This is a genomic window from Streptomyces sp. NPDC046900 (assembly GCF_040644975.1).
Classification (GTDB): Bacteria; Actinomycetota; Actinomycetes; order Streptomycetales; family Streptomycetaceae; genus Streptomyces.
The window spans coordinates 1-57671 of the sequence record NZ_JBEYXD010000023.1 but is presented as its reverse complement, the minus strand read 5'-3'; the positions used below and the strand labels follow the sequence as shown (position 1 = coordinate 57671).

The window sequence follows — 57671 nt, the reverse complement described above, 5'->3', positions numbered from 1 at the left end:
TGGCGGCCGGCGGACGCCGACGGTGAGGAGCTCGCGCCCCAGGACCCCGCCCGGCTCGCCTACGTCGCCTTCACCTCCGGTTCCACCGGCGAGCCCAAGGGCGTCGCCGTGCCGCACCGCGCCGTGATCCGTCTTGTGCACGAGGCGGGGTTCGTGCGCCTGGGGCCGGGCGAGCGGATGCTGCGCCTGTCCCCCCTGGCGTTCGACGCCTCGACCCTCGAAGTGTGGGGCGCCCTGCTCACCGGGACGACCCTGGAGGTGCATCCGGCGGGGCTCGCCTCGCCCACCGAACTGGGCGCCTTCCTGCGCGAGCGCGAGATCACCGTGGCCTGGCTCACCGCGGGCCTGTTCCGGCTCGTGGAGGAGTTCGCGCCCGACTCCCTCGCCGGCCTGAGGCAGTTGCTGACCGGCGGCGACGTGGTGCCGCACGAACACACCGCCCGGGTGCTGGCCCGCCACCCCGGCATCGTCGTCACCAACGGCTACGGCCCCACCGAGAACACCACCTTCACCACCACACACTCGGTCTCCTCGCCCGACGAGGTCGACGGCCCGCTGCCCATCGGCCGGCCCGTGCCCGGCACCCGGGTCTACGTCCTGGACGGGCGACGCAGGCTGCTGCCGCCCGGCGCGATCGGCGAGCTGTACGCGGCGGGAGCGGGCCTCGCCGACGGATACCTCGGGGACGCGGACGAGACGGCGCGCTCCTTCGGGGAGTTCTCGCCGGACGTGCCCGAGCGGCTCTACCGCACCGGCGACATCGTGCGCATCGACTCCCGCGGCAGGCTCCGCTTCCTCGGGCGCGCCGACGACCAGGTCAAACTGCGCGGCTACCGGGTCGAACTCAGCGCCATCAGTGATGTGCTGACCGAGCACCCCGCCGTCCAGGACGCCGTCGTACAGGTCACCGACGGGGACAGCGCCGACAAACGGCTGGTCGCCGCGGTGGTTCCGGCCGCGGGCGCCGCCCTCGCCGCCACGGACCTGCGTGCCCTGCTCCAGCAGAGGCTGCCCGCCTACATGGTCCCCACCCTGTGGACGATCGTGGACCGCATCCCGGTCACTGCCAACGGCAAGGTCGACCGGCGTGCCCTCACCGCCCGCGCCGTACCCGCGGGGCAGGCGACCCGGGCCGCGGAGGCCGAGGGCGCGGCCACGACCGCCCGCATCATCGAGCTGTTCGCCGAGCTCACCGAGGAAGCCGAGCCGGGGGCCGTGATCGACGCCGACACCGATTTCTTCATGGTGGGCGGCAACTCCCTCGGTGCGGTGCGCCTCATGCGCAAGGTGAAGGAGCGCCTCGGTGTGAGCGTGCGGCTGCGCGACTTCCTGCTCTCCCCGACCCCGGCCGGCCTGCGGGCGCTCGTCGAGAAGGAGGCCGGCGGCGCGTGAACGGTACGCCCCCGCTCGCGTGGGACGAGGGCCTCGAATGCTGGGTCGTCGCGGATCCGCGGCTCGCCCGGCAGGTCCTCAACCACCCCGGCTTCACATCCGGGACCTTCGAGCGCTCCTTCCAGCTGTACATGACCGGCGCCGCGCGCGAGGAGTACCGCGAGCTCACCGAGTTCCTGCGGTTGTGGTTCGTGCAGGCCGACGCCCCCGAGCACACGGCGCTGCGCCGCCCGGTGCAGCGGGTGATGTCGGCCTCGTACGTACGCTCTCTCGCGCCCCGCGTCGAGGAGTTCACCGACGAGTGCCTCGACGCGCTGGCCGGGGCCGTGCCGCACGACGTCGTGCCGGCCGTCGCCGACGGGCTCTCCGGCAAGGTGATGGCGCACGTCGTCGGAGTCGCCGAGCCGCCCGAGGTGCTGCACCGCTGGGCGCGCACCCTCTCGCTGTTCATCGGTGCGATGTACCGCCGGGACTACGCCGCGGCGGCCCACCGCACGATGGTGGAGATGACCGAGGCCCTGTCCCGGGCCACCGCTCCGAAGGCCTTCCCGCAGGAGACCCGGGAGGACCGGGCGCGCACGACGGCGACCTGGGCGATGAACCTCTTCGGGGGCCTGGAGACCACGTCGTCGCTGCTCGCGTCGACGGTCCTGGACGTCCTGGGCGAGCCGCGGGTATGGGACGCCGTGCGCGAGCAGCGGCCCGGCGCCGCAGAGGCGTTCGTGGAGCGGGTGCTGCAACGCCGCCCGCCGCTGCGGCACTTGGGCCGCGTCGTCGCCCACGACCAGGAGCTCGCCGGAGAGCACATGAAGGAGGGGGACCTCGTCCTCGTCAGCCTCACCGGTGAGGGCCTGCTCGCCGACGGCGGCGCACCGGCCGCGGCGTGCCCGGTCACCGGCGAAGCGGCCGGCACCGCCGAGGGTGGCTCGTCCGAGCAGCATCTGGTCTTCGGGTTCGGGCCGCACTACTGCGTCGGCGCACCGCTCGCCCGGCTGGAGGCGGCCGTGCTGCTGCGCCGCTTCGCCGCGCGCTTCCCGGCCGCCCGGCTCGCACCCGAGGCCGCGGTGTGGGGCCCCAACCTCTCGTACGTGGGCCTCGACCATCTCTACGTCGACCTGGGGGTGTGACCGTGCCGAGCGCAGGGATGCACGGGGACGGCGCCGTGGCGGTCGTGGGCATGGCCTGCCGGCTGCCCGGGGCCGACGACGTGGACGAGTACTGGGCGGCCTTGACGGCCGGCGCGGACGGCATCACCCGCTTCGACCCCGAACGGCTGATCGCCCGGGGCGCCGACCCCTCCTACGTCCGCCGGGACAACTTCGTCCCCGCCATGGGTGTCATCGCAGGCTCCCGCCGGTTCGACCGGGCGTACTTCTCCTACAGCCGGGCCGAGGCGGCGGCGACGGACCCGCAGCAGCGCGTGTTCCTGGAGTGCGCGGTCACCGCCTTCGACGACGCGGGCCTCGACCCGACACGCTTCAAAGGCCGGATCGGGGTGTACGCGGGTGCCGACCGGGTGGGCGAGCACACCGACCCCGACCTGGGTGAACTCGCCCGCTACATCGGGCGGGAGAAGGACTTCCTCGCCACCCGCGCAGCCTACAAGCTCGGGCTGCGCGGCCCCGCGCTCACCGTCCAGACGGCCTGCTCCACCTCGCTGACCGCCACCCATCTCGCCGTACGCGCCCTCGTCGGCGGCGAGTGCGACGCGGCCCTGGCCGGAGGCGTCACCGTCATGCCCGACGGGGAGTGGGGCTATCTGTACGAGCCGGGCGGCATCCTCTCGCCCGACGGCCGCTGCCGGCCCTTCGACGAGGAGGCGGCGGGCACGGTGCCCAGCGAGGGTGTCGCCGTGGTGGTGCTGAAGCGGCTCGCGGACGCGGTGCGCGACGGCGACCGGATCGCCGCGGTGATCACGGGTACCGCCGTCAACAACGACGGCTCCGACAAAATGGCGTACACCGCGCCGTCCCTGACCGGGCAGAGCGAGGTGATCCGCGCCGCGCAGCGCATCGCGGGAGTGGACCCGGCGGACATCGACTACGTCGAGGCGCACGGCACCGCGACCCGGCTCGGCGACCCGGTCGAGGTGCAGGCCCTCGCCGATGTCTTCGGGGGTGCGGCGGCGGGCCGCGAGCGGTGCGCGCTCGGCGCCGTGAAGGGGAACATCGGTCACACCGGTGTGGCCTCCGGAGTCGCCGGGCTGATCAAGACCGCGCTGATGCTGGAGCACGGCCGGCTCGTGCCCACCGCGCACTTCACCAGCCCCAACCCGCTGCTGGAGCTGGACAGTTCGCCGTTCCGGATCGTCGAGCGGTGCGAGCCGTGGACGCCCCGCCGGGACGACGGGGCCCGGGTCGCCGCCGTCAGCTCCTTCGGCGTGGGCGGCACCAACGCCCATGTGGTCCTTCGGTCCGCGCCCCGCCGCGCCCCGCTCCCGGACCGGGGCGGGCCACGGCCGCTGCTGGTGTCCGCGGCCGCGTCCCACGCCCTCGGCCGGATGGCCGGGGCGCTCGCCGACCGGCTCGAGCCGGATCCGGCCGCGCCGTCCGTCGCCGAGGTCTCCCGCACCCTCGCCGGGCGGCGCGCGCACCGGCACCGGGCAGCCGTCGCGGCGCGCGACACCCGGCAGGCGGCCCGGCTGCTGCGCGGGGTCGCCGAGCGGGAGTGCGCCCGGGACGCCGCCGCCAAGCCGCGCAGGATCGGCAAGGTCGCGTTCGTCCTCCCGGGCCAGGGCACCCTGCGGCACGCGGCGGGCGCGGCGGCCCATCGCCTGCTCCCCGGCTTCCGGACGGCGTTCGACGCGATACGCAAGACCGTGCTCGACGCTCACGGCATCGACCTGACGCCCGTCGTCGCGGAGGGGGACGGCACGTCGCAGGAGTGGTTCGCCGACACCGTGCACCAGCAACTCGCCCTGTTCGCCCTCGGATACGCCTTCGGCAGCCAGCTCCAGCAGTGGGGGGTACGGCCCGCCGCCCTGCTCGGCAACAGCGTCGGCGAATACACGGCCGCCGCCCTCGCCGGGGTCTGGTCGCCGCAGGACGCGGCCGGCCTGGTGTGCCGCCGGGCCCGCGCCATGTGGGACACCGAACCCGGCCGCATGGTGAGCGTCACCGCCGACGCCGGCGAGATCGCCGCCAGGCTCCCCGTGGACGGCGAGGTCACCGTCGCGGTCGAGGGCACGGGCTCCGTCGTCCTGTCCGGGCCCGAGGCCGCCGTCGCCGACCTGCTCGCGGCCGATACGCTCGCGGGCCTGCCCGTCACGCCGGTGCACACCCGGCGAGCCTTCCACTCGAAGGCCATGCAACCGGCAGCCGAGGCGGTGCGTGCGTCCCTGTCGTCGGTGCCCGCCCGCCCGCCCCGGCTGCCACTCGTCTCCAACGCCACCGGCGACTGGGCCGATCCGGCGCAGGTGGTCCGCCCCGACTACTGGGCCACCCAGTTGCGCAGCCCCGTGCTGCTGGCCCGGGCCATGGAGACGCTGCTCGCCTCGGGCTGCACGACGTACGTCGAACTCGGCCCGGGCAGTTCGATGCTCGGCGGACTGCGCCGCAGCCCCGGCTGGGACACCGCGTTCACCGCCGTGCGGCTGACCGGGCGCCCCGGGGAACCCGCCGACGACGCCCTGCTGTCGGCGCTCTGCACCCTGTGGGAGCTGGGCGCCGACCGCGCGATCGACGACGTACTGGAGCCCGCCGGACCCGGGGCGGTGCGCGTCTCGCTGCCCGGCTACCGGTTCCTGGGCGATGACCCGCGCGGCGAACGGGAGCCGCGGCCGCCCGCACCGGCGCCGGCCGCGCCCCGGTCCGTCCCCGGGCCGGACGGCGTCCGGGCCGTGCTCGAGAAGCTGTGGTGCCGCACCCTCGGGGTGAGCGCCGCGCGCGACGACGACGACTTCTTCGCCCTGGGCGGCGAGTCCCTCATGGCCGTCACCCTCATGTCCGCGGTCAGGGAGCACACCGGGTGCGCGCTGTCCGTCACCGACTTCTCACGGCACCCCGCCTTCGGCGACCTGGTGGCGGCCGTCACGAGCCGGCTGCCGGCATCCGGCGGGGGGCCGACGATCGCGTCCGGCGGTGGCGCGGCCCTGGTCCCCGGTGTGGCCGTCCTCGCCGAGGGACGACCGGGGCAGCGGCCGCTGTTCCTCGTCAGCGACGCCGTCGGCAACGCGCTGCCCTACCGGGAACTCGCCGACGAGCTGGCGGCCGCCGGCGGCAGACCGGTGTTCGGGCTGGAGGACACCGACGACCCGAGGGGCACACCGCGCACGGTCGGTGCCGTCGCCGCGGCACACCTCGCGGCCCTGCTGCGGGCGCAGCCCGAAGGCCCGTACACGATCGGGGGCTGGTCCTACGGTGCCGTCGTCGCCCATGAGCTGGCCCGGCTGCTGATCCGGCGCGGCGAGCACGTCGACCTGCTCGTGTGCCTGGACGGGTTCGTGCCCGACACCGGCGGCCTGCCCGTGGGCTTCGCCCCGGAGTTCCTCCGCGCGGGCCTGCGCGCCCAGGCCGAGGCGGCCTTCGGCGTCGGCCCGCTCGCCCGGCGGCTGCGCCGGGACCCGGCCCAGCGACGGCGGTTCGCGGCCCGCCAGGCAGGGCTGTTGCGCTACCGGCCGCGGCCGCTGCCCTGCCGTGCGGTGCTGTTCAAGGCCTCCGGTGAACCGGCGCGGGCCGGCGGGCCGGACGGCACGGACCGGCTGCGCGATCGCCTGGCCGGCCTGTACTGGGGCGGGCTGCGCATCGAGCCGGTGCCCGGCGACCACTGGTCGATGCTCGCCCCGCCGCACGCGGGCCCGCTGGCGCTCAGGCTCCTCGCCGTGCTGGACGCGGGGGAGCGCCGCACCCCAGGGACGACGTCAGCGAAGCCCGGCAAGGAATGGAGTGACCATGGCTGACAGACCGGCCGACATCGACCTGGAGAAGGGACCGGGTGCGGCTCCGGCGGACGACGCGATCACCGACAGCGTTCCCGCGACGGCGCTCCCGGCGCAGGCCCAGGAGCAGCCGCGGGAGCCCAAACCCCTGCTGCGCAACGCCGACTTCCAGGCACTGTGGACCAGTGAGGCGTTCGCCGCGCTGGCCAAGGAGACCGCAGAGGTCGCGTACCCGCTGCTGATCCTCGCCACGAACGGCTCCGCGCTCTACGCGGGCGCCGTCGGGTCCGCGCAGCTGGTCACCGCCAGTCTGATGTCGATCCCGGGCGGCACCCTCGCCGACCGGCTCGACCGGCGGCTGCTGCTCATCGCCTGCAACATGGTGCGCGTCGTCCTCCTCGGCCTGCTGGCGCTGCTCGTCTCCACCGGGCACGCCCACCCCGCCGTCATCTTCGGCGTCGCCATCGGCTCGGCGGCCTGCCTCGGCATCTCCAACCCGACCGGCCTCGCCGTCATCAAGCAGTTGGTGCCGCCCTCGCAGCTGACGCAGGCCACCGCGCAGAACCAGGTCCGCTACTTCGCGGCCACCATGGGCGGACCTCCCGCGGGCGGTTCGCTGTTCGCCGTCGCGCGTGCCTTCCCGTTCCTGACCGCGGCCGTCTCGTTCCTTGTCTCGTCCGTGCTGTTGCTGTTCATCCGCAAGCCGCTGAAGGTGGAGAACGCGGCGCCCGGGGAGAAGCGCAACGCCGCCGAGGGTTTCCGCTTCCTGGCCCGGCAGCCCGTACTGCGGCTGCTGATCATCTGGATCATGGGCTCGAACATGGCGTTCACCCACACCGGTGTCTTCCTGGCGCTGATCGCCACCGCCGAGAGCCGGGGCGCCTCGGCCACCTTCACCGGCCTGCTCCTGTCGATCGCCGGCATCGGCGGCGTGGTCGGTTCGCTCTTCGCGAGCCCGATCATCAAGCGTGTGCCGCCGCCGGTGGTGTTCCTGTGCGCCGCCTGGATCGGGCCGGTCGCCGCCGTGCTGCTCGCCACCGTCTCCGGCCTCGTCCCGCTCGGCATCATCGTCGCCTGCGTCTTCCTGCGCGGGCCGATCACCAGCGCCCTGTTCCTCGCCTATCTGGCGGCCATGGCACCGGACAAGACGCAGGGCCGGGTGCTCGGGGCCGTGATGTTCATGTCGATGGTCGCCGCCCCGCTCGGTGTGTTCGGCGTCGGCACCATCTTCGATCTGGCCGGACCCACCTGGGTGTTCACGGCCATGGGCATCGTCTCGGGCTTCGCCGCCCTGCCCACGCTCAGCCCTCGCATCCGCAAGCTCGCCCCGCCGGAGGCGTACGCCGTCACCACGGCGGACCCGTCCGGGGACCCGACCTCCAAGGAGACGTGATGCCCGCCGACACCTCACGGCCCACCTCCGCCCCCACGACTGCCCGGGCCGCCGTCCCGGCGCAGCCCGACGGCCGGGGTGCCCCGGCACACGACGGCGACCCCGCCGTCACGGCCCTGGCCGCCGCGACGGGCGGCGGCGACCGGTTGCCGCCGGAGTTCTTCACCGACCCCGACCCGGCGCCCGGCGCCACCCACGCCGCCAACGCCGGGCTGCGGGCGACCGGCTGCCCCGTGCACCCCATCAACTACCCCCCGGGCGGGGACGCCTACGTGGTCGCCGACTACGAGACCGCGCTCAAGGGGTTCTCCGACCCCCGACTGTCCAAGTCCGTCGACAACGCGCCCGCCTGGTTCCGCGACCTCCTCAAGGACAGCAGCCCGGTCCTGATCCGCAACATGATCACCGCGGACGCGCCCGAGCACACCCGGCTGCGGCGCCTGGTCAGCCGTGCCTTCGTACCGCGTCGGATGGCCCTGCTGCGTCCCCGCATCCAGGAGATCACCGACGAACTCATCGACGCGCTGCCCGAGTCGGGCGAGGTCGACCTGATGGAGTTCGCCTTCACCCTGCCGATGCGGGTCATCTGCGAGTTCCTCGGCGTCCCCATCGAGGACCGCCCGGACCTGCACGCCTGGGGCTACTGGCTGAGCGGTGCGCCCTTCGCGGACGAGGAGTCGAACCGCAAGCTGAAGGTGGCCAGCGACAGCATCGAGCAGTACCTCATCGGGCTGCTCGACCGGCGCCGGGCCGAAGGACTCGGCGACGACCTGGTCTCCATCCTGCTGCGGGCCGCCGACGAGGAGGACGTCTTCACCAACGACGAACTCGTCTCGACCCTCGTCCTGCTGATCATCGCCGGCCACAAGACCACCGCGAACCTCATCGGCAACGGCATGCAGGCCCTGTTCCGCTTCCCGGACCAGCTGGAACTCCTGCGGTCCGAGCCGGAGCTGGCGGAGTCGGCGGTCGAGGAGTTCCTGCGCTTCGAGCCGCCCGTCTACCGCGGCACCCTGCGCGTGGCCACCGAGGACATGGAACTGGGCGGCTGCCCCATACCCCGCGAGGGCTTCGTCCACATCCTCATGGACTCGGCCAACCGCGACCCGCAGGCCTTCGAGGATCCCGACCGCCTCGACATCACCCGCACCGCCAACCGCCACTTCGCCTTCGGCCATGGCGCGCACTTCTGCGTCGGCGCCCCCCTCTCCCGCGTCGAGGGCTCGGTCGCCTTCCCGACACTGCTGCGCCGGCTGTCCGGGCTCGAACTCACCGTCCCCCAGGACCGGTTGGAGTGGGTCTTCGACAACTCCACCAGCCGGGGCCTGAAGAGGCTGCCGGTGCGGTACACGGCCCGGCTCGCCGCCGACGCGGAACAGGCGCACTGAGATGACGAGAACCGACGGCACGGGAGAGGCGCACTGAGATGACGACGAGCACCACCGCCACGACCCTGGTCTGCCTGCCCTTCGCGGGCGCGGGCGCCTCCTTCTTCCGCCCGTGGCAGCGCGTCGCGGGCGAGCGTCTGGCGATCCTGCCGCTCCAGCTTCCCGGTCGCGAGCGCCGTATCGACGAGGAGCCGTACACCGACGCCCGCACGGCGACCGAGGGCCTGCTCGGCGACCTGCGCGCCGCGCTCGCCGCCGACCCCGGACTGCCGCGCAGAATCGCCCTGTTCGGCCACAGCCTGGGGGCCGTCCTCGCCTACGAGCTCGCCCACCGTCTGGCCGCCGAGCCGGGCGGCACCGAACTCGGCCGCCTCTTCGTCAGCGGCTCCCCGCACCCGGCCGAACAGCGGACCCGGCGCGCCACGGGCCTGCCCGACGACGCGTTCCTCGCCCGCGTCCACGAGTTCGCCGGCTACACGCACGAGGCGCTCGACGACCCGGAGATGCGTGAGCTGATCCTGCCGACGCTGCGCGCCGACGTGGAGATGCACGAGAACTACACGCCCGCTGCCGACCTGCCGCTGCCCGCACCGCTCACCGTGCTGCGCGGCAGCCACGACGAACTCGTCAGCCGCGAGGAGGCGGCGGCCTGGGCGAAGGTCGCGGGCGCCGGCTTCCGGTCCGTCGAACTGCCCGGCGGCCATATGTACCTGACCGAGTCCGCGGGGGACCTGCTCGACGTCGTCTCCGCCGACCTCGACGCCAGGTGAACCGGACACCGAGCCGCGGGGGGAGCGAGCCATGCGCTTGAGGGGGAAGACCGTCGTCGTCACCGGTGCGTCCCGCGGCCTGGGCCGTGCCACGGCGGTGGCGTGCGCGGCCGAGGGCGCCGACGTCGCGCTGCTCGACCTCTGCGACGACCTGCCGGGGGTTCCGTATCCGCTGGGCACCGCCGGTCAGTTGGAGCACACCGCGGCGCTGTGCCGCAAGGCCGGTGTCGGGGTGCTCACGGCCCGCTGCGACGTGCGCGACCTGGCGTCCGTCGAGGAGGCGGTCGCGCTTGCCGAGGACCGGTTCGGCCCGCTCGACGGTGTGGTCAACAACGCGGGGATCGCGGCGCCCTCGGGCCGGCCCGCGCACGAGATCGGCGAGGACGAGTGGGCGCTGATGATCGACGTCGACCTCTCCGGGGCGTGGCGGATGATCCGTACGGTCGGCAAGGCGATGAGCGCCCGCCGGGCCGGCAGCATCGTCAACATCGCCTCCACGGCGGGCCTGGTGGGATACCGGCACTTCGCCGGATACGTCGCCGCCAAGCACGGCCTGATCGGGCTCACCAAGGCGGCGGCGCTCGACTACGCGCCCAGGAAGGTGCGGGTCAACGCCGTCTGCCCCGGCTCGGTCCGCGACGACCCGACCGCCGAGGGCCGGATGCTCGCCGAGATCGCGCGGGCCCTCGAGGTGCCGGTGAGCGAGCACGAGGAGACGTTCGTCGCGGCGCAGCCGATGAACGCGCTGATCGAGCCGGAGGACGTGGCGGCGGCCGTGGTCTACCTGCTGTCGGACGACGCCCGGCAGGTGACGGGGACGACCCTGACGGTGGACGGCGGGTTCACGGCCCGCTGAGCGGTGCGGCGGCACACGGAAGCCGGAAGTCGGACAGGCAAGGAACACGACAGGGAGGACACACCGTGCCAGGTGCACAGTGCCATGCGGTCCGCGTCTCGGTGACCGGGATCGGCGTACAGCGGCTGGAGGAGCGGCTGGCCGTCGCGGGCCCTTGGCGGCTGTGGGCGGACGACGTGCCGGCCGCACCGGCCCAGCCGCTCGCCGTACGCCGCCGCGACGCCGAACTGCACCGCCCGGTGACCCGGGGCGTGCGGTGCGTCCTGCTGCGCTATGCCGACGGCACGGCGGATCTGGTCGTCGTGGCACACCGGGACCGACTGGACGGGGCCGGTCTGCGCCACCTGGCGGAGGTGCTGACGGGGGAGCGCCCGCCGTCGCCCTGCCCGCGACCGGCCGGATCCCGCGCCGAGCCGCCGCCCATGGCCGACGCCCCGGACTGGGGTGGGGGCGATCCGTCCGCCACGGCCCACGGCACGCACCACCTCGACCTGCCGGTCCCGTACGCCACCACACCGGTGTCCCTCCGCCTGCCCGCACTGGCCCTGACCCTCGCCCGCTACGACGGCCACTGCTCGACGGGCTCGGCCACGGTCGCGATCTCCGGGGTGGCGAGAGCGCTGGAGTACGCGGTGCCCCCGTCGACCACGCTGCGGGAGCTGGGCACCGCGGAACCGGCGCGGGTGACCCGGGCCGTCCTCGCGGGCGTCCTCGAGGAGGCCGAGCCCGGCCCGGCCCCGCCGCTCGAAGCCGGGGCGCCCACGGCACAGGCCCGGGGTGCGGTGCCGGACCCGGACGGCCGGGTCCACGGCGTTCCGTCCGGTGGTGGCCCCGTGCCGGGCGTCAGCGGCGCCGGGCTGCGGGAACGGCTGCCCTGCCTCGCCCCGCCCTTCCCCCTCACGTTCGCCTTCTCGGCCCTTCCCGACGGCGGCACCCGGCTGTCCTGCTTCTTCTGGCACAGCCATGTCTCGCCGGCGGTCGCCGAGGGCTTCACCCGGCACTTCGGCGAGGTGTACCGGCAGTCGGCGCTCGCACCGGGGACGGCGGTCGCGGACGTGGATCCGCTCGACGCCGACGAGCGGGACCGCGTGGCCCGGCTCGGGCGGCCCGCGACCGCCCTCGTGCCCGAACCGGACACCCTGGCCGGGGCATTCGCGAGGGTGGCGGCCGCCACGCCTGATGCCGTGGCCGTCTGCGACGGCGAAGTGGAGTTCACCTACCGGGAGTTGGACGAACGCTCCGCCCGTATGGCCGCCGGGCTGCGGGCCCGCGGAGTGCGCCGCGGCGACCGCGTGGGCGTCTGCCTGGAGCGGACCGCGGAACTCGTCGTCACCCTGCTCGCCGTCGTCAGGGCGGGGGCCGCCTATGTGCCGACCGACCCGGCCTACCCCACCGAGCGTCTGGCCCACACCGTCTCGGACGCCGGGCCGCGCGTCGTGGTGACCCGCCTCGGCGGGTTCCCGTGCGACGGCGGGGTCGTGCTGCTGACCCCCGACGAACTGGCCGACGTCGCCCCCGCCGAGGGAGGGGAGCTTCCCGGCGCGGTTCCCGACGACCCGGCGTACGTCATCTACACCTCCGGTTCCACGGGCCGCCCCAAGGGCGTGATCGTGCCGCACCGCAACGTCGTCTCCCTGATCGACGCCACCCGGGACGAGTACCGGCTCGGCGCCGACGACACCTGGACGCTGTTCCACTCGGCCGCCTTCGACTTCTCGGTGTGGGAGATCTGGGGCTGCCTGCTGACCGGCGGACGGCTCGTCGTCGTCCCGTACTTCGTCACCCGCGACCCGGACGACTTCCGCGACCTGCTCCTCGCCCGGCGCGTCACCGTGCTCAGCCAGACCCCGTCCGCGTTCTCCCAGCTCCTCCAGGTCGACCACACCCGGTTGCCGGTCCGGCTCGTGGTGTTCGGCGGCGAGCCGCTGGACAGCCGCATGCTGCTCCCCTGGTTCGACCGGCATCCCGAGAACACCTGCCGCATGGTCAACATGTTCGGCATCACCGAGACGACCGTGCACGTCACCGCCCAGACCGTGACCCGCGAACTCGCCCTCGCCGGCTCCCGCTCCGTGGGCCCCGCCCTGCCGGGCTGGCATCTGTACGTCACCGACGAGCGGGGCCGCCTCGTGCCCCCGGGCGTCACCGGCGAGATCCGCGTGGGCGGCGCGGGCGTCGCCGCCGGATACCTCGGCCGGCCCGATCTGACCGCGGAACGCTTCCTGCCCGACCCGTACGCCCCCGGTCCCTCGGCCCGCGTGTACCGCAGCGGAGACCTGGGCCGGCTGCGCCCCGACGGACGGCTGGAGCACCTCGGCCGGATCGACAGCCAGGTCAAGATCCGCGGCTTCCGCATCGAACTCGACGAGATCCGCGCGGTCCTCCTGGAGGACCCGGACGTCGCCGCCGCGGCCGTCGTGGTGCGCCGCGACGACCCCGCCGACCCGGCCACGGCCCGACTCGACGCCTATGTCGTACCGGCCGACGGCGCGCCGGCCGCCGACCCGCAGGGCATCCGCAAGCGCGCCGCCCGCATCCTGCCCGAGCACATGGTCCCGGCCACGGTCACGGCCCTCGAACTCCTCCCGATGACGATCAACGGCAAGCTGGACCCGGCCCGGCTGCCCGCCCCGGTCCGCTCGACGGCGTCCGTGCGGCCCGGACCCGGACCTTCCGGCGACAGACCCGATGCCGGGCGTGACACCGGTCTCGCCGAGTCCCTCCGGGAGATCTGGGAGGCGGTCCTCGGCACGCCCGTGGGTCTCGACGACGACTTCTTCGAGCTCGGCGGCAACTCCCTGTTCGCCGTGCGTGTCAGCGCCGCCCTGCGCGCCCGCGGACTGCCGTCACTGCCGCTGCGCGACCTCTACCGGACCCCGACGATCCGGGCCCTCACCACCGCACGCTGAACGGCGATCCGGCCCTCCCCAAACCGCCCCGAACCCCAATCGCGTTAACATGACGAGAAATCGTCCGGTACCCAGCGCGGACTGGAACGGGAAGGCCACCGTCGAGTGAGTACATTCCAGCAGCCAGACCCCAAGGACCGCCCCGCGCGGCTCACCGTGGGCGTGGTCGGAGCGGGCCGGGTGGGGCCCGCGCTCGCCGCGTCGCTGCAGCTGGCCGGGCACCGGCCGGTCGCCGTCTCCGGGGTCTCCGACACCTCCAGACGACGGGCGGCGCTGATGCTCCCGGACGTGCCGGTCGTCCCGCCCGCCGAAGTCCTGGACCGTGCCGACCTGGTCCTGCTGACCGTCCCCGACGACGTCCTGCCGGGCCTGGTGGAGGGCCTGGCCGAGACCGGGGCCGTACGCCCGGGGCAGCTGCTGGTGCACACCTCGGGGCGGTACGGGGCCAAGGTGCTCGACCCTGCCCTGCGCGCCGGGGCGCTGCCGCTCGCGCTGCACCCCGCGATGACCTTCACCGGCACCCCGGTCGACGTCCAGCGCCTGGCCGGGTGCTCCTTCGGCGTCACCGCGCCCGAGGAGCTGCGGCTGGCCGCCGAGGCGCTCGTGATCGAGATGGGCGGCGAGCCCGAGTGGATCGCCGAGGAGCGGCGCCCGCTGTACCACGCGGCCCTCGCGCTCGGCGCGAACCACCTCGTCACCCTGGTCGCCGAGTCCATGGAGCTGCTGCGCGCGGCGGGCGTCGAGGCCCCCGACCGGATGCTCGGCCCGCTGCTCGGCGCCGCCCTGGACAACGCCCTGCGCTCCGGCGACGCGGCCCTGACCGGCCCCGTCGCGCGCGGCGACGCGGGCACGGTCGCCGCGCACATCACCGAGCTGCGCGAGCACGCCCCCCAGGCCGTGGCCGGCTACTTGGCGATGGCCCGCGCGACCGCCGACCGGGCCCTTGCCCATGGACTGCTCAAGCCCGAGCTCGCGGAGGACCTCCTCGGGGTACTCGCCAACGGCACCCACCTGCCCGGGAGCCCGGAGGAGTCCGGGACGCCGGAGAACCCCGAGGACCCCGAGAACCCTGCGAACGGGGAAGACCGATGAGCCGACGTCCCTTCGAACTCGTCCCCACGGTGGACGACCTGCGGTACGTCCAGGACCACTACGCGGCGCCGGGGCGCACCGCCGTCGTGATGACCATGGGCGCCCTGCACGAGGGCCACGCCAGCCTGATCCGGGCGGCCCGGAGGCACGTCGGCGGCAAGGGCTTCGTGATCGTCACCGTCTTCGTCAATCCGCTGCAGTTCGGCAAGGGTGAGGACCTCGAGCGCTATCCGCGCACCCTGGACGCCGACCTCAAGGTCGCGGAACAGGCCGGGGCGGACGCCGTGTTCGCCCCCTCCGTCGACGAGGTCTACCCCGGTGGCGAGCCCCAGGTCCGGATGTCTGCGGGAGCCATGGGCGAGCGCCTCGAAGGGGCCTCCCGCCCCGGCCACTTCGACGGCATGCTCACCGTCGTCGCCAAGCTGCTGCACCTCACCCGCCCCGACGTGGCCCTGTTCGGGCAGAAGGACGCCCAGCAGCTCGCTCTCATCCGCCGGATGGTGCGCGACCTGAACTTCGGTGTGGACATCGTCGGCGTGCCCACCGTGCGCGAGCCCGACGGCCTGGCCCTCTCCAGCCGCAACCGCTACCTCTCGCCCGCCGAGCGATACACCGCGCTCGCCCTGTCCCGCGCCCTGTTCGCGGGCCGCGACCGGCACGCCGCCCAGGAGGCCCTGCGCGCGCGTGCCCGTGAGGTGCCCGCCACGCGCGCGCGTGCCGAGGCCCTCAGCGCGATAGGCGAGTCGCGCGCCGCAGCCGACGCGCACGCCGTCGCCAAGGCCGCACCCGGCGGTCCGGCCGCCGTCCGCGCGGCCGCGCGTCTCGTCCTCGACGAGGCGGCGCAGCTGGACCCGCCGCTGGTCCTGGACTACCTGGCCCTGGTCGATCCGTCCGACTTCACCGAGATCCCCGACGACTTCGCCGGTGACGCGGTCCTCGCCGTGGCCGCCCGGGTCGGGACGACCCGGCTGATCGACAACATCCCCCTCTCCTTCGGAGCCCCCGAGCCCGTCGACCCTCACGGAGCCGCCTTGTGACCAGCACAGGCATACGACTGCACGCGCCCGCACCGGGCTGGTCCATCTCCGCGGACGTGGTGGTCGTCGGTTCCGGCGTCGCCGGCCTCACCGCGGCCCTGCGCTGCGAGGCGGCGGGCCTGAGGACGGTCGTCGTCACCAAGGCACGTCTCGACGACGGTTCCACCCGCTGGGCACAGGGCGGTATCGCGGCGGCGCTGGGCGAGGGCGACACCCCCGAGCAGCACCTGGACGACACGCTGGTCGCGGGTGCGGGGCTGTGCGACGAGGAGGCGGTGCGCATCCTGGTCACCGAGGGCCCCGACGCCGTACGCCGGCTCATGTCCACCGGCGCCCACTTCGACACGGACGACGAGGGCGGCATCCAGCTCACCCGCGAGGGCGGCCACCACCGCCGCCGTATCGCGCACGCAGGCGGTGACGCGACCGGCGCCGAGATCTCCCGGGCGCTCGTCGAGGCGGTGCGCGCGCGTGGGCTGCGCACGATCGAGAACGCGCTGGTCCTGGACCTGCTGACGGACGCCGAGGGGCGTACCGCGGGCGTGAGCCTGCACGTCATGGGCGAGGGCCAGCACGACGGCGTGGGCGCCGTGCACGCGCCCGCCGTGGTCCTCGCCACGGGAGGCATGGGCCAGGTCTTCTCCGCGACCACCAACCCGTCGGTGTCCACGGGCGACGGAGTGGCGCTCGCCCTGCGCGCCGGCGCCGAGGTCAGCGATCTGGAGTTCGTGCAGTTCCACCCGACCGTGCTCTTCCTCGGCCCGGACGCGGAGGGCCAGCAGCCGCTGGTCTCCGAGGCGGTCCGCGGGGAGGGCGCCCACCTCGTCGACGCGGACGGCGTGCGCTTCATGGTCGGACAGCACGAGCTGGCCGAACTGGCGCCCCGGGACATCGTCGCCAAGGGCATCATGCGCCGCATGCAGGAGCAGGGCGCCGAGCACATGTTCCTCGACGCCCGCCACTTCGGCGCCGAGATGTGGGAGCACCGCTTCCCGACGATCCTCGCCGCCTGCCGCGCCCACGGCATCGACCCGGTCACCGAGCCCATCCCGGTCGCCCCGGCGGCCCACTACGCCTCCGGCGGGGTGCGCACCGACGCCCGGGGCAGGACGACCGTGCCGGGCCTGTACGCCTGCGGCGAGGTCGCCTGCACGGGCGTCCACGGCGCGAACCGGCTCGCCTCCAACTCCCTCCTGGAGGGCCTCGTCTACGCCGAGCGCATCGCGGCCGACATCGCGCGAGAACGGGCCGAGGAGGGCCTGCACGCGCGCGTGCCCGAGCCCGTGCCGTATCCCGACCGGCCGGCGCACCCGCTGCTGGCCCCGGAGGACCGCTTCGCGATCCAGCGGATCATGACGGACGGCGCAGGGGTGCTGAGGTCCGAGCAGTCGCTCCGGACGGCCGCCGACCGCCTCCAGCGGCTGCACTCCGAGGCCCGGGACGCTCTGGACGAGAACGGCAAGACCTCGGAGCCCGGCGTCGACACCTGGGAGGCCACCAACCTCCTGTGCGTGGCCCGGGTACTGGTCGCGGCCGCCCTCCTGCGCGCGGAGACCCGCGGCTGCCACTGGCGCGAGGACCACGCGGACCGCGACGACACCGCCTGGCGCCGCCATATCGTCGTACGGCTCAATCCGGACCGGACGCTGGCCGTCCGCACCACCGACACCGCAGACTTCCCCCCTACCCGGCAGCACCGTCCCCAGGAGCAGTGACAGAAGTGAGCACCCCCGACCTTCCCCTCGTCCCGAGCGGCGGCTGCGGCGACGGCTGCGGCTGCGGAGCGGACACCGACGAGGAATACCTGGAGTGCGGGCTCGACCCCGCGCTCGCCCAGCTCCTGACCGACGCCGGACTCGACCCGGTGGAGGTCGAGGACATCGCCAACGTCGCCATCCAGGAGGACCTGGCCCACGGCGTGGACGTCACGACGGTCGCGACGATCCCCGAGGACGCCGTCGCGACGGGCGACTTCACCGCGCGCCAGGCCGGTGTGGCGGCCGGCCTCAGGGTCGCCGAGGCGGTCATCTCGGTGGTCTGCTCGGACGAGTTCGAGGTCGAGCGGCACGTGGAGGACGGGGACCGGGTGGAGGCCGGTCAGACGCTCCTGACCGTCACCACCCGCACCCGTGACCTGCTGACCGCCGAGCGCAGCGCGCTGAACGTGCTGTGCCGTCTGTCGGGCATCGCGACCGCCACGCGCGCGTGGGCGGACGCCCTGGAAGGCACCGGGACGCGGGTGCGGGACACCCGCAAGACGACACCGGGCCTGCGGTCCCTGGAGAAGTTCGCCGTCCGCTGCGGCGGCGGCGTCAACCACCGGATGTCCCTGTCGGACGCGGCGCTGGTCAAGGACAACCACGTGGTGGCCGCGGGCGGTGTCTCGCAGGCCTTCAAGGCGGTCCGCGAGATGTTCCCCGACGTGGCGATCGAGGTCGAGGTCGACACCCTGCACCAACTGCGCGAGGTCGTGGACGCGGGTGCCGACCTGATCCTCCTGGACAACTTCACGCCGGGCGAGTGCGAGGAGGCGGTGGCCATCGTCGCCGGCCGCGCGCTGCTGGAGGCGTCGGGCCGCCTGACCCTCGAGAACGCGAGGGCCTACGCGGACACGGGCGTCGACTTCCTGGCGGTGGGGGCGCTGACGCACTCCTCCCCGATCCTGGACATCGGCCTGGACCTGCGAGCGGCGGAGTAGGTAGGGCCATGCTGCTGACCATCGACGTAGGCAACACGCACACGGTCCTGGGCCTGTTCGACGGCGAGGACATCGTCGAGCACTGGCGCATCTCCACGGACGCGCGCCGCACGGCGGACGAACTGGCGGTGCTCCTCCAGGGCCTGATGGGCATGCACCCGCTGCTCGGCGAGGAGCTGGGCGACGGCATCGACGGCATCGCCATCTGCTCGACCGTCCCCTCCGTGCTGCACGAACTGCGCGAGGTCACCCGCCGCTACTACGGCGACGTCCCCGCGGTCCTGGTGGAACCCGGCATCAAGACGGGCGTCCCGATCCTGATGGACAACCCGAAGGAGGTCGGCGCCGACCGCATCATCAACGCGGCGGCGGCGGTCGAGCTCTACGGCGGTCCGGCGATCGTCGTGGACTTCGGTACGGCGACCACGTTCGACGCGGTCTCGGCGCGCGGCGAGTACACGGGGGGCGTCATCGCCCCCGGTATCGAGATCTCCGTCGAGGCCCTCGGCGTCCGCGGCGCCCAGCTCCGCAAGATCGAACTGGCCCGGCCGCGCGCGGTGATCGGCAAGAACACGGTCGAGGCGATGCAGGCGGGCATCGTCTACGGGTTCGCCGGACAGGTGGACGGCGTGGTGAACCGGATGGCCCGTGAGCTGGCGGAGGACCCGGACGACGTCACGGTCATCGCGACCGGCGGCCTGGCCCCGATGGTCCTGGGTGAGGCCTCGGTGATCGACGAACACGAGCCGTGGCTGACCCTGATCGGTCTGCGGTTGGTGTACGAACGGAACGTCTCCCGTATGTGAGCGCCCCGCGCCCGGCAGGGGCGCGGGGCCGTGGCATCGCACGGCTCCGCCGCCGGCCGCACACGACGCGCAGTCGCGTGCGGCCGGCACCGCCGACGGCGAACGGACGCGCCTCGCCCCCACCTGAGGGAAACCGGAAGCGACACGACAGCCTGGTAGGTCGGCTTTGTCCGATTAGCGGTAGCGTCCCCGCATGCCCACGCCATACGGATCCCGCGGCGGCCTGGCGTTCGGCACGGAGGAGCTGTACGTGCTCCGCCGTGCCCTCGCCCTCGCCCTCCAACCTCGCACCGCTTCCGCAGAGGACGTCCAGGACTGCCTCCGCCTCGCCGCGTCCGTCGACGAGGCGGTGCGGGAGGGTGCCCGCCTGAGGACCTTCCTGGTGGCGGACCTCGCGCGCTACCGTGCCGCCCTCCCCGGTGCCGCCGTCGGCTACCTCACCCTCCTGGACGACGCCCTCTGCGCCGGCCACCGCCCGGCCCCCGACGACCTCGCCGCCTTGCGCGCCCTGCGCGGCACACCGGCCGCCGCCGCCCTCCTGGAGCGCTGCCGAGCCGTGGCCGAACTCGACGCACGCGCCCAGCCGACGCCCCGCAGGGCGGTCATCCCCGCCTCCCGTGCCCGGCTCACGGCCCTTCCGGGCGGCCGCGCGAGCGGAGAGGAGCCGGCCGAGGAGCCGGCCCGCAAACCCGGCGACAAGCCCGCCGAGAAGCCGGGGAAACCCGGTCCGCGTCCCGAGCCCGGGACCCCGCGCCCGTCGCGCCCCATCCCCACCCCCGGCGAGGTCTTCCCGCCGAAGCGCAAACCCGGGCCGCCGCACGCGCAGCGGGAGCTCGCCGTCGGCTGACCCGCAGCGAGGCGCCGCGCCCGTACCCGCCCCACCTGCCGCAATCCGGTAACGCCGACCCGACCGGGACCGATCGGACAGGCCCTGGCTACTCTGGTCGCATGGACTACGTCTCCGCGCTCGTACCCCCGGTCGTCATGGCCGTGTTCTTCATCGGACTCATCAGGGTGATCGTGAAGACCCAGGGCGGCGCCAACAAGGCCAAGGAGGACGCGGCCGTCGACGCGGCCCTCGCCCATGCCGAGCATGCCCACAAGGGCGCTCGGGACGCCGGGGTCTGACCCGGCCGGCGCGCATCGGCGGGCCGCCGCGTTCCAGGTGTCTCCAGCCCACCCGGGCGTACGACTCGTGGATCCTTCGAGTCGTACGCCCTTTTTGTTGCGTTTCGCCACGTAAGCGCACGTCCGGCAGGCCGTGGATGACTTCTCCCACTATTGTGCTGAACGTGCCTCGCCCATTGGGAGAACTCGAAGACGCGGTCATGACGCGGGTGTGGAAGTGGAACCGCCCGGTGACCGTTCGAGAAGTCCTGGAAGACCTTCAACAGCAACGGTCCATCGCGTACACCACCGTGATGACCGTTTTGGACAATCTCCATCAGAAGGGCTGGGTCCGCCGAGAGGCGGAAGGCCGTGCCTATCGATATGAGGCGGTCTCCACCCGTGCCGCCTACGCGGCGGCCCTGATGAACGACGCCTGGTCGCAGAGCGACAACGCGGCCGCCGCACTGGTCGCCTTCTTCGGCATGATGAGCGACGAACAGCGGCAGGCCCTGAGCGACGCCGTACGCATCGTGCAGGGCCCGGAGAGCCGGGAGTCGTCGAGTACGGAAACGCCGGGCGCCCAGGATGCCGAATCCCCCGAATCGAGCGCACGTCCGGGTGGTGCCGAGGGGAGCGGCGGCGAGAACCCCGCCGGGAACCCCGGGGAGAACCCCGCGGAGATGCCTGACGAGAACAACCCCGCCGCTGCCGAGGACGACACCGGGCGATAGCGTCCGCCCATGCCGGCAGAGAGCACCGAAGCCACCACGAAAGCCATCACTGTCCGACGGGCCAGGACGAGCGATGTCCCCGCGGTGCGCCGACTGCTCGACGCCTACGTCCGGCGCGGCATCCTGCTCGACAAAGCGACGGTGACGCTTTACGAGGACATCCAGGAGTTCTGGGTGGCGGAACGCGACGACAGCAGCGAGGTCGTGGGCTGCGGCGCCCTGCACGTCATGTGGGAAGACCTGGCGGAAGTGCGCACTCTGGCGGTGAACCCCGGGGCCAGGGGGCTCGGTGTCGGGCGTCAGTTGCTGGAGAAGTTGCTGCAGACCGCCCGTTGGCTCGGGGTTCGCCGTGTTTTCTGTCTGACCTTCGAAGTGGACTTCTTCGGGAAGCACGGCTTCGTGGAGATCGGGGAGACACCGGTGGACAGGGATGTCTACGCGGAGCTGATGCGTTCCTATGACGAGGGTGTGGCGGAGTTCCTCGGTCTCGAACGAGTGAAACCGAACACCTTGGGCAACAGCCGGATGCTTCTGCATCTGTGATCGCCAAGTGATCGCCCGCGACTATTCAGCCGTGCTTCAGCCGGACGACCTTGCCCGGGTTCCCTATGTCCGAAACGCGTATCTTTCCGCTCTCAGGGGCGTCCACTGACCTCTCCCAGAGGGTTTGTGTTTTTCCAGCAAAAGCGGTTTGCTTTCCGACGTACTGCAGTACTGCATATAACAGGGGACGCGAAACGGGCGGCACAGGCCGCAGACCCTCGGCCCTGAAGATATCGATGAAAGGAAATCCGGTGGCACAGAAGGTTCAGGTCCTTCTTGTCGACGACCTCGACGGTGGCGAGGCGGACGAGACCGTCACGTTCGCGCTGGACGGCAAGACGTACGAGATCGACCTCACGACCGCCAATGCGGACAAGCTCCGTGGCCTTCTCGACCCTTATGTGAAGGGTGGTCGTCGTACCGGTGGCCGTGCGTCGGGCGGACGCGGCAAGACCCGTGCCGCGGCTTCCGGCGGCAGCCAGGACACCGCGCAGATCCGTGCCTGGGCGAAGGAGAACGGTTACGAGGTCAACGACCGCGGCCGTGTGCCGGCGTCCATCCGCGAGGCCTACGAGAAGGCGAACGGCTGAGCGCTCGCGCTCCTCAGCCGGACCCGGTGGCACTGCGTTGCCATCGTGTCGACCAGACGTACCAGATCGGGGGCGCCCCCACCGCCCCGTACGGCCGACAGCGCCGGCAACAGCAGTTCGACGTCGCATCCCGGCTCGGGGGGCCGCAGCCAGACGGCGGCCCCCTGTGAATCGTTGCGGCCCAGGGGAAGCGACCGGGATTCCGGGATGCCGTCCGGATCAGACGGCACCTTCGTCAGGGGGCGTCCCGGCGGCAGCGGAGCCTCCATGTGCCCGCCCTCCCCGGTCGCCATGAGATCGAGGGTCACAGCGCCCCACTCCAGCCAGTCGAGCAGCCCAGGCACCTCCGCCGCGCTGCCCGCGGCCACCAGCAGCCGCATCCGCCGTCCGCACAGTGCCACCGGCGACGAGGGCCCCAGATGCCGCAGTGCGGCGTAACCGGCCTCCGCGGGCACTTCCAGGACATCGAAGCGCACACCCGTCACCAGCCGCACCGGCTCTCCGGGCAGGGTCTCCCAGCGCAGTTCCCGCTCGTACCAGTGACGCACCGCACCGCTCGCGCCGGACGCCGTCCCGGGCGGCGGCATGGCGACAGGCGGGGGTGGCGCTGAGCGCCCCGACGAGAGGTGGCGGTCAGGCGACGGGCGGGCCATGTCAGGAGCAACAGCGGAAGTCCGTTCGGGGTTACTCTATGTATCGAGCTCGTTGCGCAAAGTGCCGAAAATGGGGACGTCAAGGGGTGTTCGGCGGCGCAAGGATGTTCGCCCGTAGCGGAGGGAACCGGTGTGCACGGCATGGAGTGTCAGTGCGTGCGGGTAAGACATCCCTAGTGGGAGGGGGCGTCGCGGAGGAAAGGCGGTCTCACGTTCGCCAACGGCGTACTGGCGAGTGGGGTATCTGCCTGGCCTGCGGGAACATCGTCTCGCACCATCGGGTTGGAGCAGATGTCGGCGTTCGGGGTCAGGAGGCCAAGGACGGTGTCGGCAGTTGGAATGAGCGGTCCCCGCTTGCGGGACTAAGCTGCGGAAGGACAGCGAGGGGAGCGTCCCCTCACTGCCTGACCGCTCTGAGGAGCGATTAACGATGTTCGAGAGGTTCACCGACCGCGCGCGGCGGGTTGTCGTCCTGGCTCAGGAAGAAGCCCGGATGCTCAACCACAACTACATCGGCACCGAGCACATCCTCCTGGGCCTGATCCACGAGGGTGAGGGTGTCGCCGCTAAGGCCCTGGAGAGCCTCGGGATTTCGCTCGAGGCGGTCCGCCAGCAGGTGGAGGAAATCATCGGCCAGGGCCAGCAGGCGCCCTCCGGCCACATTCCCTTCACTCCCCGTGCCAAGAAGGTTCTGGAGCTGTCGCTCCGCGAGGCCCTCCAGCTCGGCCACAACTACATCGGCACGGAGCACATCCTGCTCGGCCTGATCCGTGAGGGCGAGGGCGTCGCCGCCCAGGTCCTGGTCAAGCTGGGCGCAGACCTCAACCGTGTCCGCCAGCAGGTCATCCAGCTGCTGTCGGGCTACCAGGGCAAGGAGACCGCCACCGCCGGCGGACCGGCCGAGGGCACCCCCTCGACCTCCCTCGTCCTGGACCAGTTCGGCCGGAACCTCACCCAGGCCGCTCGTGAGTCCAAGCTCGACCCGGTCATCGGGCGCGAGAAGGAGATCGAGCGGGTCATGCAGGTGCTGTCCCGCCGGACCAAGAACAACCCGGTCCTCATCGGCGAGCCCGGCGTCGGCAAGACGGCGGTCGTCGAGGGCCTGGCCCAGGCCATCGTCAAGGGCGAGGTGCCCGAGACCCTCAAGGACAAGCACCTCTACACCCTCGACCTGGGCGCACTGGTCGCCGGCTCCCGCTACCGCGGTGACTTCGAGGAGCGCCTGAAGAAGGTGCTCAAGGAGATCCGCACCCGCGGTGACATCATCCTGTTCATCGACGAGCTGCACACGCTGGTCGGTGCGGGTGCCGCCGAGGGCGCCATCGACGCGGCTTCCATCCTGAAGCCGATGCTGGCCCGCGGTGAGCTGCAGACCATCGGTGCGACCACGCTGGACGAGTACCGCAAGCACCTGGAGAAGGACGCGGCCCTCGAGCGCCGCTTCCAGCCCATCCAGGTCGCGGAGCCGTCCCTGCCGCACACCATCGAGATCCTCAAGGGTCTGCGCGACCGTTACGAGGCGCACCACCGCGTTTCCATCACGGACGAGGCCCTGGTCCAGGCGGCCACCCTCGCCGACCGCTACATCTCGGACCGCTTCCTGCCGGACAAGGCGATCGACCTCATCGACGAGGCCGGTTCCCGGATGCGCATCCGCCGGATGACCGCTCCGCCGGACCTGCGCGAGTTCGACGAGAAGATCGCGGCCGTCCGCCGGGACAAGGAGTCCGCGATCGACTCCCAGGACTTCGAGAAGGCGGCGTCTCTCCGTGACAAGGAGAAGCAGCTGCTCGCCGCGAAGGCCAAGCGGGAGAAGGAGTGGAAGGCCGGCGACATGGACGTCGTCGCCGAGGTCGACGGCGAGCTGATCGCCGAGGTGCTGGCCACCGCCACGGGCATCCCGGTCTTCAAGCTCACCGAGGAGGAGTCCAGCCGGCTGCTCCGCATGGAGGACGAGCTCCACAAGCGGGTCATCGGCCAGGTGGACGCCGTCAAGGCGCTCTCGAAGGCGATCCGCCGTACGCGTGCCGGTCTGAAGGACCCGAAGCGTCCGGGTGGTTCGTTCATCTTCGCGGGCCCGTCCGGTGTCGGTAAGACCGAGCTGTCCAAGGCGCTCGCCGAGTTCCTCTTCGGTGACGAGGACGCGCTGATCTCCCTCGACATGTCGGAGTTCAGTGAGAAGCACACGGTCTCGCGTCTCTTCGGTTCGCCCCCCGGTTACGTGGGCTACGAGGAGGGCGGCCAGCTGACGGAGAAGGTGCGGCGCAAGCCGTTCTCGGTGGTCCTCTTCGACGAGGTCGAGAAGGCCCACCCGGACATCTTCAACTCGCTGCTGCAGATCCTGGAGGACGGTCGTCTGACCGACTCCCAGGGCCGGGTCGTGGACTTCAAGAACACGGTCATCATCATGACGACCAACCTCGGCACCCGGGACATCTCCAAGGGCTTCAACCTCGGCTTCGCCGCCGCGGGCGACACGAAGAGCAACTACGAGCGCATGAAGAACAAGGTGTCGGACGAGCTGAAGCAGCACTTCCGTCCCGAGTTCCTCAACCGCGTCGACGACGTGGTCGTCTTCCCGCAGCTGACCCAGACCGACATCCTGGCGATCGTCGACCTGATGATCGGCAAGGTCGACGAGCGGCTCAAGGACCGGGACATGGGCCTCGAGCTCGCCCAGTCCGCCAAGGAGCTGCTGGCGAAGAAGGGCTACGACCCGGTGCTGGGCGCCCGGCCGCTGCGCCGCACGATCCAGCGCGAGATCGAGGACACGCTGTCCGAGAAGATCCTCTTCGGAGAGCTGCGTCCGGGCCACATCGTGGTCGTCGACACGGAGGGCGAGGGCGACGCCAAGACCTTCACCTTCCGCGGTGAGGAGAAGTCGGCACTGCCGGACGTCCCGCCGATCGAGCAGGCGGCCGGTGGCGCCGGACCCAACCTGAGCAAGGAGGCGTAAACCCTCCGAGGGTTTCGCCGAAGGGGCTGCCCCGGGACTTCGGTCCCGGGGCAGCCCTTTTTCCATTCCTTCGTTTCCCCGCGGATCTCCCGGTACTCAGTGACCGATCCATGACGGAAGGCAGGCCCGGCAAACGGCAGCGGTGACATGCCGCACACGCGAACCGGGTGGTACTAGGCGCACTAGTCGAGCGTCCGGCGAATAAAGGGGACATTTCCTTCTCCGAACCGGGGTGAGGGCCCGAGTGTGCCTTGTCAGATGCGTGCCCGATATCTACGTGTGGTGTCAAGTGGTCCAAATCATCCGCACTGATTACGAACTATCACCGTAGATCGTGAATTTTGGCATCAGCCCATTCAGCGGTTACCAAGGAATGGTCAAGTCCCCGACCTCCGAGGTTCCGCATGTCGAAGCGCGCCCTGTCTCTTGTGACCCGTACGTTCCGATTCCGCAACCGCGTCGCCGCTCTGGCCGCCGGTGTAGGCGCCTCGGCCGTGCTGGGCGTCGGGGTCGCGGCCGCAACCGGTGCCACCGAGGACAAGGCCCCCACCGAGGCCGTCGCCGCGAAGGTTCCTGTCCAGGCGAAGGCGCCCGCCAAGCCCGCCGAGGCGAAGCCGAAGGCTCCCGCGCGCAAGGCGCCGGCGAAGCCGAAGGCTCCCGCGCGCAAGGCGCCGGCGAAGCCGCCCTCCTGGGTGGGCCCGGTCGGCCACTACACGCTCTCCGCCAGCTTCAACCAGTCCGGCGGCATGTGGAACTCCACGCACAGCGGTCAGGACTTCGCGGTCCCGAGCGGGACGGACATCGTCGCCGCGCACGGCGGCACGGTCGTCAAGGCCGGCGGCTACGGCGCGGGCGACGGACCCGCGTACGGCAAGGCCGTCGTCGTCAGGCATGCGAACGGCATGTACTCCCAGTACGCCCACCTCTCCCGGGTCGACGTCAGGGTCGGCCAGACGGTCGGCACCGGGCAGCACATCGCGCTCTCCGGCAACACCGGGAACTCCAGCGGGCCGCATCTGCACTTCGAGATCCGTACGAGCCCCGACTACGGGTCCGCCGTCGACCCCGTCGCCTTCCTGCGGTCCCAGGGCGTGTCGCTCTGAGCCGCCGCTACTGGGCCTGCGTGCCCGAATGAGCCTGCGTGACGAGGTCTATGGCCACCTCGAGGACCGCCTTGCGCTTGTCCTCGGGATCGCCCTCGACCTCCTGGAGGACGAACATCCCCGCGTGCATCGTGAAGAGCGCGCTGATGCAGCGGACCTGGTCGGTCAGTGACGAGTCCGGGTCCCTGATGATGTCGCGCATCTGCAGCATGCGGTCCTTGAACTGGTTGCCGATGCTCAGTTCCCGGACGGTGGCCTGGTTCTCCTGCATGAAGCGGAAGAGCGGGGCCGCGCCGGCCAGCGCCTCGCTGTAGCGGCGCAGCACCTCCTCCTTGGTCCGCAGGCTGTGCGGCTGCCCCTTGGCCCACTCGATCAGCTCGTCGATGGGCCGGGAGAGGTCCTCGAAGATGCTGACCAGGATCTCTTCCTTGGTCTTGAAGTGGTAGTAGAGCGCCGCCTTGGTGACGTCCAGCTGCTCGGCGATCTCCCGCAGCGAGGTCTTCTCGTAACCCTGCCCGGCAAAGAGTTCGAGCGCCACGTCCTGGATGCGCTGGCGCGTGTCCCCGCGCCGCTGCCGCTTGGTGCCGTCCATGGTGGTGCCGCCCATCGCCGTACTCCTCGCACTTCCGATACCGACTTGCCTGCCCGACCGGCGGGCCCGCCGAAACTTACTTGACGCCCGGCTAGTTACGGGGCTACCTTCCCAAGTGTAGTCAACTAGCCGGTCGGCAAGTAAGTGCCCGAGCGGCACGCGGTACCAGGGGAGTGGGAGCATGGCGGACAACGCGGCACCGGCGGAAGCCGGGAAACAACCACGGAGCGTGCGGGTCGTCCTGCTCGCTCTCATGATCACCATGATGCTCGCCATGCTCGACAACATGATCGTGGGCACCGCGATGCCGACGATCGTGGGCGAGCTCGGTGGGCTTCAGCACCTGTCGTGGGTGGTGACCGCGTACACACTCGCGACCGCCGCCTCCACCCCGCTGTGGGGCAAGCTCGGCGACATGTACGGGCGCAAGGGCTCCTTCATGTCCTCGATCGTGATCTTCCTGATCGGATCGGCGCTCAGCGGCATGGCGCAGGACATGGGCCAGCTCATCGGCTTCCGTGCCATCCAGGGTCTCGGCGCCGGTGGCCTGATGGTCGGCGTCATGGCCATCATCGGCGATCTCATTCCGCCGCGGGAGCGTGGCAAGTACCAGGGCATGATGGCCGGCGTCATGGCGCTCGCGATGATCGGCGGCCCGCTGATCGGCGGCACCATCACCGACCACTGGGGCTGGCGCTGGGCGTTCTACATCAACCTGCCGCTCGGCGTCGTCTCCCTGGCCGCCATCAGTGTCGTACTGCACCTGCCCAGGATGCGCTCCAAGACGCGGATCGACTACCTCGGCGCCCTGCTGCTGACCGTCGGCATCACCTCGATCGTGCTGGTCACCACCTGGGGCGGCACCGAGTACGCGTGGACCTCCGCGCGGATCATGGAGCTGATCGGGATCGGCGTCGCGGCGCTCATCGGATTCGTGTTCTGGCAGACCAAGGCCGCCGCGCCGGTCGTGCCGCTGCACATCTTCCGCAGCCGCAACTTCTCGCTGATGTCGGTGATCGGCTTCATCACCGGTTTCGTGATGTTCGGTGCGGTGCTGTTCCTGCCGCTGTACCAGCAGTCGGTGCAGGGCGCCTCCGCCACCAACTCCGGTCTGCTGCTCCTGCCGATGCTGGGCGCGATGCTCGTCGTGTCGATGATCGCCGGACGGGTGACCACCAACAGCGGGCGCTACAAGATCTTCCCGGTGGCCGGCAGCGCGCTGATGATCACGGGTCTGTTCCTGCTCTCCCAGATGGACACCGGGACGAGCCGGTTCACCTCCGGCGTGTACATGGCCGTCCTGGGCGCCGGCATGGGCTGCCTGATGCAGATCACCATGCTGGTGGCGCAGAACAGCGTCGAGATGCGGGACATGGGTGTGGCCTCGTCGACCACCACCCTTGCCCGGACCCTCGGCTCCTCCTTCGGCGTCGCGATCATGGGCGCCCTCTTCAACAACCGGGTGCAGCACGTGATGGCCGAGCGGACCGGCGCCCTCGGATCGAAGATCACCGAGCAGTCCGCGCAGCTGGACGCCAAGAGCCTGGAGAAGCTGCCGGCGGCGGCCCGTGAGGCCTACCAGTACGCGGTGTCGGCGGGTACGCACTCCGCGTTCCTGCTGGGTTCGGTGGTGGCCGTGGTGGCGCTGCTGGCCGCGGTGTTCGTGAAGGAGGTCCCGCTGCGCGGTGCGGGGCCCAGCAAGCAGGCCGAGACCACGGCAGGGGACGCCGTGGATGCGCAGCCGACGGTTGCAGAGGCCGTCTGACCAGCGCGAATCTCGGCTCCTGAAGGCCCCCGGTGTCGTCCGCCCCGGGGGCCTTCCCCTGTGCGCGCCGAGGCCCGTTGTCAGGGCTCCGTGGCAGCATCGAAACCGTGGACAAGATGCGGCAGCTGCGGCTCGCCAAGGACGCGATGGACCGGGACTGGGCCGACCCGGACCTCGATCTCGACGCCGTCGCCGCACATGCCGGGTACTCGCGCTACCACTTCATACGGGCCTTCAAGGCGGCCTACGGCGAGACACCCGGCCAGTACCTGACCCACCGGCGGATCGAGCGGGCCGAGGACCTCCTGCGCACCGCGAACCTCACCGTGACCGAGATCTGCCACCTCGTGGGATTCAGCAGCGTCGGCACGTTCTCCGCCCGGTTCAAGGCCTGGACCGGCCTGACCCCCAGCGAATACCGGACCAAGCACGTGGGCCGCGGGGCCGCGCTCATCCCCGGGTGCTACGCGATGCTCTGGGCCGGTGGCTTCCGTCCCGGGTCCACCGCGCAGGACCGCAATTCCGGAGAAGCGCCCTGAGACCCGTGCTGCCTACCGTGGCAGCGCAAGCAACCCCCGCGCATCCGGGAGAACGACCATGATCAAAGGCCTTGCCATCACGACCGTCTGGGTCCTCGACCAGGACCGGGCCAAGGAGTTCTACACACAGAAGCTCGGCCTCGAGGTCCGTACGGACATGACCATGGGGGAGGGCGGAATGCGCTGGCTCACCGTCGGTGCCCCCGACCAGCCCGACGTCGAGCTGACGCTCATGGTGCCGGGGCCGCCCGCGATGGACCCCGAGTCCGCCGAGATGATGAAGAAGCTCGTGGCCAAGGGCGCCCTGGGCGCCGGTGTGCTGGCCACCGACGACATCCACGGGGACTACAAGAAGCTCAAGGACCGCGGGGTGGAGTTCCTCCAGGAGCCCCAGGAGCGCCCGTACGGCACCGAGGCGCTCTTCCGGGACGACTCCGGCAACTGGTTCTCCTTCACCCAGCGCCGGGAGGACGGCGGCCTGGACCTCGACAAGGAGTGGGCCTCCTAGGGCTCCGCGATCCCTCCGGCGGCGGGTCCGCGCGGGTCCGCTCGGCTCAGCCGCCGGAGAGCGGCAGGATCGGGAAGCTCCCGGTGTTCGTCGGCGCGTGCTCGGGCAGCCACAACACGGCGACCGCGCCCTCGGCCGGTACCTCCTCCGGCGCCCCGCCGGGGCGGATGTTGCGGAACGTCAGGCGCGCGCCCAGCACGCGCGCCTGGCCCGCCGCGATCGTCAGCCCCAGGCCGTGGCCGACGCCCGAGCGGTCGGAGCGGCCCGTGCGGAACCGCTGCGGACCGTCCGACAGCAGCTCCTCCGGGAAGCCGGGACCGTGGTCCCGGACCCGGATCACCCGGCCCTCGACCGACACCTCGATCGGCGGCTTGCCGTGCCGCGCGGCGTTCGCCAGCAGGTTGAACAGCACACGTTCCAGCCGGCGCGGGTCGGTGGTGACCTCCGACTCGTGGATCACCCGGACCTTGGTGTCCGGATCCCTCGCGGCCACCCGCCGGCTGACGAACTCACCGAGCATGATGTCCTGCAGTTCGGCGCGCTCGGACGCGCCGTCCAGGCGGGCGACCTCCAGGACGTCCTCCACCAGCGTCCGCATGGCCTTGGCACGGTCCAGTACGAGTTCGGTGGGGCGGCCGGGCGGAAGGAGCTCCGCCGCGGTGAGCAGGCCCGTGACGGGGGTGCGCAGCTCGTGGGCGATGTCCGCCGTCACCCGGCGCTCCGCCTCCAGACGCTGTTGCAGCGCGTCCGCCATCGCGTCCACCGCGCGTGCCAGATCGTCGGTCTCGTCGCGCACGACCCCGCCGATCGCCTCCCGCACTCGGACGTGGGCGTCGCCGGCCGCGACCCGGTTCGCCGCGGCCGCCGCCTTGCGCAGCCGCCCCGAGAGCTGGCCGCCGATGAGGACCCCGAGCGCCGACCCGCCCAGTACGACCGCGATCGAACCGATGAGCAACGCCTGGTCGAGGTCCTTCATCACCTCGGCGCCGCGGTCCGTGAACCGGGTGTGCAGGGACAGCACCCGGCCGTCCTTGAGCGGCAGGGCGGCCCAGATGTCCGGCACGCCGTGCGCGCCCTCCGACACATAGGTGGCCCGCCGGCCCTCCGCGACCTTGTCCAGCAGGTCCTGCGGGATGGTCGGGTCGTCGACCTTGACCCCGAAGGCCAGGGTGCGCCCCGACTCGTACATGCGCTGGGCCACCTGGATCCGCTCGTCCGCGAGGTCGCGCGAGTTGTTGAGCATCGAGACGCTCGCCGCGTTGTGCACGACGAGGCTCAGCGCGATCGCGACCATCGCGCCGACCAGGGCGATGGCCGCGCTGAGCTTCCAGCGCAGGCCCGTGCGTATGGCGTCGTCCGGGATCAAGCGTCGAAGGAACCGGCGCATACTCCCGCTCAGGCCTTCAACTTGTAGCCGAAGCCGCGGACCGTCTCGATCCGGTCCTGGCCGATCTTGGTGCGCAGCCGCTGCACATGGACGTCGACGACCCGGGTGTCCCCGCCCCAGCCGTAGTCCCACACGCGTTCCAGCAGCTTGTCGCGCGACAGCACGCTGCCGGGCGCCGAGGAGAACTCCAGCAGGAGCCGCATCTCGGTCGGGGTGAGCGCCACCGTCTGACCCGAGCGCCGGACCTCCATGCCGTCGGTGTCGACCTCCAGGTCGCCGAAGGCGAGCACACCGCCGTCGGCCGACGAGGTGTCCTCGGCCGCCCGGTCGGCACCGCTCGCGTGCCCGAAGCGGCGCAGCACAGCGCGGATGCGGGCGACCAGTACGGCACCGTCGAACGGCTTGGTCACGTAGTCGTCGGCGCCCGCCTCCAGGCCCAGTACGACGTCGATGGAGTCGGCCCGCGCGGACACCATGATCACCGGCACGGTCGACTCGTCACGGATACGGCGGCACAGGCTGACCCCGTCCAGGCCGGGGACCATCACGTCCAGCAGGGCGATGTCGGGACGGCGGGCGCGGAACGCCTCGAGGCCCGACAGGCCGTCGGGCATGGCCGTGACCGCGAAGCCGTCCCGCTCCAGCGCGAGCTGGGTGGCCTCGCGGATGACATCGTCGTCCTCGACGAACAGGACGTGGGTCTGCTCTGCCATCCGGTGCTCTCAGTTTTTGGTCGGGGCGGCCGAGCCGCCGTTGCCCACCGCGTTGCTGTATTCGTTGTGCGTCCGGGACACCTCGGTGAAGTGGTTCGTCCGCCAGTTGTAGGTGATCACTTCCTCGCTGGAGGGGTATGACACCGGGTCGCCCTTCTCGTACATCTGCTGGGTCACCACCAGGTCGCCGCGGTCTATCTCCGCGTAGACCGGCGGTTCCTCCGCCTTGAACACATTCTGGTACCTGTGGTTCTTCATCTGGTACACGTACGACCCCATGCCGACGGCGTCATGGCAGGTCATGACGTTGACCACGATGTCGCTGACGGTCCCGTCGGTCAGATTGCCGTAGGAGACGTCGACCGGGTACTCGTCGGCCACGCAGGGCTTCAGATCCTCCTTGACCGCCCTCGCGACCTTGGGATCGTCCTTCACGAGCTGCACCACGTCCAGTCGTGTGGGCTCCGCGGTGGTCGGCGAGGCCGAGGGCTTCGCGGAGCCCGGGACCACCGAGTCGCTGCGCGCCGGACCCTCGTCCCGCGCTCCGGTGCCGCCGGTGGCGCAGGCGGAGAGGAGAAGCCCGAGGGCGGCGATCGCGGTCACCGCCGCGGTCGCCGCCTTGAGGGCTCCGATGGGCCTCATGGCCCTCGTGCCTAGGCCGCGCAACGCTCCTGCTCCTCACGCTCCAGCGCACGTGCGTCCAGGTCGCGGGCCTCCAGCTCCTCCCGGAGCCGGGCGAGCGCCCGGTGCAGCGTGCTCTTGACCGTACCGGCCGACATGCCGAGGGCGGCGGCCGTCTCCTCCGTGGACATCTGTTCCCAGTGTCGCAGGACGACGACACTGCGCTGCTTCGGAGCGAGAACATTCAGCACGTCCATCAGCAGGGCGCGGTCCGCGTGCTGCTCGGTGGTGTCCTCGACGGGTGCCTCCGGAAGCTGTTCGGTGGGGACCTCCTCGAGCCTGCGGGCCCGCCACCACTCCGTGCGCGTGTTGATCATCACGCGGCGGAGGTAGGCGTCCGCCAGCCGCTTGTCCGCGATACCTTCCCAGCGGCCGTAGGTGCGCACCAGCGCCGTCTGCAGCAGGTCCTGGGCGTCGGTCGGGTCCGGCACCAGCCGGCGGGCGCTGCGCAGCAGCGCGTCCTGCCGGGTGCGGACATACTCCTCGAACTCGAGCACCTCGCCCTGCGCCATTCCAACCGCCTCCGTTCCCCGTTTCCGACCTCTCCTCGGGCTGCGTCCCGCAGCCGGGTGCCGGTTCTCCAAAGCCTGTGCAGATCGTGTGCCGCGGTTTTCCGCGGTACGGACATGAAGCTACTGAGGAGTTGTCACGGGGTTGTCCGAGGCAGCCTGCGGAGAGCCCTCGGCTGTCCGTCGGTTGTGTAACGGATGTAGGAACGGGGTAGGGAGGGAAGGGAGTTGAGGTGGATATGAGGTGATTTGTCCGGGAGGTGGACGGAGAACTTCATGACGGACACCGCGATGGCTGTGACACGGCGAGGCGCGGGCTGTGCGACGGCTGAGCGCCGGAGGTGTGCGCCGGCGTCCGGGCGCGGCCGGTGGCACGCGTCCGGACGCCGGCGGGGTCAGGAGAGCGGGAGGCGGTAGAGGCCGCCGGGCAGGGGTTCCACCAGGCCGTCGGAGACCAGGCCGTCCAGGGCGCGGGCGCGTTGCACCGGCTCTTCCCAGACCCGGTCGAGCACCGACTGCGGAACCGGGGTCATGGCCTCCCGCAGCACGGCCAGCAGCCGGCCCCGCACCTGACGGTCCGTGCCCGCGTACGTCTGACCGCGCCGTGGCGGGCCCTCGTGCTCCGGCTTCCCGGCCGACTGCCAGGCGCACAGGGCGGCGATCGGGCAGCGGTGACAGGACTCGTTCTTCGCGGTGCAGATGAGCGCGCCCAGCTCCATGGAGGCGGCGGCCCAGCGCGACGCCGTGCGCTTGTCCGCGGGCAGCAGCTCACGGGCGAGCTTGCGCTCGGCGGCGGTGGTGGCGTTCGGCGGGTACTGCACACCGGTGACCGCACGGGCCAGGACCCGGCGCACATTGGTGTCCAGGACCGGGTGCCGCTGGCCGTACGCGAAGGAGGCCACGGCCGCGGCCGTGTACTCGCCGATACCGGGCAGCGCCAGCAGCTGGGCGTGCTCGGTGGGTACGTCGCCGCCGTGCCGTTCCGTTATGGCCACGGCGGCGCCGTGCAGACGCAGTGCGCGACGCGGGTAGCCCAGGCGGCCCCAGGCGCGGACGGCCTCGCCGGGAGGCTCCTTGGCCAGGTCGGCCGGGCGCGGCCAGCGGGCGAGCCACTGCTCGTAGACGGGCAGGACGCGGTTGACCGGCGTCTGCTGCAGCATGAACTCACTGACCATCACGCCCCACGGACCGGCCTCCGGGCGCCGCCAGGGGAGATCGCGGGCGTGCTCGTCGAACCAGGCGATGACCGGGCCGTGCAATGCCGTGCCCGGGGCCTGCCCGGTGGGGGCGTCGGAGGTGCCGTCGCTCTGGACGGGGGTGCGAGTGGGGGTGGTGGGTGCAGTCATGACGCGTTCGATCCTGCCATGTGAGAGGGCACAGGGTGGGGGACCGGCTCGGGTCGGAGGGGTGTGTCGGTCCGGGCGGCATCCGGACGGGCGGTGCGCCGGAGCCCGGGCGGGAGGGCGCGGACCACGGCGGACAAAGCGCCGGCGTCCGCCGTCCGGCCGTCTGCCGGGGAGCGTTCGGCGGTCGCCTGTCTGGAGGAGGGGAACGGGGGCGGGCGGACGGCCGCGGTCCTGTCCCATCCGGTCCGGCCGGATTCCGTCCCGCGTGAAGGCGCCTCGGTGGAGCGGGCATCGCAGGATGTGCGCCGGCCGGTGCGACTGCCGAGCCCCCGCCTTGTCCGTGTCCGCGCCGCCGCGGCGCGCGGACGGCTGGCGGGATCCCGGCATCCCGGCGCTCCGGCGCTTTGTCCGACGGCTGCCCGTCGAGCAGGCCTCGACCGGTCGACGGCTTCCGCTCGAGCAGACTCCGGCCGCTCGGCGCTCCGGTGCGCAGGGCGGTGCCGTGGTTCCCGCCGAGGACTTCACCGGGCCGGTGCGCATGGGAGTTTGCCACCGGGCGGGTCCTGCTCGCGCCGCGGCCTCTCGTCGATGGGTCCACGCCACCTGTCGTACGGGCCGGGCGCACGGTGCCCGCCGCAGGTCCTCAACCGTTCCTAGGGACTGAGCGTGAGGTGCACGGGCTCAGTCGGGCGCTCCGGACGGTGTTGGGCGTCCTGGTCTCCCGCGTTCGCGCCGCGTCTGGTCCCAGTGGATCGTGTCCGTGGTCCGGAGATGCGAGGGCGGGTGGGTTCCCTCACGCCCTGGGGTGCCGCGTGCGGCCTGGGCGGTCCGATGCTGCTGTCCATCGCTCCGGTGGGCAGAAGGCGGTGCCGTCCGTCGCCGGATGCGGTGCCCGAGGGCGCGCCTGCCGATCGCGATGCTCGCGGCATCGTGACGGGTGGTCTTGCGGTTCTTGCCGGAAAGGGGCTTGTGCCAGTGCTGGGCGCCCCACCTGCTGGTGTAGGCCGGGTCGACGGCGATGATGGTGATGCCGAGTTCGGCCGCCATGCTGACGAGCCTGGCCCGCAGCTTGGACACGGGCATGCCGGAGATCACCTGCCTGAACCGCTTCTGGCGGCCGTGTTTCTCCCGGGTTTTCTCCGCGCTGAAGTCGAGGTCTTCGATCGCGATCGACAGGCCGTGGCGTTGGGCCCAGTGCAGGAGCCGGATCAGTGCATGCCGTACCTGGGCATCACGATGCATCGCGGTGCCGGATAGGTCGTAGACGAACCGGCGCGGTTGGCCGACCGGATTGCCGTGGGCATCGAGCCGCCACGCAGCCAGATGGTCAGCGTTCGTGTCCACGCCGATCAGACCGCCTGCGCGGGCGTGGGACAGGGGGACGGTCTTGACCGGCGGGATCGTCCAGGAGGCGGTGAGGTACCAGCGGGAGCGGTCCGTGTCGTAGTGGATGCGGTAGGCCACGGACCGGTTCGTGGTGATGCGGTCGGCCCATTCCTCGCGCCGGTGGTGGAAGAGGGCAGCGCCGGTGAGCGTGTACCGGCCATGCGGGGCGTTGGCCAGGTGGGCGAGCGGCGCCGGCAGTTTCAGGGACACCTCGCCCTCGGGCGTGACGCGGATGGTCTCATTGCCGAACCGCTTGCCCGATTCCCCGTCAGCCTGGAGGAACCAGCGCGATGCTTCCCAGCGTTGCCGCCACTGGGCCTGCGTGAGCTGGGCGGCGTGCAGCTGGTGCCGGTTGCGCGCGAGCCGCTTCCCGCCGCGCACCACCCGGACGCGGCCCACGGCGTGGTCGGCCTGCTCGGCACTGAGCCGGTTTTCAAGGACCCGCAGGCGCCGGGACTTGGCGAACCACTCTCGTGCGCTGCGGTAGCCGCCCGGCGCCCGCCACTTTGCCTTCTCGCCGATCGGGAGGGACAGGCGGTGCGCGATCGCTTGCACGCCCGCCTGAAGGCTTTGGATGTGCGCGAGTTGGGCACGCCGCGCAAGCGCCCACTGATCATGCGTGACCTTGGTGATGCTCCCGGCCCAACGCGACGAAGACTCCCCTGTCAGGGCTCGCTTGCGCTGCGCCCACGTATCCGCGGAGTGCTCCAGACCGTCGGCGCACCGGCGTTTGAGGTCCTTCGAGGCCAGCGAGCCCAGATGCGTGCCCACCAGACGCAACACCTGCTCGTCGGCGGCGCTCAGGTGCTTTAGGCGGGTGCGGATCGCCACGCCCGACGGGCCGACGGCCACGAAGCGATCGTGCGCAGCGACCCCTCATACATGGATGTACTCCCTCCCCAACGCTTGATCAGCAACAGGAAGAACGGTACGGGCCGACACTGACAGTGCCCGCCGTGCGACGCGTGCGCGCTGCAACGCCACGACTACATGCTCGTGCACACTCACACACGCTCCTGCACGTCTCAAAACGAACAGTTCCCACCCCCCCCGTGAACGGCACCCGATCTGTGATGATGATCCGGAAAAACCGGGCCCAGAGCGGCGGGTGGGGCAAGGCACGGCGCAGTTCTCTCGTACAGTTTGCGCCGTGGGATCTCTGCGCAATCCGGTCGGGCCGCTTCCCTCCTCCATCTACTGGCGACGGAGGGCCGTACTGCTGTCCATGGTCGCCCTGTTGGCGCTGCTGATCGCGTGGGTGGTGACCGCCGCCGGCGGCGGTGGCGGGAAGAACGGCGCCGACGGCTCGGACGGCAAGCACCCCACCTCCTCGATCACTCCGGGTCCGTCGGGCACCGGGCCTGCGATCAGCCAACACCCGGGCGGGCGCGACGAGTCGAGCGGCGGCGGTTCGGGGTCTTCGCCCGGATCGTCGGGGTCCGGCGGGTCCGGTGACACGGGCAGCGGCTCAGGTGGCGCGGACGGCGCGTCCTCCGGCGGTGGCGACGGCGGGTCCTCCGGCGGTCAGCTGCCGGCCGGTGCCGGGTCCTCGCTGCCCAACTGCACTTCAGGGGCGGTGACGTTGACGCTGAAGTCCGTGCACAACTCGTACGCCCCCGGAGACACGCCCACGTTCGAGCTGATCGCCAAGAATTCGTCCGGTGGCGACTGCAAGGTCGATCTCGGGCCCAAGACCGCGGTGTTGACGATCACGCAGACGGGCAGCGACGACGACATCTGGTCCTCTTCCGACTGCCCGAGCGGTTCCGGCAGCCTGCTGTTCCGCGTGCCGGCCAACAGCCAGACCACCTACACGGTGAAGTGGGACCGCAAGCAGAGCGCGCCCAACTGCGCGACTCCTCCGGCTGGTTCGGCGTCGGTGGGTACCTACCTGGTCGAGGCGCAGGCCCCCGGCTTCCCGAAGGTCCAGACGTCGTTCGTGCTGTCGCAGGACTGAGCCGGTCAGGAGGACGACTCCGCGATCGCCCGGCGCCGGCGCTTGCCGAGCGGCGCCTGGGAGAGGTCCTCGGCCTTGGAGCGGAGGTTCTTGTAGCCGTAGCCATGGTCGTCGAGCCAGGCCTTCGCGGCATCCTCGGCACGCTCCGTGGCCTCCAGGATGTCCTCCTCGGCCTCACCGGAGTCCAGGAAGCGGAAGGTGAACGCGGTGCGGGCGGCGAGGTCGTAGCTGAGATGGCCCTCCGGGGTGAAGGCCGCGCGCAGCACGTCGTGCTCCGCGGCCCGGGCCAGTAGCTCGGCGCGCTGTCCGTCGTCGAGGCCGTCGAAGACGCCACGGACCGTGATGCGGAAGGTGCGGATGCTCATCCCTCGAACGTAGACGCGAGGAGAGGCATCTCTCCACGGGATTTTCCGCGCTCGGTACGGCCGACGGCTAGACGTAGCGCTCAAGGATGGAGGACTCCGCGAGCCGCGACAGCCCTTCCCGCACACTGCGGGCCCGGGCCTCGCCGACGCCGTCCACCGTCTGGAGGTCGTCCACGCTGGCCGCGAGCAGCTTCTGCAGACCGCCGAAGTGGTCGACCAGGCGGTCGATGATGGCGCCTGGCAGCCGGGGAACCTTCGCCAGCAGCCGGAAGCCGCGCGGGGACACCGCCGAGTCGAGGTTCTCAGGGGAGCCGGTGTAGCCCAAGGCGCGGGCCACCGTGGGAAGTTCGAGGAGCTCGAGGTGGCTCAGCGCATCCAGTTCGGACAGGGCCTCGTCGACCGTGCGGGAGCGCTTCGCGGTCGGCTCGGGCACGTAGTCGCGCACCACCAGTTCCCGCTCGGGCTCCACGCCCGCGATCAACTCGTCCAGCTGCAGGGCGAGCAGACGACCGTCCGTGCCCAGTTCGACCACGTATTCCGCGATTTCGGTGGCAATACGGCGGACCATCTCGAGTCGCTGGGACACCGCCGAGACGTCCCGGACCGTCACCAGGTCCTCGATCTCCAGCGCGGAGAGCGTGCCCGCCACCTCGTCCAGGCGGAGCTTGTACCGCTCCAGGGTGGCCAGGGCCTGGTTGGCGCGGGACAGGATCGCCGCGGAGTCCTCCAGGACCCGGCGCTGTCCGTCGACGTACAGCGCGATCAGACGCATCGACTGCGAGACGGAGACCACCGGGAAACCGACCTGCTTGCTCACCCGGTCCGCCGTCCGGTGGCGTGTGCCCGTCTCCTCCGTCGGGATCGTGGGGTCCGGGACCAGCTGCACGCCGGCCCGCAGGATCTTCGACAGGTCCGAGGAGAGAACGAGGGCGCCGTCCAGCTTGCAGAGCTCACGCAGCCGCGTCGCCGTGAACTCGACATCCAGGACGAAACCACCCGTGCACATCGTCTCGACGGTCTTGTCGGAGCCGAGCACGATGAGACCGCCGGTGTTGCCGCGCAGGACGCGCTCGAGGCCGTCGCGCAGGGGCGTGCCGGGTGCCACGGCGCTCAATGAGGCGCGCATCAGGCCATCGGCGCCGGAACTCCCACCGTACTTTCCGGGAGCTGCTGCCCGGTCGTTGGCTGCCACTGCACTCCTCCGGTCGCAGGTTCTTGGGCGCTCCCGTGTCGCACAGTCGGTTCGTACGGACGGGCAAGACCAGGGCAAAGTCTACCGGCGGTCCTCGTCGTCCCGTGGGGCCTCTCGGTGACGGGAGCGTGGGAGGACCCGTAGGGCGTCCCCTATGTCCGCCACTTCCAGCACCTTCATCCCGGACGGGACCTTGCCCGGGTCGGTCGGTACGAGCGCGTGCGTGAAGCCCAGACGGTGCGCCTCGGCCAGCCGGCGCTGAACGCCCGTGACCCTTCTGACCTCGCCCGCGAGCCCCACTTCGCCGATCGCCACCAGGTTCTTCGGGAGCGGGGTGTCGCTCGCGGCGCTCGCCAGCGCCAGCGCGACCGCCAGGTCGGCGGCCGGCTCCGACAGCTTCACTCCGCCGACGGTCGCGGAGTAGATGTCCCGTTTGCCCAGGGCGCTGATCCGGCCGCGCTGCTCCAGGACGGCGAGCATCATCGAGACCCGAGAGGTCTCCAGCCCCGACGTGGTGCGGCGGGGGGAGGGGATCTGCGAGTCCACGGTGAGCGCCTGGACCTCGGCCACCAGGGGACGGCGGCCCTCCAGGGTCACGGTCAGGCAGGTGCCGGGCACCGGCTCGGCACGGCGGGTCAGGAACAGGCCGCTCGGGTCGGCGAGACCCGTGATGCCCTCGTCGTGCAGCTCGAAGCAGCCGACCTCGTCCGTCGCGCCGTAGCGGTTCTTGACCCCGCGTACCAGACGCAGGCGCGCGTGCCGGTCGCCCTCGAAGTGCAGGACGACGTCCACGAGGTGCTCGAGCAGGCGCGGGCCCGCGATCGCGCCGTCCTTGGTGACATGGCCCACGAGGAGGGTCGACATGCCGCGCTCCTTGGAGGCGCGGATGAGTGCCCCGGCGACCTCCCGCACCTGTGCCATGCCGCCGGGCGCACCGTCGATCTCGGGGGAGGCGACGGTCTGCACGGAGTCGAGGACGAGGAGTGAGGGCTTGACCGCGTCCAAGTGGCCCAGGACGGCCGCGAGATCGGTCTCCGCGGCGAGGTAGAGATGATCGTCGATGGCCCCGATGCGGTCGGCGCGCAGCCGCACCTGGCTCGCCGACTCCTCGCCCGTCACATACAGCGTGCGGTGTTCGTCACTCGCCGCCTTGGCCGCGACGTCCAGCAGGAGCGTCGACTTGCCGACGCCGGGTTCCCCGGCGAGCAGCACCACCGCGCCGGGGACCAGCCCGCCGCCGAGGACGCGGTCCAGCTCGGCGACGCCGGTGGAGCGGGCGGTGGCCTGGCGTCCGTCGACCTGCCCGATGGGCAGGGCGGAACTCGTCACCCGGCCCGGCGTCGTGGTCCGCACCGCGGGCGCGCCGTACTCCTCGATCGTCCCCCAGGCCTGACACTCGGGGCAGCGGCCGAGCCACTTGGCCGTCTGCCAGCCGCACTCGGTGCAGCGGTAGGACGGCCGGTCCTTGGTGGTCTTCGTACGGGCAGCCATGGACGAAACCGTAGCGGGGCCCACTGACACGGGGGCACACACCCAGGGCAGGAGGAGCCCCCCGAGGGCGCGCGGGCCGCGCGCGTCACGTCCGTCCCTGCGCCGCCGCGGCCGACGGCGCACCCGGACCGGCCAGGGAGTGCGCCGTTCCCGCCCCCCTTATGAGGGATCGTTTCACCCGTACGGAGTAAAAGTCCGCAAGGGGGCAGAAGGCGCCATGGATGGGCGCCTACGGTCGCACAGGTGATGAGCAGCAGGCCGGAGACGTCCCCACACGCCAGCGGCGCACACCCGGCGCGAAGGAACGCGCGCAATCGGGGCAGGGTGCCTCGCGGCGCGCACCTCAGCACCACGGCGCAGCAGCCGCCCACGAGGTACGACCCCTACCTGGACGGCCTGTTCACCTACTGCCTGTCCGTGCTGTGCGACCACGACGAGGCGACCGCAGCCCTGGCGGACGCCCTGGTGCTCGCCGAGCGCCGTGGCTCGCGCGGCTCTCAGGCCCCCGGCGGCCGCCGCGCCTGGCTGTACGCCCTCGCCCGCTGGTCCTGTCTGCGCCGGCTCGCCGAGGCCAGGCGCCGCCGTCAACCCGGCGGCCATGCCGCCGGGCGGGACCGGGGCCCCCGCGCGCACAAGGAAGCCGCCGACCGGCGCGCCGCCGAGGCGGCCGCCGCCGTGCCCCTTTCCGAGGAGACCCAGGAGGAGCGCCGCCGGGAGCTCGCCCGGCTCGCCTGGCCGGAGGCAGCCGGCACCACCCCCGAGCAGCGCGAGGCGCTCGAGCTCGCGGTGCGCCACCAGCTCTCCGCCTCCGAGGTCGCCGCGGTGCTGGGCATGGAGCCCGCCGCCGCCCGTGAGCTCCTCGCCTCCGCCGCCTGTGAGGTCGAGCGCACCCGCGCCGCCCTCGCCGTCGTGGAGACCGGCGTGTGCCCGAGCGTCGCCCGTCTCACCGGCGACCACCAGCTGGTCCTGAGCGCCACACTGCGCCGCGAGCTCGTCCGGCACGTCGACGACTGCCCCCGGTGCCGCCGTGCCGCGGAGCGCGCGGTTCCCGGCAACTGGCCCGGCACCAGCGTCACTCCCGCCGAACTCCCCGTTCTCGAGGTGCCCCGCAAGGTTCTGCAGAGCGCGATGGCGCACGCCGCACCCACCCGCGGCGGCGTCCCCCGCTTCGACCGCCGGGGTTTCCCGGTGGACCCGAAGGACCACGCCGCCCGCAGGGACCGTCTGCGCGCGCGTGCGGTCACCACGACGGTGGTCGCCGCCGTGATCGCGGCCCCGGTCCTCGCCCTGTGGGCCGCCTACCGAGGTCCCCTGGCCGGCGACAGCGCCGAGGGACCCAGCGCCACCGCACGCGAGGCGCACGGCTCCGAGACGCTCGGCGGCGACGGCGCCGGCGGCTACGAGAACGCGGGCAACGCCAGTGCGAAGCCCGGCGGGCACTTCGGCAAGGACGGCCGCTCGCCTGACGTCTCCGTCGAGGTCATCGGTGTGAAGACCGGGAACCCGGGGTCGGGACACCTGGGGGTGGTGGCCCGCAACGACGGCACCACGACCCTCATCACGCTCACCGCGTCGGGAGACGGACCGGTCCACTGGTCGGTGTCCACCCGGGCCTCCTGGCTCTACATGAACCAGTCCTCGGGGACGCTCGCACCCGGAGAATCGTTCACGGTGCGGGTGTACGTCGACCACCTCCGCGAACCGTCGGGCTCCTGGCACGCGAGCGTGGCGGTGGCTCCCGCGGGCGCGGTCGTCACCATCGACGGACACGGGGCGGTGCGCCCGACGGAACCGCACCCCACCCCTGACCAGTCCGGCCCGTCCGACCCCGCGCCGAGCGGTTCGCCCTCGGCCGACCCGGACCCCACACCCAGCGACCCGACTCCGACCGACCCGCCGTCCACGAGCGGGCCTCCCTCCGACCCGCCGTCGCCGACCCCGACGCTCACCGACAGCTTCACCGCGAGCCCGTCCCCGTAGGTACCCGTCGATCCGGGCCGGCACGGGTCCACGGTCGGCGGCGAACGGGACGCGGAGGGGCGGGACGAGCCGCAGCTCGGCCCGCCGGATCAGCAGGGTCCGATGCCCAGTGCGCCGGATGCGCGGGGGCCGGGCTAGGGGAGCGCCGGATCAGCGGGGTGCGGTGCCACCAGCGGGAGCTGCGAGGCCAGGCGCTGCTCGCACAGCTCCGCCAGGCGGTCGTACCCCGCCTTGCCCATCAGCTCGGTCAGCTCGGCCCGGTACGAGAGGTACACCGGCTCGCCCGCGCCGTGCGCCGACGTGGCCGACGTGCACCACCAGTGCAGGTCGTGGCCGCCCGGCCCCCAGCCACGGCGGTCGTACTCACCGATGGACACCTGCAGCACCCGGGTGTCGTCGGGCCGGTCGATCCAGTCGAAGGTCCGCCGGATCGGCAGCTGCCAGCAGACGTCGGGTTTGGTCTCCAGCGGCTCGCGGCCCTCCCGCAGCGCCAGGATGTGCAGCGAGCAGCCGGCGCCGCCCGGGAATCCGGGCCGGTTCTGGAAGATGCAGGAGCCCTGGTAGGGGCGGGTCTGCCGGGAGCCCTCGTCGTCCTCCGCGACCCAGCCGGTTTCCATGCCCACGTCATGGTTCTGCCAGATCTCCGGCGTGAGTCGTGCCACATGCCCGGCCACCCGCTTCTCGTCGTCCTCGTCCGAGAAGTGCGCTCCCAGCGTGCAGCACCCGTCGTCCGCGCGGCCCGCCTGGATGCCCTGGCAGCCGCTTCCGAAGATGCAGCTCCAGCGCGAGGTCAGCCAGGTCAGATCGCACCGGAATACCTGCTCGTCGTCGGCCGGATCCGGGAACTCCACCCACGCGCGCGCGAAGTCGAGCCCCTTCTCGTCGTTCGCCTTCGGGGCCTTCCTGGGCGCGGGCGCCTTCGCCTGCGAGGAATCCTTCGACCCCTTGGAGGATTTGTCGGACTTCGCCTTTTTCGTCTTTGGCACGCATCCAGGGTAAGTGGCCCCGGACCTCATCCGGGACTGAGCACCGTCGTCCTGGCAGTAGCGTTCCGTACATGAGACTCGGTGTCCTCGATGTGGGTTCGAACACGGTGCATCTGCTGGTGGTGGATGCGCACCCCGGCGCGCGTCCACTTCCCGCGCATTCGCACAAGGCGGAGCTGCGGCTCGCCGAACTCCTCGACGGCAGCGGCGCCATCGGCGCCCACGGGGTCGACAAGCTGATCGCCGTCGTACGGGACGCCCTCGAGGCGGCCGAGGACAAGGGAGTCGAGGACCTGCTGCCGTTCGCCACCTCCGCGGTGCGCGAGGCGACCAACGCGGACGACGTCCTGGCCCGGGTGAAGGAGGCCACCGGCGTCGAGCTCCAGGTGCTGACCGGCGCGGAGGAGGCACGGCTGACCTTCCTCGCGGCCCGCCGCTGGTTCGGCTGGTCGGCGGGCAAGCTGCTCGTCCTGGACATCGGCGGCGGCTCGCTGGAGATCGCCTACGGCATCGACGAGGAACCCGACGCCGCGGTGTCGCTGCCGCTCGGCGCCGGCCGGCTCACCGCGGGCTGGCTGCCGGGCGATCCGCCGGACCCGGCCGACGTGAAGGCGCTGCGCCGCCATGTCCGCGCGCAGATCGCCCGCACCGTCGGCGAGTTCAGCCGTTTCGGGGCGCCCGACCACGTGGTCGCCACGTCCAAGACCTTCAGGCAGCTCGCCCGCATCGCCGGGGCGGCGCGGTCCGCGGAGGGGCTGTACGTGCAGCGCGATCTGAAACGGCAGTCCCTGGAGGCGTGGGTGCCGCGGCTCTCCGGGATGACGGCCGTGGAGCGCTCGACTCTGCCGGGCGTCTCCGACGGCCGTGCGGGCCAGCTCCTCGCCGGGGCGCTGGTCGCGGAGGGCGCGATGGACCTGTTCGGGGTGGAGACCCTGGAGATCTGCCCGTGGGCGCTGCGCGAGGGCGTCATCCTGCGGCGCCTCGACCACATGCCCTAGGTGCGCGCAGGCGAGCGGTGACGGCGGAAGAGATCCCGCCATCCCCCTCGTCAGCGCCGTGCGGCAGCCCGGTCCACGGGTGCCGCGAGGGCCCGGGCGGAGCGGGCACCGGGCCGGCTGCGCGGCGGCGGCGACTTCCGGCCGCTGTGCCGCTTCCCACACCCCGCGCCCCGCTTCCCGCCCTCCATGTCAATGCGGCGCCCCGTACCCTGTCCCTCGTGGCAGAACCAGCGGTGCGCATCCCGGATGCGAAGGTCGCGCTGTCGACGGCCTCCGTCTATCCGGAGTCGACGGCAACGGCCTTCGAGATCGCAGCGCGCCTCGGTTACGACGGGGTCGAGGTCATGGTGTGGACCGATCCGGTCAGCCAGGACATCGAGGCGCTGCGCCGGCTCAGCGACTACCACCGGGTCCCCGTTCTCGCCATCCACGCCCCCTGTCTGCTCATCACCCAGCGCGTCTGGTCCACCGATCCCTGGGTCAAGCTGCAGCGGGCCCGCGCGGCCGCCGAGAAGCTCGGCGCCGGCACCGTCGTGGTCCACCCGCCCTTCCGGTGGCAGCGTCAGTACGCCCGCGACTTCGTCGACGGCGTATGGCGCATGGCGGACGAGACGGATGTGCGGTTCGCCGTCGAGAACATGTACCCGTGGCGCTACCGGGACCGCGAGATGCTCGCGTACGCCCCCGACTGGGACGTCACGCGCCACGACTACCGCCATTTCACGATAGATCTCAGCCACACCGCGACGGCTCGTACGGACGCCCTGCAGATGCTCGACCGCATGGGCGACCGCCTCGGCCACGTCCACCTCGCCGACGGCAACGGCTCCAACAAGGACGAGCACCTCGTCCCCGGCCGCGGCGTCCAGCCGTGCGCCGAGGTGCTCGAGCGGCTCGCGCTCACCGGCTTCGACGGGTACGTCGTCATCGAGGTCAACACCCGCCGCGCCATGTCGGGTGCCGAGCGCGAGGCCGACCTCGCGGAGGCTCTCGCCTTCACCCGGCTGCACCTCGCGTCGGCCGTGAAGGTGTCCCGCGGGTGAGTGGGATGCTGTGCCCATGACCAGGGCGACCGGAACGGGTCCCGTCCGTCGCGGCCGGGGACGGCCCAGCCGTACGGAGACGGCGGCGGCCCCCGCCACCCGCGACAGCATCCTGGAGGCGGCCCGCGAGGAGTTCTCCGAGCGCGGCTACGAGAAGACGTCGGTGCGCGGCATCGCCAAGGCCGCCGGTGTGGACTCCGCGCTGGTGCACCACTACTTCGGCACCAAGGAACAGGTCTTCGAGGCCGCCATCGAGGTGGCCTTCGCCCCCGCGATGAGCGCGCCGGACGCGATCGCCCAGGGGCCCGAGGAGGGCGTCGGCGAGCGCCTGACCCGGTTCGTCCTCGGCATCTGGGAGAACCCCACGACCCGTACGCCGCTGCTGGCGATCCTCCGGTCCGCCGTGAACAACGAGTCCGCGGCCGCCGTCTTCCGCCGCCTGGTGGCCACGCAGCTGCTGCGCCGCGTCGCCGGCCAGCTGGACATGCCGGAGCCCGAGCTGCGCGCCGAGCTGGCAGCCGCCCAGCTCGTCGGGGTGGCGATGCTGCGCTACGTGGTCAAGGTGGAGCCGCTGGCCTCGGCGGACCTGGAACAGCTCGTGGCGCGGCTGGCCCCCGTGGTGCAGGGGCACCTGACCAACCCCTGAAGGGGGCCCGGCGCGCCCCGGGCGAAGGGCCGGGCGGGCCGGTTCGACCGAGACGCGCGTCCCGGGATCCGGACAGTTGTGTCCGGTCCTTGGAGCACCGGCGTAGGCTCGAGGGAAGTCATGACTCTCCGAAGGAGCGAGCGACGATGCCCGAGCTGAGGTCCCGCACAGTCACCCACGGCCGCAACATGGCGGGCGCCCGCGCCCTCATGCGTGCCTCAGGTGTACCCGGTGCGGACATCGGACGGAAGCCGATCATCGCCGTCGCCAACTCCTTCACGGAGTTCGTGCCGGGACACACCCACCTCCAGCCGGTCGGCCGGATCGTCAGCGAGGCGATCACGGAGGCGGGCGGCATCCCCCGCGAGTTCAACACGATCGCCGTCGACGACGGCATCGCGATGGGGCACGGCGGCATGCTCTACAGCCTGCCCTCCCGCGACCTGATCGCGGACAGCGTGGAGTACATGGTCGAGGCGCACTGCGCCGACGCCCTGGTCTGCATCTCCAACTGCGACAAGATCACCCCGGGCATGCTGATGGCCGCCCTGCGCCTGAACATCCCGACGGTCTTCGTCTCCGGCGGACCGATGGAGTCCGGCCGCGCCACCCTGGTCGACGGCACGGTCCGCACGCTCGACCTGGTCGACGCGATCTCCGACGCCGTGAACGACAAGATCTCGGACGAGGACATCCTTCGCATCGAGGAGAACGCCTGCCCGACCTGCGGCTCCTGTTCCGGCATGTTCACGGCCAACTCGATGAACTGCCTGACCGAGGCGATCGGCCTCTCCCTCCCCGGCAACGGCTCGGTGCTGGCCACCCACACGGCCCGCCGTGCGCTGTACGAGGACGCGGCCCGTACGGTCATGGATCTCACCCGCCGTTACTACGGGCAGGACGACGAGACGGTCCTGCCCCGCTCCATCGCCACCTTCCCGGCCTTCGAGAACGCGATGGCACTCGACATCGCGATGGGTGGCTCCACCAACACGATCCTGCACCTGCTGGCGGCGGCCCAGGAGGCGGGCGTCCCCTTCGGGCTGGCGGAGATCGACCAGGTGTCGCGCCGCGTCCCGTGCCTGGCGAAGGTCGCCCCGAACGTCGCCAAGGACCGTACGTACTACATGGAGGACGTGCACCGCGCCGGCGGCATCCCGGCCCTCCTCGGCGAACTGCACCGCGCGGGCCTGCTGAACGAGGACGTCCACGCCGTCCACAGCCCGTCCCTGGCCGACTGGCTCAAGACCTGGGACGTCCGCGGCGGCTCGCCCTCGCAGGAGGCCGTGGAGCTGTGGCACGCGGCCCCGGGCTGTGTGCGCTCGGCCGAGGCCTTCTCCCAGTCCGAGCGCTGGGCGTCGCTGGACGAGGACGCGGAGAGCGGGTGCATCCGCTCCGCCGAGCACGCGTACTCCAAGGACGGCGGTCTGGCCGTCCTCAAGGGCAACCTGGCCGTGGACGGCTGCGTGGTGAAGACGGCGGGCGTCGACGCGTCCATCTGGACGTTCGAGGGGCCCGCGGTCGTCTGCGAGTCGCAGGAGGAGGCCGTCCAGAAGATCCTGACCCAGGAGATCAAGGAGGGCGACGTCGTCGTCATCCGGTACGAGGGTCCCAAGGGCGGCCCCGGCATGCAGGAGATGCTCTACCCGACCTCGTACCTCAAGGGCCGGGGCCTCGGGAAGAGCTGCGCCCTGGTCACGGACGGCCGTTTCTCCGGCGGCACGTCGGGCCTGTCCATCGGCCACGCGTCCCCGGAGGCGGCCTCGGGCGGCACCATCGCGCTGGTCCAGGACGGCGACCGGATCCGGATCGACATCCCGGACCGCACGATCGAGCTCCTGGTCTCCGACGAGGAACTGGCCGCCCGCCGCGAGGCCCTGAACGGCGTGTACGCCCCGGCCAACCGCGACCGCAAGGTCTCGGCGGCCCTGCGCGCCTACGCCGCGATGGCGACGAGCGCCGACAAGGGCGCGGTGCGCGACGTCAGCAAGCTGGGCTGAGGCTCCGCCGACAGCACTGGGCCGTCCCTGTGGGGGCGGCCCTTTCGCCTGTCACCAACTCGACGGGTCGTGCCCGTCCACGGCGAAGACGGTGCCGTCGGGGGCGGAGGCGTAGACGTGGCCGTTGAGGAGGAGGGGCTCCGGGAGCGCGGCCGCGACGTGCTCCGCGCGCGTGCCGAGGCGCGGCCGGGTCTGGCCGATGAGACCTCCCTTGTCGGCGTCGAAGGCGAGCAGCCGTCCGTCGGCCGCGGTGAAGTAGACGTGACCGCCGTCCGCGACCGGCGCCGAGCCGCGCGTCACCGACGTCTCGACGTGCCAGAGCAGCTTTCCCGCGACCATGTCGACGGCTTCCAGTGAGCCACCGGCGGCCAGGAGGTACACGACGTGGCCGTGCACGGTGGCGTGGGCGCGCTCAAGCGGTACCGGCAGTGCCACTCTCCGCGTCGAAGCAGAGCCAGGGGTGTAGCGGACCACGGCCGTCGTGCGTTCGTAGACCTGGTCGACGGAGAGGAAGAAGACGGACCCGCCCGCGGTGCCGAACGGTTTCAGCACACCCTTTAGCCGCGCGTCCCACCGCACATCACCCGTGTGCGGATCCACTGCGGTGACGTGCGTGCTCGATCCGTCGTCAGATGCGCTCGCCGCGTACGCCAGCGGGTTGCCTGCGAACGAGGTGAAGTACGGCATGCCCTGGCCCGGGATGGCGTGACTCCACTCCGTCTTGCCCGTGGCGCTGTTCACGCCGGTGACCGTCCCGTCGGCACCGGTGAGCAGCAGCATGTCTCCCGCCTGACGCGGTGCGTCGTACCCGGACGAGGCCCGCTGCCAACGCGTCCTGCCCGACGCGGGGTCGAGTGCCTGCAGAGCGCCGCGCTGGTCGGTCAGAGGCTGAACGAGACCGCCCGACACGAGCGGCGGCCCGCTCCTGATCGTCCTTGCGACCGCGTGCCGCCAGAGCTGGGTGCCGTCGGACGGATCGAGGGCGAAGATCAGCCCCGGCTGTCCGCAGAACAACTTGCCCGCACTGTGGGAGCACTGCGCAGCGTTCCCGTCCTCGGACACGGGCGTCGTCTCCCAGGCGCGGAACGCGTCCCCCGTGGTCCGGGGCGTGTCACCCGTCGGCGTAGTGGCGGGCCCCCCTTGGGACAGGACCGAAAGGAGCACGCCGCCCATGGCCAGGACGAGCGCCGCACCGGCGAACACCACACGCCTGCGCGGGCGCTTCCCAGGCGGAGCCTCCGGCTTCTCGACGCCGGGTTGCGGCGCCGGCGCATCGACGGTCCGCTGTCCCGGTATGAACGCCCGGGTGTCGTACGACGCCGCCACCGACCGCAGCTCGCGCATCAGTTCGTCCGGTGTGGGCCGGTCGTCGGGCTCCTTGGCGAGGCAGCGCAGCACCAGCGGCACGAGATCCTCCGGCACCCCGGCCAGGTCGGGCTCGTCGTGCACCACCTGGTAGGCGACGACATACGGGCTGTCCGAGTCGAACGGCCCGCGCCCGGTCGCCGCGTGCACCATCACGGACCCGAGGGCGAAGATGTCGGCGGCCGGCCCGACCTCTCTCGGACGCCGGAACTGCTCGGGCGCCATGAAGGGCGGCGTTCCGATCAACTTCCCGGTCTCGGTCCGCAGTTCGCTGTCCTTCGGCCGGGAGATACCGAAGTCGATGACCTTCGGCCCGTCCTCGGCGAGCAGGACGTTGCTCGGCTTCAGGTCCCGGTGCACGACCCCGACGCGGTGGATGTCGCGCAGCGCCTCCGCGAGACCGGCCATCATCCGGCGCAACTGGGACGGCGCCATGGGCCCGTTCTGCTTCACCTGGTCGGACAGGGTCGGACCGGGAATGAACAAAGTGGCCATCCAGGGCCGTTCGGCCTCCGGGTCCGCGTCGACCACGGGCGCGGTGAAGGCACCGCTCACCCTTCGGGCGGCGGCCACCTCCTGCCGGAAACGGCCCCTGAACTCGGGATCCTTGGCGAACGCGGCGTGCACGACCTTCACCGCGAGCTTCAGCCCCGAGGCGCTCCTGGCCAGATGTACGACACCCATGCCGCCCGAGCCCAGGCATGACTCCAGCCGGTACTGGCCGGCGTACTCGGGACGTTCCGCTTCCGCGCCCCCTCCGGTGTTCTGCTGTGGCGCCATGGACCACCCCCGTGCTGTTCGTCCGCGCGCGATTTGGGAGCCTAGTCGATGAAACTTACGAGACCGAGGCGGCTTGCCAGCCTCCTCATGCCGGTCGCCGAAGTGCGTTTCAGTACGTGACTGGAGGGAATCAACGGGTCCCCATGACACTCATGGGGCCAACGGGGGAGGTTTTTCATGACAGTTGACCGTGCCGAAGAAGCCGGGGGCGACGGCGTGGCGGAGGCCGTGGCGACGGCCGCCGCCCTGCACTACTACTCGGTGGCACCGGGCGTCCGGCTGAATGTCCGTAGTGGTCCCGGGACCGGCTACAGCATCGTCCGGGTCCTGCCCGAGGGCGCCAAGGTCGCGATCTTCTGCCAGACGCCGGGTACCAAGGTCACCGGCCCGTACGGCACCAGCGCCATCTGGGACAACATCGACGACGGCGAGTACGTCGCGGACGCGTATGTGAACACGGGCAGCGACGGGTACGTCACCTCGCGCTGCGGCTGATCCCATCAAGGAGAGACAGTCATGACATCCAGGAAGCGCAGATCCGTCCTTCTGGCCGGATCAGCCGCCGGAGCACTTCTCATGGTGCTGGGCTCGTCGGTGAGCGCATCGGCAGCTCCGAACTACTCGGTGGCACCGGGCGTCCGGCTGAATGTCCGTAGTGGTCCCGGCACCAGTTACAGCATCGTCCAGGTACTGCCCGAGGGGGTCAGCGTCCCGATCTTCTGCCAGACGCCGGGGTCGACCGTGACGGGTTATTACGGCACGAGCAACATCTGGGACAACATCGGCAACGGTGAGTACGTGTCCGACACCTATGTGCATACGGGGAGCGACGGATACGTCACGTCACGCTGCGCATGACGACGGCGGCGGGGACCCCTGGCCGTCCGGAGTGATAATCGACCCGTGAGCGACGCGAACGGCACTCCGGGCACCCCCACGGGTCCCCGCCCCGAACCCCTCCGCTTCTTCGGCACGGCATGGGTGGACCACGACGGCGGATACGCGGGACGCCGCGTCGGCGTGGCCGTCGGCTCGCTCGTGGCCGCCGCCGCCTCCTGCCTGGTGCTGCGCTTCGCCTACCAGGGCCTGGAGGTCGCCAACGTCGGCAAGGGGGTGACCCTGCTGGTCGTGGTGATGTTCGCGGTGTGCAGCGCGATGGCCTTCAACCACACCTGGGGGAGCTTCACCAAGCGCCCCGACCCGGAGCGGCAGGCATCGCTCCGGGGCCTTCTGGCGATCGGCTTCGTCGGCTCGCTGCTCGCGTACTTCTTCCGCTCGCTGCGCGAGGCACCCGGTGAGAAGCTCCACCGCGAGGACTACGAAGAGGCCCGCGCCGCCTACGAGAAGCGCACGACCCGGCGTTCGGGCAACCCGGCCCGCAAACGCCGCCCCTGACCGGGCCGCCCCGCGGCACCGCCGGTCGGCCGTGGGCCGGGACCGGCTCCCTTCCCCGGCCTCGCCGGCCCCCACCGTCCCTCGGCCCGGCAAACCCGCTGTCCCCCGGCGTCCGGCCCCCGCCACCATGGGCGTATGAACGCGTCGTTGCGCTCCACCCGCGCCCACTCCTTCAACGCCGCCGCGGCCCAGTACGCCGCGAACCGCCCGTCCTACCCGCCCGCCCTCTTCGACGCCCTGGAAGAACTCGCGGGCCGCCCGCTCGCCGGCGCCCGAGTGGCGGACATCGGCGCCGGCACCGGGATCGCCACCGCCCTTCTCAAGTCCCGTGGGGCCCAGGTTCTCGCGGTGGAGCCCGGCGAGGGCATGGCGGCCCAGTTCCGCCGCAGCGTCCCCGGCGTCCCCGTCCTCCGCGGCGACGGCAACGCCCTGCCCCTCGCCACCGCCTCCACCGACTTCCTCACCTACGCCCAGGCCTGGCACTGGACCGACCCCGCCCGTTCGGTCCCGGAAGCACTGCGGGTGCTGCGCCCCGGCGGCGCCCTCGCGCTGTGGTGGAACATGGACGCGCAGGACGTTCCGTGGATCGCCGCACAGGCCGACCGCATCAAGCGGCACTTCGGCGCCGAGCACGCCTCCAAGTCCGGCGCGGGAGGCACCCGTACCGAAGTGGCCTTCGCAGGCGCACCCGACGTCCCGGCCCACACTCGTCGAGTCGTCCGCTGGAGCCGCACGGTCTCCGTGGACACCCACCTCGCCAACGTCGGCAGCCACTCGATCTTCCTCGTCCTCGGTGAGGAGGATGCGCGTGCCTTCTTCGCCGAGGAGCGACAGCACCTCCTCGAGGTCTCTCCGGACGGCCTGGTCGAGGAGGTCTACGACGTCGAGTTGATCGTGGCGACGCGACCGTAGGCGCCATGGCGGCCCGGCCCCACCGGCTTGACGGCCGGTCCGTCGCGCGCCATATTCATCACATGATGAATATCAGTCGGACGCATCCGCCCGGCCTTCCGGAGCAGGGGCCCGCCGCCCCCGCCATCCGAGCCGCAGACCTCACCGCCGTACGCGGCCCCCGCACGGTCCTGCGGGGTCTCGACTTCACCGTCCCCAGCGGCCGCATCACCGGACTGCTCGGTCCCTCCGGGTGCGGCAAGTCGACCCTCATGCGCGCGATCGTCGGCACCCAGGCCAAGGTGAGCGGCACCCTCGAAGTCCTCGGGCGCCCCGCCGGCGACGCCTCCCTGCGCTCCCGCATCGGCTACGTCACCCAGGCGCCCTCCGTCTACGACGACCTCACGATCCGCCAGAACCTCGAGTACTTCGCCGCGATCCTCGACCCCGGCCGCGCGGCCGCCGACCGCCGGCACGAGGACGTCACCCGGGCCATAGCCGACGTCGACCTCACCACGCACGCCGACGCTCTCGCCGGCAACCTGTCCGGCGGCCAGCGCAGCCGCGTCTCCCTCGCGGTCGCCCTGCTCGGCACCCCCGAACTCCTGGTCCTGGACGAACCGACCGTCGGCCTCGACCCCGTTCTGCGCCGCGACCTGTGGGCCCTCTTCCACACCATCGCGGCGGACCGCGGCGCCACGCTCCTCGTCTCGTCCCATGTCATGGACGAGGCCGAGCGCTGCCACCGCCTCCTGCTGATGCGCGAGGGCGAGATCCTCGCCGAGGACACACCCGAGGCCCTGCGCACCCGTACGGGTACGGAGACGGTCGAGGAGGCCTTCCTGCACCTGGTGGACGAGGCAGCGGCCGGGAACAAGGCCGGAGAACCGAAGAACACCGCCGAGGAGACGGTCCGATGACCACGACGACCCCGCACGCCACCACGAGCCCTCTGACCCTCTCCCGCACCACGGCGACGGCCGTACGCGTCCTGCGCCAACTCCGCCACGACCCGCGCACGATCGCGCTGATGATCGTCATCCCGTGCGTGATGCTGCTCCTGCTGCGCTACGTCTTCGACGGCAGCCCGCGCACGTTCGACTCGATCGGCGCCTCGCTGCTCGGCATCTTCCCGCTGATCACGATGTTCCTGGTGACGTCGATCGCGACCCTGCGCGAACGCACCTCCGGCACCCTGGAGCGCCTCCTCGCGATGCCGCTCGGCAAGGGTGACCTGATCGCGGGCTACGCTCTCGCCTTCGGCACTCTGGCGATCATCCAGTCGGCCCTCGCGACCGGTCTCGCGGTCTGGTTCCTGGGCCTCGACGTCACCGGCTCCCCCTGGCTGCTGCTTCTGGTGGCCCTCCTCGACGCCCTGCTCGGCACGGCGCTCGGTCTGTTCGTCTCGGCCTTCGCGGCCTCGGAGTTCCAGGCGGTCCAGTTCATGCCCGCGGTGATCTTCCCGCAGCTCCTCCTCTGCGGACTGTTCACCCCTCGCTCCGACATGCACCCGGTCCTGGAGGCCATCTCCGACGTCCTTCCCATGTCGTACGCGGTGGACGGCATGAACGAGGTCCTCAAGCACACGGACATGACGGCGACGTTCGTACGGGACGCACTGGTCGTGGCGGGCTGCGCCCTCCTGGTCCTGGGGCTGGGGGCGGCGACGCTACGGCGCAGGACGGCCTGACGCGGTCGCGAGCCGCACCGGAAAGGCCATCCCGCCCACCGGACAAGGAACCCCCCGCACGCACCCCCGGTGCGAGGATGAATCCGGACGACGCAAACCCTCCGGAGGGCACCCGCACCATGAGCCAGAAAGTCGCAGTCCTCGGCACCGGAAAGATCGGCGAAGCCCTGCTCAGCGGAATGATCCGGGCCGGCTGGGCTCCCGCCGATCTCCTGGTCACCGCCCGCCGCCGGGAACGGGCCGAGGAACTCCGCACCCGTCACGGCGTCACCCCGGTCACCAACGCCGAGGCAGCGAAGACCGCGGACACGCTCATCCTCACGGTCAAGCCCCAGGACATGGGCACGCTCCTCGACGAGCTCGCCTCGCACATCCCGGCCGACCGCCTGGTCATCAGTGGCGCCGCCGGCATTCCCACCTCGTTCTTCGAGGCCCGGCTCGCCGCCGGCACCCCGGTCGTCCGCGTCATGACGAACACCCCCGCCCTCGTCGACGAGGCCATGTCCGTCATCTCCGCCGGCAACCACGCCACCGAGGCCCACCTCGCCCACACGGAGGAGATCTTCGGCGCCGTCGGCAAGACGCTGCGCGTCCCCGAGTCCCAGCAGGACGCCTGCACCGCCCTCTCCGGCTCCGGTCCGGCGTACTTCTTCTATTTGGTCGAGGCCATGACCGACGCCGGCATCCTGCTCGGACTGCCCCGCGACAAGGCCCATGAACTGATCGTCCAGTCCGCGATCGGCGCTGCGGTGATGCTCCGCGACAGTGGCGAGCACCCCGTGAAGCTCCGCGAGAACGTCACCTCGCCCGCGGGTACGACCATCAATGCGATCCGGGAACTGGAGAACCACGGGGTGCGTGCCGCGCTCATCGCCGCACTGGAAGCCGCCCGTGACCGCAGCCGCGAACTGGCGTCCGGCAACAACTGACCTTCGTGCCCACCGCCGGGCGTCCGGCGGTGGGCACGGGACCTTCAGGCGGGCAGCAGACCGATCGCGCGGTACGCCGCGTCCACCCGAGGAGCGGCCATCTCTCTGGCCCGCTCCGCTCCGGCCCGCAGCACCTCGTCCACCTGACCGGGATCCGCGCACAACGCCCGGTGCCGCTCCTGAACCGGCCGCAGCAGTTCGACCACGGCCTCCGCGGTGTCCTTCTTCAGGGCGCCGTAGGTGTCATAGGCACCGCTCAGCTCCTCGGGGCTCCGCCCCTCGCACGCGGCCAGGATCTCCAGCAGGTTCGACACACCCGGCCGCGCCTCCCGGTCGTAGACGACGTCCGACCCGCTGTCGGTCACGGCCCGCATGACCTTCTTCCGCACCACGTCCGGTTCGTCGAGCAGATAGACGATGCCCGGCCCGGAGTCGTCGGACTTCCCCATCTTCGACGTCGGTTCCTGAAGGTTCATGACCCGGGTCGCGACCTCGGGATGGGTCGCCCGGGGCACCACGAACGTATGCCCGTACCGCTGGTTGAACCGCAGCGCCAGATCCCGGCTCAGCTCCACGTGCTGCGTCTGGTCGTCCCCCACGGGCACCTCGTCGGTCCCGTACGCCAGGATGTCCGCCGCCATCAGCACCGGATACGTCAGCAGCGACAGCCGCACGCTCCCGCCTCGCTCGCGCTCACGGGCGGCCTTTTCCTTGTACTGGATCATCCGCCGCATCTCGCCGTCCGTGGCGACGCACTCGAGCACATACGAGAGCCGGGTGTGGGCGTCCACATGACTCTGTACGAACACCGTGCACAGCCCCGGATCGAGCCCCGCGGCCAGCAGCAGCGTCGCCGCCTGCCGTGTGAGCCTGCGTACCCGCGCCGGATCGTGGTCCACGGTCAGGGCGTGCAGGTCGACCACGCAGAACAGCGCGTCGGCCTGGTGCTGGTCCACCTCGGCCCACCGCCGCATGGCTCCGAGATAGTTCCCCAGCGTCAGGTGCCCGGTCGGCTTGATCCCGCTGAATACCCGTGTCATCTCTCCACCTGTAGGTCAGGGCCGCCTGTCCGGCCGGCCGCCCCTCCGGAGGGAGATACAAGAACGGCCGCCGAGGCGGCGGCCGTTGTACGCATACGTGAGTCGGCCGCCGTCAGGCGGCCCACCACTGCTGGTTGCACGTACGCGAAGTCATGAGAAGAGAGTACGCCTCCTCCGGTCCCGCGGGAGCAAGTTGACACGCCCGTGCCCCATGCGTAGTGTTCTCCGGGTTGTCCGACGTGAGCGCCGACCACGGTCGGTCCCCGGACAGCCATTCCGCAGGTACCCACCGATACTCGGCGCTGCTTTGCCGTGTATATAGGCGCGCGTATTTTTCGGAATGAGGAATCCGCGTTCGAGCTTTTGCGAGGACGCAGGCCCCCGATTAGCTCGGACGGCAGGAATCCGCTAAAGTCTCACTCGTCGGAACGGCCCAACGGCCGGGAAGACAACCCGCTCCGGCCGGGAATCGGATCGAGAAAAAGATCTGATAGAGTCGGAAACACCGAAGGGAAGCGCCCGGAGGAAAGCCCGAGAGGGTGAGTACGAAGGAAGCGTCCGTTCCTTGAGAACTCAACAGCGTGCCAAAAGTCA

Annotated in this window: 49 protein-coding genes and 1 pseudogene (1 of these 50 running past the window's edge); 36 read left to right on the top strand and 14 right to left on the bottom strand. The window is 71.7% G+C overall.

Features of this window, described 5'->3' with window-relative positions; genetic code table 11:
* The 18 genes from ABZ904_RS22970 to ABZ904_RS22885 form a co-directional block, all read left to right on the top strand.
* On the top strand, positions 1–1392 hold the 3' end of the coding sequence (locus ABZ904_RS22970) for an amino acid adenylation domain-containing protein (protein WP_361825314.1). Its footprint begins 2070 nt before the window's first position; only the last 1392 of its 3462 coding nucleotides appear in the window; the start codon falls outside the window, past its left edge; its stop codon occupies positions 1390–1392.
* Complete coding sequence (locus ABZ904_RS22965; RefSeq protein WP_360997214.1) at positions 1389–2519, top strand: cytochrome P450; 1131 nt, start codon at positions 1389–1391, stop codon at positions 2517–2519. Before ABZ904_RS22970 ends, ABZ904_RS22965 begins: the two co-directional genes overlap by 4 nt.
* A 2-nt stretch (positions 2520–2521) precedes the next feature.
* Positions 2522–6289 carry a beta-ketoacyl synthase N-terminal-like domain-containing protein gene (locus ABZ904_RS22960; RefSeq protein ID WP_360997216.1) on the top strand — a complete coding sequence of 1256 codons (3768 nt, stop codon included), beginning with the start codon at positions 2522–2524 and terminating at the stop codon, positions 6287–6289.
* Positions 6282–7661, top strand: a complete 1380-nt coding sequence (locus tag ABZ904_RS22955; RefSeq protein ID WP_360997218.1) for an MFS transporter — start codon at positions 6282–6284, stop codon at positions 7659–7661. Before ABZ904_RS22960 ends, ABZ904_RS22955 begins: the two co-directional genes overlap by 8 nt.
* Complete coding sequence (locus ABZ904_RS22950) at positions 7661–9049, top strand: cytochrome P450 (RefSeq protein WP_359394780.1); 1389 nt, start codon at positions 7661–7663, stop codon at positions 9047–9049. The genes ABZ904_RS22955 and ABZ904_RS22950 overlap by 1 nt, the downstream gene beginning before the upstream one ends.
* A gap of 38 nt (positions 9050–9087) precedes the next feature.
* Positions 9088–9819, top strand: coding sequence for an alpha/beta fold hydrolase (locus ABZ904_RS22945; RefSeq protein ID WP_359394782.1), 732 nt, complete (start codon positions 9088–9090; stop codon positions 9817–9819).
* A 31-nt stretch (positions 9820–9850) separates the two neighbouring features.
* Positions 9851–10675, top strand: coding sequence for an SDR family oxidoreductase (locus tag ABZ904_RS22940; RefSeq protein ID WP_361825310.1), 825 nt, complete (start codon positions 9851–9853; stop codon positions 10673–10675).
* Positions 10676–10740: 65 nt separating this feature from the next.
* The gene (locus tag ABZ904_RS22935; RefSeq protein ID WP_360997221.1) at positions 10741–13584 is read left to right on the top strand and encodes an amino acid adenylation domain-containing protein; all 2844 of its coding nucleotides are present in this window, start codon (positions 10741–10743) and stop codon (positions 13582–13584) included.
* A gap of 105 nt (positions 13585–13689) precedes the next feature.
* Complete coding sequence (locus tag ABZ904_RS22930; protein WP_360997223.1) at positions 13690–14676, top strand: DUF2520 domain-containing protein; 987 nt, start codon at positions 13690–13692, stop codon at positions 14674–14676.
* Complete coding sequence (panC, locus tag ABZ904_RS22925; RefSeq protein ID WP_360997225.1) at positions 14673–15713, top strand: pantoate--beta-alanine ligase; 1041 nt, start codon at positions 14673–14675, stop codon at positions 15711–15713. The genes ABZ904_RS22930 and panC overlap by 4 nt, the downstream gene beginning before the upstream one ends.
* On the top strand, positions 15710–17428 hold the full coding sequence (locus ABZ904_RS22920; RefSeq protein ID WP_359394795.1) for an L-aspartate oxidase: 1719 nt from the start codon (positions 15710–15712) through the stop codon (positions 17426–17428). The genes panC and ABZ904_RS22920 overlap by 4 nt, the downstream gene beginning before the upstream one ends.
* 5 nt (positions 17429–17433) lie before the next feature.
* Positions 17434–18411 carry a carboxylating nicotinate-nucleotide diphosphorylase gene (gene nadC / locus ABZ904_RS22915; RefSeq protein WP_359394797.1) on the top strand — a complete coding sequence of 326 codons (978 nt, stop codon included), beginning with the start codon at positions 17434–17436 and terminating at the stop codon, positions 18409–18411.
* Positions 18412–18419: 8 nt separating this feature from the next.
* Positions 18420–19217 (top strand): type III pantothenate kinase, encoded by a 798-nt coding sequence (locus ABZ904_RS22910; RefSeq protein ID WP_359394800.1) that lies wholly within the window; start codon positions 18420–18422, stop codon positions 19215–19217.
* 193 nt (positions 19218–19410) lie between these two features.
* A complete protein-coding gene (locus ABZ904_RS22905; RefSeq protein WP_359394803.1) occupies positions 19411–20064 on the top strand; it encodes a hypothetical protein in 654 nt (217 codons plus the stop codon).
* Positions 20065–20165: 101 nt separating this feature from the next.
* Complete coding sequence (locus ABZ904_RS22900) at positions 20166–20345, top strand: hypothetical protein (protein ID WP_360997230.1); 180 nt, start codon at positions 20166–20168, stop codon at positions 20343–20345.
* Between the two features lie 176 nt (positions 20346–20521).
* Complete coding sequence (locus ABZ904_RS22895; protein WP_360997283.1) at positions 20522–21058, top strand: BlaI/MecI/CopY family transcriptional regulator; 537 nt, start codon at positions 20522–20524, stop codon at positions 21056–21058.
* Positions 21059–21067: 9 nt separating this feature from the next.
* Positions 21068–21601, top strand: a complete 534-nt coding sequence (locus ABZ904_RS22890) for an amino-acid N-acetyltransferase (protein ID WP_360997232.1) — start codon at positions 21068–21070, stop codon at positions 21599–21601.
* 251 nt (positions 21602–21852) lie between these two features.
* Positions 21853–22191: an Lsr2 family protein gene (locus ABZ904_RS22885; protein WP_360997234.1), complete on the top strand. Its 339-nt coding sequence runs from the start codon at positions 21853–21855 to the stop codon at positions 22189–22191.
* On the opposite strand, the gene ABZ904_RS22880 is transcribed toward ABZ904_RS22885, so the two are convergent.
* Positions 22170–22778, bottom strand: coding sequence for an SCO3374 family protein (locus tag ABZ904_RS22880; protein WP_360997236.1), 609 nt, complete (start codon positions 22776–22778; stop codon positions 22170–22172). The two genes, ABZ904_RS22885 and ABZ904_RS22880, sit on opposite strands and share 22 nt — an antisense overlap.
* Positions 22779–23274: 496 nt before the next feature.
* On the opposite strand from ABZ904_RS22880, the gene ABZ904_RS22875 reads away from it, so the two are divergent.
* Entirely contained in the window at positions 23275–25800 is a 2526-nt protein-coding gene (locus ABZ904_RS22875) for an ATP-dependent Clp protease ATP-binding subunit (protein ID WP_360997238.1), read from the top strand.
* 404 nt (positions 25801–26204) lie between these two features.
* The gene (locus ABZ904_RS22870) at positions 26205–26903 is read left to right on the top strand and encodes a M23 family metallopeptidase (protein ID WP_360997240.1); all 699 of its coding nucleotides are present in this window, start codon (positions 26205–26207) and stop codon (positions 26901–26903) included.
* A gap of 7 nt (positions 26904–26910) precedes the next feature.
* Here ABZ904_RS22870 and ABZ904_RS22865 read toward each other — a convergent pair whose 3' ends face one another.
* Positions 26911–27510: a TetR/AcrR family transcriptional regulator gene (locus ABZ904_RS22865; RefSeq protein ID WP_360997242.1), complete on the bottom strand. Its 600-nt coding sequence runs from the start codon at positions 27508–27510 to the stop codon at positions 26911–26913.
* A 166-nt stretch (positions 27511–27676) separates the two neighbouring features.
* Between ABZ904_RS22865 and ABZ904_RS22860 the strand changes: the two genes are divergently transcribed.
* From ABZ904_RS22860 to ABZ904_RS22850, 3 genes are all read left to right on the top strand, one after another.
* On the top strand, positions 27677–29260 hold the full coding sequence (locus tag ABZ904_RS22860; protein WP_360997244.1) for an MDR family MFS transporter: 1584 nt from the start codon (positions 27677–27679) through the stop codon (positions 29258–29260).
* A gap of 116 nt (positions 29261–29376) precedes the next feature.
* The gene (locus tag ABZ904_RS22855) at positions 29377–29799 is read left to right on the top strand and encodes a helix-turn-helix transcriptional regulator (RefSeq protein WP_360997285.1); all 423 of its coding nucleotides are present in this window, start codon (positions 29377–29379) and stop codon (positions 29797–29799) included.
* A gap of 58 nt (positions 29800–29857) precedes the next feature.
* Complete coding sequence (locus tag ABZ904_RS22850; protein ID WP_359394822.1) at positions 29858–30307, top strand: VOC family protein; 450 nt, start codon at positions 29858–29860, stop codon at positions 30305–30307.
* Positions 30308–30353: 46 nt separating this feature from the next.
* Here the strand turns inward: ABZ904_RS22850 and cseC are convergent, their stop codons facing one another.
* From cseC to ABZ904_RS22820, 6 genes and pseudogenes are all read right to left on the bottom strand, one after another.
* Positions 30354–31694, bottom strand: coding sequence for a two-component system sensor histidine kinase CseC (gene cseC, locus ABZ904_RS22845; protein WP_360997246.1), 1341 nt, complete (start codon positions 31692–31694; stop codon positions 30354–30356).
* Positions 31695–31702: 8 nt separating this feature from the next.
* Positions 31703–32407 (bottom strand): two-component system response regulator CseB, encoded by a 705-nt coding sequence (gene cseB, locus ABZ904_RS22840; RefSeq protein ID WP_360997248.1) that lies wholly within the window; start codon positions 32405–32407, stop codon positions 31703–31705.
* A 9-nt stretch (positions 32408–32416) separates the two neighbouring features.
* Positions 32417–33049 (bottom strand): hypothetical protein, encoded by a 633-nt coding sequence (locus ABZ904_RS22835; protein WP_360997250.1) that lies wholly within the window; start codon positions 33047–33049, stop codon positions 32417–32419.
* Between the two features lie 11 nt (positions 33050–33060).
* Positions 33061–33600 carry a SigE family RNA polymerase sigma factor gene (locus ABZ904_RS22830; RefSeq protein WP_360997252.1) on the bottom strand — a complete coding sequence of 180 codons (540 nt, stop codon included), beginning with the start codon at positions 33598–33600 and terminating at the stop codon, positions 33061–33063.
* A 392-nt stretch (positions 33601–33992) separates the two neighbouring features.
* Positions 33993–34943 carry an A/G-specific adenine glycosylase gene (locus ABZ904_RS22825; RefSeq protein ID WP_361825303.1) on the bottom strand — a complete coding sequence of 317 codons (951 nt, stop codon included), beginning with the start codon at positions 34941–34943 and terminating at the stop codon, positions 33993–33995.
* 653 nt (positions 34944–35596) lie between these two features.
* Positions 35597–37181 (bottom strand): annotated as a pseudogene (locus ABZ904_RS22820) (IS200/IS605 family accessory protein TnpB-related protein).
* A 298-nt stretch (positions 37182–37479) separates the two neighbouring features.
* Between ABZ904_RS22820 and ABZ904_RS22815 the strand changes: the two are divergent.
* Entirely contained in the window at positions 37480–38286 is an 807-nt protein-coding gene (locus ABZ904_RS22815) for a hypothetical protein (RefSeq protein WP_360997256.1), read from the top strand.
* A 5-nt stretch (positions 38287–38291) separates the two neighbouring features.
* On the opposite strand, the gene ABZ904_RS22810 is transcribed toward ABZ904_RS22815, so the two are convergent.
* The 3 genes from ABZ904_RS22810 to radA all read right to left on the bottom strand — a co-directional run bounded on the left by ABZ904_RS22810 (position 38292) and on the right by radA (position 41334).
* Entirely contained in the window at positions 38292–38651 is a 360-nt protein-coding gene (locus ABZ904_RS22810; protein ID WP_359394840.1) for a DUF6204 family protein, read from the bottom strand.
* 67 nt (positions 38652–38718) lie between these two features.
* Positions 38719–39843 (bottom strand): DNA integrity scanning diadenylate cyclase DisA, encoded by a 1125-nt coding sequence (gene disA / locus ABZ904_RS22805; RefSeq protein ID WP_359394842.1) that lies wholly within the window; start codon positions 39841–39843, stop codon positions 38719–38721.
* A gap of 81 nt (positions 39844–39924) precedes the next feature.
* Positions 39925–41334: a DNA repair protein RadA gene (gene radA / locus ABZ904_RS22800; RefSeq protein ID WP_359394844.1), complete on the bottom strand. Its 1410-nt coding sequence runs from the start codon at positions 41332–41334 to the stop codon at positions 39925–39927.
* 246 nt (positions 41335–41580) lie between these two features.
* Here radA and ABZ904_RS22795 point away from each other — a divergent pair, with 246 nt between their 5' ends.
* Positions 41581–43314 (top strand): hypothetical protein, encoded by a 1734-nt coding sequence (locus ABZ904_RS22795; RefSeq protein ID WP_360997259.1) that lies wholly within the window; start codon positions 41581–41583, stop codon positions 43312–43314.
* Between the two features lie 134 nt (positions 43315–43448).
* Here the strand turns inward: ABZ904_RS22795 and ABZ904_RS22790 are convergent, their stop codons facing one another.
* Positions 43449–44300, bottom strand: coding sequence for a hypothetical protein (locus ABZ904_RS22790; protein WP_359394849.1), 852 nt, complete (start codon positions 44298–44300; stop codon positions 43449–43451).
* Between the two features lie 71 nt (positions 44301–44371).
* On the opposite strand from ABZ904_RS22790, the gene ABZ904_RS22785 reads away from it, so the two are divergent.
* The 4 genes from ABZ904_RS22785 (at position 44372) to ilvD (ending at position 48987) form a co-directional block, all read left to right on the top strand.
* Positions 44372–45298: a Ppx/GppA phosphatase family protein gene (locus ABZ904_RS22785; protein WP_359394852.1), complete on the top strand. Its 927-nt coding sequence runs from the start codon at positions 44372–44374 to the stop codon at positions 45296–45298.
* A gap of 218 nt (positions 45299–45516) precedes the next feature.
* Positions 45517–46341 (top strand): sugar phosphate isomerase/epimerase, encoded by an 825-nt coding sequence (locus ABZ904_RS22780; protein WP_359394854.1) that lies wholly within the window; start codon positions 45517–45519, stop codon positions 46339–46341.
* A 16-nt stretch (positions 46342–46357) separates the two neighbouring features.
* On the top strand, positions 46358–46987 hold the full coding sequence (locus ABZ904_RS22775) for a TetR family transcriptional regulator (RefSeq protein ID WP_359394857.1): 630 nt from the start codon (positions 46358–46360) through the stop codon (positions 46985–46987).
* 146 nt (positions 46988–47133) lie between these two features.
* Entirely contained in the window at positions 47134–48987 is a 1854-nt protein-coding gene (ilvD, locus tag ABZ904_RS22770) for a dihydroxy-acid dehydratase (RefSeq protein WP_360997262.1), read from the top strand.
* A gap of 51 nt (positions 48988–49038) precedes the next feature.
* Here the strand turns inward: ilvD and ABZ904_RS22765 are convergent, their stop codons facing one another.
* Complete coding sequence (locus tag ABZ904_RS22765) at positions 49039–51132, bottom strand: serine/threonine-protein kinase (protein ID WP_360997264.1); 2094 nt, start codon at positions 51130–51132, stop codon at positions 49039–49041.
* Between the two features lie 177 nt (positions 51133–51309).
* On the opposite strand from ABZ904_RS22765, the gene ABZ904_RS22760 reads away from it, so the two are divergent.
* The 7 genes from ABZ904_RS22760 to proC all read left to right on the top strand — a co-directional run bounded on the left by ABZ904_RS22760 (position 51310) and on the right by proC (position 56037).
* On the top strand, positions 51310–51627 hold the full coding sequence (locus ABZ904_RS22760; protein ID WP_359394862.1) for an SH3 domain-containing protein: 318 nt from the start codon (positions 51310–51312) through the stop codon (positions 51625–51627).
* Between the two features lie 21 nt (positions 51628–51648).
* Positions 51649–51990 carry an SH3 domain-containing protein gene (locus ABZ904_RS22755; protein ID WP_360997267.1) on the top strand — a complete coding sequence of 114 codons (342 nt, stop codon included), beginning with the start codon at positions 51649–51651 and terminating at the stop codon, positions 51988–51990.
* Positions 51991–52035: 45 nt separating this feature from the next.
* The gene (locus ABZ904_RS22750; protein WP_360997269.1) at positions 52036–52527 is read left to right on the top strand and encodes an EamA/RhaT family transporter; all 492 of its coding nucleotides are present in this window, start codon (positions 52036–52038) and stop codon (positions 52525–52527) included.
* Positions 52528–52662: 135 nt separating this feature from the next.
* On the top strand, positions 52663–53439 hold the full coding sequence (locus tag ABZ904_RS22745; protein WP_360997271.1) for a class I SAM-dependent methyltransferase: 777 nt from the start codon (positions 52663–52665) through the stop codon (positions 53437–53439).
* A gap of 62 nt (positions 53440–53501) precedes the next feature.
* Positions 53502–54338, top strand: coding sequence for an ABC transporter ATP-binding protein (locus ABZ904_RS22740; RefSeq protein WP_360997273.1), 837 nt, complete (start codon positions 53502–53504; stop codon positions 54336–54338).
* Positions 54335–55108 (top strand): ABC transporter permease, encoded by a 774-nt coding sequence (locus tag ABZ904_RS22735; RefSeq protein WP_360997275.1) that lies wholly within the window; start codon positions 54335–54337, stop codon positions 55106–55108. Before ABZ904_RS22740 ends, ABZ904_RS22735 begins: the two co-directional genes overlap by 4 nt.
* A 119-nt stretch (positions 55109–55227) precedes the next feature.
* Positions 55228–56037, top strand: a complete 810-nt coding sequence (proC, locus tag ABZ904_RS22730; RefSeq protein WP_360997277.1) for a pyrroline-5-carboxylate reductase — start codon at positions 55228–55230, stop codon at positions 56035–56037.
* Between the two features lie 44 nt (positions 56038–56081).
* Here proC and trpS read toward each other — a convergent pair whose 3' ends face one another.
* Positions 56082–57077, bottom strand: coding sequence for a tryptophan--tRNA ligase (trpS, locus tag ABZ904_RS22725; RefSeq protein WP_360997279.1), 996 nt, complete (start codon positions 57075–57077; stop codon positions 56082–56084).
* Positions 57078–57671 lie beyond the last annotated feature (594 nt).

Coding starts and splice junctions, on each gene's coding strand:
- ABZ904_RS22910 (WP_359394800.1), top strand. CDS start 18,420: ATGCTGCTGACCATCGACGTAGGCAACACGCACACGGTCCTGGGCCTG.
- ABZ904_RS22880 (WP_360997236.1), bottom strand. CDS start 22,778: ATGCCGCCGCCCGGGACGGCGTCCGGCGCGAGCGGTGCGGTGCGTCAC.
- ABZ904_RS22825 (WP_361825303.1), bottom strand. CDS start 34,943: ATGACTGCACCCACCACCCCCACTCGCACCCCCGTCCAGAGCGACGGC.
- ABZ904_RS22830 (WP_360997252.1), bottom strand. CDS start 33,600: ATGGCGCAGGGCGAGGTGCTCGAGTTCGAGGAGTATGTCCGCACCCGG.
- ABZ904_RS22850 (WP_359394822.1), top strand. CDS start 29,858: ATGATCAAAGGCCTTGCCATCACGACCGTCTGGGTCCTCGACCAGGAC.
- ABZ904_RS22900 (WP_360997230.1), top strand. CDS start 20,166: ATGGACTACGTCTCCGCGCTCGTACCCCCGGTCGTCATGGCCGTGTTC.
- ABZ904_RS22860 (WP_360997244.1), top strand. CDS start 27,677: ATGGCGGACAACGCGGCACCGGCGGAAGCCGGGAAACAACCACGGAGC.
- ABZ904_RS22785 (WP_359394852.1), top strand. CDS start 44,372: ATGAGACTCGGTGTCCTCGATGTGGGTTCGAACACGGTGCATCTGCTG.
- ABZ904_RS22875 (WP_360997238.1), top strand. CDS start 23,275: ATGTTCGAGAGGTTCACCGACCGCGCGCGGCGGGTTGTCGTCCTGGCT.
- ABZ904_RS22735 (WP_360997275.1), top strand. CDS start 54,335: ATGACCACGACGACCCCGCACGCCACCACGAGCCCTCTGACCCTCTCC.
- cseB (WP_360997248.1), bottom strand. CDS start 32,407: ATGGCAGAGCAGACCCACGTCCTGTTCGTCGAGGACGACGATGTCATC.
- trpS (WP_360997279.1), bottom strand. CDS start 57,077: ATGACACGGGTATTCAGCGGGATCAAGCCGACCGGGCACCTGACGCTG.
- ABZ904_RS22755 (WP_360997267.1), top strand. CDS start 51,649: ATGACATCCAGGAAGCGCAGATCCGTCCTTCTGGCCGGATCAGCCGCC.
- ABZ904_RS22865 (WP_360997242.1), bottom strand. CDS start 27,510: ATGGGCGGCACCACCATGGACGGCACCAAGCGGCAGCGGCGCGGGGAC.
- ABZ904_RS22765 (WP_360997264.1), bottom strand. CDS start 51,132: ATGGCGCCACAGCAGAACACCGGAGGGGGCGCGGAAGCGGAACGTCCC.
- ABZ904_RS22890 (WP_360997232.1), top strand. CDS start 21,068: ATGCCGGCAGAGAGCACCGAAGCCACCACGAAAGCCATCACTGTCCGA.
- radA (WP_359394844.1), bottom strand. CDS start 41,334: ATGGCTGCCCGTACGAAGACCACCAAGGACCGGCCGTCCTACCGCTGC.
- ABZ904_RS22870 (WP_360997240.1), top strand. CDS start 26,205: ATGTCGAAGCGCGCCCTGTCTCTTGTGACCCGTACGTTCCGATTCCGC.
- ABZ904_RS22760 (WP_359394862.1), top strand. CDS start 51,310: ATGACAGTTGACCGTGCCGAAGAAGCCGGGGGCGACGGCGTGGCGGAG.
- ABZ904_RS22775 (WP_359394857.1), top strand. CDS start 46,358: ATGACCAGGGCGACCGGAACGGGTCCCGTCCGTCGCGGCCGGGGACGG.
- ABZ904_RS22945 (WP_359394782.1), top strand. CDS start 9,088: ATGACGACGAGCACCACCGCCACGACCCTGGTCTGCCTGCCCTTCGCG.
- ABZ904_RS22810 (WP_359394840.1), bottom strand. CDS start 38,651: ATGAGCATCCGCACCTTCCGCATCACGGTCCGTGGCGTCTTCGACGGC.
- ABZ904_RS22905 (WP_359394803.1), top strand. CDS start 19,411: ATGCCCACGCCATACGGATCCCGCGGCGGCCTGGCGTTCGGCACGGAG.
- ABZ904_RS22950 (WP_359394780.1), top strand. CDS start 7,661: ATGCCCGCCGACACCTCACGGCCCACCTCCGCCCCCACGACTGCCCGG.
- ABZ904_RS22955 (WP_360997218.1), top strand. CDS start 6,282: ATGGCTGACAGACCGGCCGACATCGACCTGGAGAAGGGACCGGGTGCG.
- ABZ904_RS22835 (WP_360997250.1), bottom strand. CDS start 33,049: ATGAGGCCCATCGGAGCCCTCAAGGCGGCGACCGCGGCGGTGACCGCG.
- ABZ904_RS22740 (WP_360997273.1), top strand. CDS start 53,502: ATGATGAATATCAGTCGGACGCATCCGCCCGGCCTTCCGGAGCAGGGG.
- proC (WP_360997277.1), top strand. CDS start 55,228: ATGAGCCAGAAAGTCGCAGTCCTCGGCACCGGAAAGATCGGCGAAGCC.
- ABZ904_RS22745 (WP_360997271.1), top strand. CDS start 52,663: ATGAACGCGTCGTTGCGCTCCACCCGCGCCCACTCCTTCAACGCCGCC.
- ABZ904_RS22795 (WP_360997259.1), top strand. CDS start 41,581: ATGAGCAGCAGGCCGGAGACGTCCCCACACGCCAGCGGCGCACACCCG.
- ilvD (WP_360997262.1), top strand. CDS start 47,134: ATGCCCGAGCTGAGGTCCCGCACAGTCACCCACGGCCGCAACATGGCG.
- cseC (WP_360997246.1), bottom strand. CDS start 31,694: ATGCGCCGGTTCCTTCGACGCTTGATCCCGGACGACGCCATACGCACG.
- panC (WP_360997225.1), top strand. CDS start 14,673: ATGAGCCGACGTCCCTTCGAACTCGTCCCCACGGTGGACGACCTGCGG.
- ABZ904_RS22940 (WP_361825310.1), top strand. CDS start 9,851: ATGCGCTTGAGGGGGAAGACCGTCGTCGTCACCGGTGCGTCCCGCGGC.
- ABZ904_RS22855 (WP_360997285.1), top strand. CDS start 29,377: ATGCGGCAGCTGCGGCTCGCCAAGGACGCGATGGACCGGGACTGGGCC.